55 protein-coding genes (1 of these 55 running past the window's edge) are annotated in these 55049 nt (G+C 71.5%); 25 read left to right on the top strand and 30 right to left on the bottom strand.

Annotation, left to right across the window (positions count from 1 at the left end):
* Positions 1 to 441 carry the 3' portion of a UbiX family flavin prenyltransferase gene (locus tag QQ657_RS56975; protein ID WP_284743811.1) on the top strand. The gene continues 552 nt to the left of window position 1, outside the view, so the window shows 441 of its 993 coding nt (coding positions 553-993); the start codon falls outside the window, past its left edge; it ends in the stop codon at positions 439 to 441.
* Between the two features lie 5 nt (positions 442 to 446).
* Here the strand turns inward: QQ657_RS56975 and QQ657_RS20570 are convergent, their stop codons facing one another.
* Positions 447 to 1328 (bottom strand): LysR family transcriptional regulator, encoded by an 882-nt coding sequence (locus QQ657_RS20570; RefSeq protein ID WP_284743810.1) that lies wholly within the window; start codon positions 1326 to 1328, stop codon positions 447 to 449.
* 72 nt (positions 1329 to 1400) lie between these two features.
* On the opposite strand from QQ657_RS20570, the gene dapA reads away from it, so the two are divergent.
* Entirely contained in the window at positions 1401 to 2243 is an 843-nt protein-coding gene (gene dapA, locus QQ657_RS20565) for a 4-hydroxy-tetrahydrodipicolinate synthase (protein ID WP_284743809.1), read from the top strand.
* An 80-nt stretch (positions 2244 to 2323) separates the two neighbouring features.
* Here dapA and QQ657_RS20560 read toward each other — a convergent pair whose 3' ends face one another.
* Positions 2324 to 2992 carry a class I SAM-dependent DNA methyltransferase gene (locus tag QQ657_RS20560; RefSeq protein ID WP_284743961.1) on the bottom strand — a complete coding sequence of 223 codons (669 nt, stop codon included), beginning with the start codon at positions 2990 to 2992 and terminating at the stop codon, positions 2324 to 2326.
* A 156-nt stretch (positions 2993 to 3148) separates the two neighbouring features.
* Between QQ657_RS20560 and QQ657_RS20555 the strand changes: the two genes are divergently transcribed.
* Positions 3149 to 3421 carry a hypothetical protein gene (locus QQ657_RS20555; protein ID WP_284743808.1) on the top strand — a complete coding sequence of 91 codons (273 nt, stop codon included), beginning with the start codon at positions 3149 to 3151 and terminating at the stop codon, positions 3419 to 3421.
* 39 nt (positions 3422 to 3460) lie between these two features.
* On the top strand, positions 3461 to 5284 hold the full coding sequence (gene glmS, locus QQ657_RS20550) for a glutamine--fructose-6-phosphate transaminase (isomerizing) (protein WP_284743807.1): 1824 nt from the start codon (positions 3461 to 3463) through the stop codon (positions 5282 to 5284).
* Between the two features lie 3 nt (positions 5285 to 5287).
* Here the strand turns inward: glmS and QQ657_RS20545 are convergent, their stop codons facing one another.
* The 8 genes from QQ657_RS20545 to QQ657_RS20510 all read right to left on the bottom strand — a co-directional run bounded on the left by QQ657_RS20545 (position 5288) and on the right by QQ657_RS20510 (position 12260).
* Positions 5288 to 6697 (bottom strand): BNR repeat-containing protein, encoded by a 1410-nt coding sequence (locus QQ657_RS20545; protein WP_284743806.1) that lies wholly within the window; start codon positions 6695 to 6697, stop codon positions 5288 to 5290.
* Positions 6698 to 6773: 76 nt separating this feature from the next.
* Positions 6774 to 7946 carry an NAD(P)/FAD-dependent oxidoreductase gene (locus QQ657_RS20540; protein ID WP_284743805.1) on the bottom strand — a complete coding sequence of 391 codons (1173 nt, stop codon included), beginning with the start codon at positions 7944 to 7946 and terminating at the stop codon, positions 6774 to 6776.
* Positions 7943 to 8143: a ferredoxin gene (locus tag QQ657_RS20535; protein ID WP_284743804.1), complete on the bottom strand. Its 201-nt coding sequence runs from the start codon at positions 8141 to 8143 to the stop codon at positions 7943 to 7945. Before QQ657_RS20535 ends, QQ657_RS20540 begins: the two co-directional genes overlap by 4 nt.
* Positions 8140 to 8799, bottom strand: a complete 660-nt coding sequence (locus QQ657_RS20530; protein ID WP_434056760.1) for a TetR/AcrR family transcriptional regulator — start codon at positions 8797 to 8799, stop codon at positions 8140 to 8142. Before QQ657_RS20530 ends, QQ657_RS20535 begins: the two co-directional genes overlap by 4 nt.
* Entirely contained in the window at positions 8793 to 9992 is a 1200-nt protein-coding gene (locus QQ657_RS20525) for a cytochrome P450 (protein WP_284743802.1), read from the bottom strand. The genes QQ657_RS20530 and QQ657_RS20525 overlap by 7 nt, the downstream gene beginning before the upstream one ends.
* Positions 9993 to 10187: 195 nt before the next feature.
* The gene (locus QQ657_RS20520; protein ID WP_284743801.1) at positions 10188 to 10619 is read right to left on the bottom strand and encodes a pyridoxamine 5'-phosphate oxidase family protein; all 432 of its coding nucleotides are present in this window, start codon (positions 10617 to 10619) and stop codon (positions 10188 to 10190) included.
* Positions 10620 to 10623: 4 nt separating this feature from the next.
* Positions 10624 to 11727 carry a cytochrome P450 gene (locus QQ657_RS20515; protein ID WP_284743800.1) on the bottom strand — a complete coding sequence of 368 codons (1104 nt, stop codon included), beginning with the start codon at positions 11725 to 11727 and terminating at the stop codon, positions 10624 to 10626.
* Positions 11724 to 12260 carry a TetR/AcrR family transcriptional regulator gene (locus tag QQ657_RS20510; RefSeq protein ID WP_284743799.1) on the bottom strand — a complete coding sequence of 179 codons (537 nt, stop codon included), beginning with the start codon at positions 12258 to 12260 and terminating at the stop codon, positions 11724 to 11726. Before QQ657_RS20510 ends, QQ657_RS20515 begins: the two co-directional genes overlap by 4 nt.
* 92 nt (positions 12261 to 12352) lie before the next feature.
* On the opposite strand from QQ657_RS20510, the gene QQ657_RS20505 reads away from it, so the two are divergent.
* Positions 12353 to 13372, top strand: a complete 1020-nt coding sequence (locus tag QQ657_RS20505) for an aldo/keto reductase (RefSeq protein ID WP_284743798.1) — start codon at positions 12353 to 12355, stop codon at positions 13370 to 13372.
* On the top strand, positions 13372 to 14229 hold the full coding sequence (locus QQ657_RS20500; RefSeq protein ID WP_284743797.1) for an LLM class flavin-dependent oxidoreductase: 858 nt from the start codon (positions 13372 to 13374) through the stop codon (positions 14227 to 14229). Before QQ657_RS20505 ends, QQ657_RS20500 begins: the two co-directional genes overlap by 1 nt.
* Here QQ657_RS20500 and QQ657_RS20495 read toward each other — a convergent pair whose 3' ends face one another.
* Genes QQ657_RS20495 through QQ657_RS20480 form a run of 4 tightly spaced genes read right to left on the bottom strand, consistent with a single transcriptional unit; the run spans position 14230 to position 18364 of the window.
* Positions 14230 to 15045: a carbohydrate ABC transporter permease gene (locus QQ657_RS20495; protein ID WP_284743796.1), complete on the bottom strand. Its 816-nt coding sequence runs from the start codon at positions 15043 to 15045 to the stop codon at positions 14230 to 14232.
* Positions 15042 to 16106: a carbohydrate ABC transporter permease gene (locus QQ657_RS20490; protein ID WP_284743795.1), complete on the bottom strand. Its 1065-nt coding sequence runs from the start codon at positions 16104 to 16106 to the stop codon at positions 15042 to 15044. Before QQ657_RS20490 ends, QQ657_RS20495 begins: the two co-directional genes overlap by 4 nt.
* Before the next feature lie 4 nt (positions 16107 to 16110).
* Positions 16111 to 17340, bottom strand: a complete 1230-nt coding sequence (locus tag QQ657_RS20485) for a sugar ABC transporter substrate-binding protein (protein ID WP_284743794.1) — start codon at positions 17338 to 17340, stop codon at positions 16111 to 16113.
* A 25-nt stretch (positions 17341 to 17365) separates the two neighbouring features.
* A complete protein-coding gene (locus QQ657_RS20480) occupies positions 17366 to 18364 on the bottom strand; it encodes a LacI family DNA-binding transcriptional regulator (RefSeq protein ID WP_284743793.1) in 999 nt (332 codons plus the stop codon).
* 120 nt (positions 18365 to 18484) lie between these two features.
* Between QQ657_RS20480 and QQ657_RS20475 the strand changes: the two genes are divergently transcribed.
* Entirely contained in the window at positions 18485 to 20512 is a 2028-nt protein-coding gene (locus QQ657_RS20475) for an amylo-alpha-1,6-glucosidase (RefSeq protein WP_284743792.1), read from the top strand.
* Here QQ657_RS20475 and QQ657_RS20470 read toward each other — a convergent pair.
* Positions 20483 to 20977: a class I SAM-dependent methyltransferase gene (locus tag QQ657_RS20470; protein WP_284743960.1), complete on the bottom strand. Its 495-nt coding sequence runs from the start codon at positions 20975 to 20977 to the stop codon at positions 20483 to 20485. The genes QQ657_RS20475 and QQ657_RS20470 overlap by 30 nt on opposite strands.
* An 83-nt stretch (positions 20978 to 21060) precedes the next feature.
* Entirely contained in the window at positions 21061 to 21465 is a 405-nt protein-coding gene (locus QQ657_RS20465; protein ID WP_284743791.1) for an SRPBCC family protein, read from the bottom strand.
* 52 nt (positions 21466 to 21517) lie between these two features.
* On the opposite strand from QQ657_RS20465, the gene QQ657_RS20460 reads away from it, so the two are divergent.
* Positions 21518 to 21928 (top strand): MarR family winged helix-turn-helix transcriptional regulator, encoded by a 411-nt coding sequence (locus QQ657_RS20460; RefSeq protein ID WP_284743790.1) that lies wholly within the window; start codon positions 21518 to 21520, stop codon positions 21926 to 21928.
* 68 nt (positions 21929 to 21996) lie between these two features.
* The gene (locus QQ657_RS20455; RefSeq protein WP_284743789.1) at positions 21997 to 22521 is read left to right on the top strand and encodes a hypothetical protein; all 525 of its coding nucleotides are present in this window, start codon (positions 21997 to 21999) and stop codon (positions 22519 to 22521) included.
* Between the two features lie 48 nt (positions 22522 to 22569).
* Here QQ657_RS20455 and QQ657_RS20450 read toward each other — a convergent pair whose 3' ends face one another.
* The 6 genes from QQ657_RS20450 to QQ657_RS20425 form a co-directional block, all read right to left on the bottom strand.
* Complete coding sequence (locus tag QQ657_RS20450) at positions 22570 to 24543, bottom strand: cellulose binding domain-containing protein (RefSeq protein ID WP_284743788.1); 1974 nt, start codon at positions 24541 to 24543, stop codon at positions 22570 to 22572.
* A gap of 81 nt (positions 24544 to 24624) precedes the next feature.
* Positions 24625 to 27930: an error-prone DNA polymerase gene (locus QQ657_RS20445; protein ID WP_284743787.1), complete on the bottom strand. Its 3306-nt coding sequence runs from the start codon at positions 27928 to 27930 to the stop codon at positions 24625 to 24627.
* A 149-nt stretch (positions 27931 to 28079) separates the two neighbouring features.
* Complete coding sequence (locus tag QQ657_RS20440) at positions 28080 to 28376, bottom strand: hypothetical protein (RefSeq protein ID WP_284743786.1); 297 nt, start codon at positions 28374 to 28376, stop codon at positions 28080 to 28082.
* 128 nt (positions 28377 to 28504) lie between these two features.
* Positions 28505 to 30076: a DNA polymerase Y family protein gene (locus QQ657_RS20435; RefSeq protein WP_284743785.1), complete on the bottom strand. Its 1572-nt coding sequence runs from the start codon at positions 30074 to 30076 to the stop codon at positions 28505 to 28507.
* Positions 30077 to 30297: 221 nt separating this feature from the next.
* Positions 30298 to 30978: a DnaE2-dependent mutagenesis accessory factor ImuA' gene (imuA', locus tag QQ657_RS20430; RefSeq protein ID WP_284743784.1), complete on the bottom strand. Its 681-nt coding sequence runs from the start codon at positions 30976 to 30978 to the stop codon at positions 30298 to 30300.
* 128 nt (positions 30979 to 31106) lie between these two features.
* Positions 31107 to 31664, bottom strand: a complete 558-nt coding sequence (locus tag QQ657_RS20425; protein WP_284743783.1) for a GNAT family N-acetyltransferase — start codon at positions 31662 to 31664, stop codon at positions 31107 to 31109.
* A gap of 87 nt (positions 31665 to 31751) precedes the next feature.
* Here QQ657_RS20425 and QQ657_RS20420 point away from each other — a divergent pair, with 87 nt between their 5' ends.
* Both QQ657_RS20420 and QQ657_RS20415 read left to right on the top strand, forming a co-directional pair.
* Positions 31752 to 33092: an NAD(P)/FAD-dependent oxidoreductase gene (locus QQ657_RS20420; RefSeq protein WP_284743782.1), complete on the top strand. Its 1341-nt coding sequence runs from the start codon at positions 31752 to 31754 to the stop codon at positions 33090 to 33092.
* 77 nt (positions 33093 to 33169) lie between these two features.
* Positions 33170 to 34333: a glycosyltransferase gene (locus QQ657_RS20415; protein WP_284743781.1), complete on the top strand. Its 1164-nt coding sequence runs from the start codon at positions 33170 to 33172 to the stop codon at positions 34331 to 34333.
* A gap of 43 nt (positions 34334 to 34376) precedes the next feature.
* Here the strand turns inward: QQ657_RS20415 and QQ657_RS20410 are convergent, their stop codons facing one another.
* Positions 34377 to 35882 carry an alpha/beta hydrolase gene (locus QQ657_RS20410; RefSeq protein ID WP_284743780.1) on the bottom strand — a complete coding sequence of 502 codons (1506 nt, stop codon included), beginning with the start codon at positions 35880 to 35882 and terminating at the stop codon, positions 34377 to 34379.
* A gap of 195 nt (positions 35883 to 36077) precedes the next feature.
* Between QQ657_RS20410 and QQ657_RS20405 the strand changes: the two genes are divergently transcribed.
* From QQ657_RS20405 to QQ657_RS20380, 6 genes are all read left to right on the top strand, one after another.
* A complete protein-coding gene (locus QQ657_RS20405) occupies positions 36078 to 36473 on the top strand; it encodes a GntR family transcriptional regulator (RefSeq protein ID WP_284743779.1) in 396 nt (131 codons plus the stop codon).
* The gene (locus QQ657_RS20400) at positions 36470 to 37351 is read left to right on the top strand and encodes an ABC transporter ATP-binding protein (protein ID WP_284743778.1); all 882 of its coding nucleotides are present in this window, start codon (positions 36470 to 36472) and stop codon (positions 37349 to 37351) included. The genes QQ657_RS20405 and QQ657_RS20400 overlap by 4 nt, the downstream gene beginning before the upstream one ends.
* Positions 37348 to 38331, top strand: coding sequence for an ABC-2 membrane transporter-related protein (locus QQ657_RS20395; RefSeq protein ID WP_284743777.1), 984 nt, complete (start codon positions 37348 to 37350; stop codon positions 38329 to 38331). The genes QQ657_RS20400 and QQ657_RS20395 overlap by 4 nt, the downstream gene beginning before the upstream one ends.
* 19 nt (positions 38332 to 38350) lie before the next feature.
* Positions 38351 to 39466, top strand: a complete 1116-nt coding sequence (locus QQ657_RS20390; protein WP_284743776.1) for an alpha/beta hydrolase family protein — start codon at positions 38351 to 38353, stop codon at positions 39464 to 39466.
* Positions 39463 to 41586 (top strand): alpha/beta hydrolase family protein, encoded by a 2124-nt coding sequence (locus QQ657_RS20385; RefSeq protein WP_284743775.1) that lies wholly within the window; start codon positions 39463 to 39465, stop codon positions 41584 to 41586. The genes QQ657_RS20390 and QQ657_RS20385 overlap by 4 nt, the downstream gene beginning before the upstream one ends.
* Before the next feature lie 112 nt (positions 41587 to 41698).
* On the top strand, positions 41699 to 42193 hold the full coding sequence (locus tag QQ657_RS20380) for a hypothetical protein (RefSeq protein WP_284743774.1): 495 nt from the start codon (positions 41699 to 41701) through the stop codon (positions 42191 to 42193).
* A 4-nt stretch (positions 42194 to 42197) separates the two neighbouring features.
* On the opposite strand, the gene QQ657_RS20375 is transcribed toward QQ657_RS20380, so the two are convergent.
* Both QQ657_RS20375 and QQ657_RS20370 read right to left on the bottom strand, forming a co-directional pair.
* Positions 42198 to 42740 carry a ferritin gene (locus QQ657_RS20375; RefSeq protein ID WP_284743773.1) on the bottom strand — a complete coding sequence of 181 codons (543 nt, stop codon included), beginning with the start codon at positions 42738 to 42740 and terminating at the stop codon, positions 42198 to 42200.
* 58 nt (positions 42741 to 42798) lie between these two features.
* Entirely contained in the window at positions 42799 to 43329 is a 531-nt protein-coding gene (locus tag QQ657_RS20370; RefSeq protein ID WP_284743772.1) for a hypothetical protein, read from the bottom strand.
* 66 nt (positions 43330 to 43395) lie between these two features.
* Between QQ657_RS20370 and QQ657_RS20365 the strand changes: the two genes are divergently transcribed.
* Positions 43396 to 44157 carry an SDR family NAD(P)-dependent oxidoreductase gene (locus QQ657_RS20365; protein WP_284743771.1) on the top strand — a complete coding sequence of 254 codons (762 nt, stop codon included), beginning with the start codon at positions 43396 to 43398 and terminating at the stop codon, positions 44155 to 44157.
* 32 nt (positions 44158 to 44189) lie between these two features.
* Positions 44190 to 44807, top strand: coding sequence for a PaaI family thioesterase (locus QQ657_RS20360; RefSeq protein ID WP_284743770.1), 618 nt, complete (start codon positions 44190 to 44192; stop codon positions 44805 to 44807).
* A gap of 87 nt (positions 44808 to 44894) precedes the next feature.
* Here the strand turns inward: QQ657_RS20360 and QQ657_RS20355 are convergent, their stop codons facing one another.
* Genes QQ657_RS20355 through QQ657_RS20335 form a run of 5 tightly spaced genes read right to left on the bottom strand, consistent with a single transcriptional unit; the run spans position 44895 to position 49283 of the window.
* Positions 44895 to 45653: an MHYT domain-containing protein gene (locus QQ657_RS20355; RefSeq protein WP_284743959.1), complete on the bottom strand. Its 759-nt coding sequence runs from the start codon at positions 45651 to 45653 to the stop codon at positions 44895 to 44897.
* 19 nt (positions 45654 to 45672) lie between these two features.
* Positions 45673 to 46260 carry a GTP-binding protein gene (locus tag QQ657_RS20350; RefSeq protein ID WP_284743769.1) on the bottom strand — a complete coding sequence of 196 codons (588 nt, stop codon included), beginning with the start codon at positions 46258 to 46260 and terminating at the stop codon, positions 45673 to 45675.
* The gene (locus QQ657_RS20345) at positions 46241 to 46618 is read right to left on the bottom strand and encodes a DUF742 domain-containing protein (RefSeq protein WP_284743768.1); all 378 of its coding nucleotides are present in this window, start codon (positions 46616 to 46618) and stop codon (positions 46241 to 46243) included. The genes QQ657_RS20350 and QQ657_RS20345 overlap by 20 nt, the downstream gene beginning before the upstream one ends.
* Positions 46615 to 47055, bottom strand: a complete 441-nt coding sequence (locus QQ657_RS20340) for a roadblock/LC7 domain-containing protein (protein WP_284743767.1) — start codon at positions 47053 to 47055, stop codon at positions 46615 to 46617. Before QQ657_RS20340 ends, QQ657_RS20345 begins: the two co-directional genes overlap by 4 nt.
* Entirely contained in the window at positions 47052 to 49283 is a 2232-nt protein-coding gene (locus QQ657_RS20335) for a HAMP domain-containing sensor histidine kinase (RefSeq protein WP_284743766.1), read from the bottom strand. Before QQ657_RS20335 ends, QQ657_RS20340 begins: the two co-directional genes overlap by 4 nt.
* A 475-nt stretch (positions 49284 to 49758) precedes the next feature.
* Here QQ657_RS20335 and QQ657_RS20330 point away from each other — a divergent pair, with 475 nt between their 5' ends.
* The 6 genes from QQ657_RS20330 to QQ657_RS20305 all read left to right on the top strand — a co-directional run bounded on the left by QQ657_RS20330 (position 49759) and on the right by QQ657_RS20305 (position 54928).
* A complete protein-coding gene (locus tag QQ657_RS20330; protein WP_284743765.1) occupies positions 49759 to 50718 on the top strand; it encodes an ArsR/SmtB family transcription factor in 960 nt (319 codons plus the stop codon).
* A gap of 118 nt (positions 50719 to 50836) precedes the next feature.
* A complete protein-coding gene (locus QQ657_RS20325; protein WP_284743764.1) occupies positions 50837 to 51670 on the top strand; it encodes a class I SAM-dependent methyltransferase in 834 nt (277 codons plus the stop codon).
* Complete coding sequence (locus QQ657_RS20320) at positions 51654 to 52238, top strand: TetR/AcrR family transcriptional regulator (RefSeq protein ID WP_284743763.1); 585 nt, start codon at positions 51654 to 51656, stop codon at positions 52236 to 52238. The genes QQ657_RS20325 and QQ657_RS20320 overlap by 17 nt, the downstream gene beginning before the upstream one ends.
* A 164-nt stretch (positions 52239 to 52402) precedes the next feature.
* A complete protein-coding gene (locus QQ657_RS20315; RefSeq protein ID WP_284743762.1) occupies positions 52403 to 52672 on the top strand; it encodes a hypothetical protein in 270 nt (89 codons plus the stop codon).
* A 158-nt stretch (positions 52673 to 52830) separates the two neighbouring features.
* Positions 52831 to 54426: an ABC-F family ATP-binding cassette domain-containing protein gene (locus QQ657_RS20310; RefSeq protein ID WP_284743761.1), complete on the top strand. Its 1596-nt coding sequence runs from the start codon at positions 52831 to 52833 to the stop codon at positions 54424 to 54426.
* Positions 54427 to 54496: 70 nt separating this feature from the next.
* The gene (locus QQ657_RS20305) at positions 54497 to 54928 is read left to right on the top strand and encodes an organic hydroperoxide resistance protein (RefSeq protein WP_284743760.1); all 432 of its coding nucleotides are present in this window, start codon (positions 54497 to 54499) and stop codon (positions 54926 to 54928) included.
* The last annotated feature ends 121 nt before the right edge of the window (positions 54929 to 55049 follow it).

Genomic DNA, 55049 nt, shown 5'->3' with positions numbered 1-55049 from the left:
GAGATCTCAGCCGCGAGGGCTCCGATCGGCGAACTCGACCGTGAAGCCGTCCGGGTCCCGCAGCTGCAACTGCCGCTCGAAGCCGCGGTCACGGGGCGGGCCGGGGACGGGCACCCCACGGGCGACGAAGTCCGCGTACAGCTCGTCGAGGTCGTCGGCCAGGAGTTCGACCTGGACGAACTGCCGCAGCCGATCGGCCGCCTGCTCGACGACGGCGCCGAGCTCCAGCAGGCCGAGCGTGGCGGATTCCAGGCGCAGCAACACGAACCGGCCATTGCGGACTTCGGTGGCGAACCCGAGCGATTCGTAGAAGGGGACCGAACGGTCCAGGTCGGTGACGGGCAGGCTCATCCCGGCGAACGTGATCAAGGCGCACTCCTTCGGCTCAGTGCGCCAAAAGGTGGGCCGGGCGGGCGTTCCGACGCTGCACCCGCTCACTGATCAGCTTAGCCGAGGTCCGCCAGCAGCGCCCGGATCGCCGGGCTCGCGTCGGCACTGCGCCGCCACGCCGCGTGGACTTCGCGCTTCGGCTGACGTCGCAACGGACGCGCGATCAGGTCCTCCCCCAGCGGCGGCCGGGCCAAGCGCGGGATGAGCGCGAGCACCTCGCCTGAAGCGACCAACGACAGTTGCGTCGCGAAGTCGTCGACCAGGTGGCGGACGTCCGGCTCCTCCGGCGCGTCCGCGAACAGGCGCCGGAACCACTGGTGGCACACCGTTCCCGGCGGGCTGGTCACCCACGCGTGGCCCGCGAGGTCGCCGAGCGGTTCGGTGACGGACGCGAGCGGGTGCGACCGGCTCATGACCACGTCGCCGACGTCGGTGTGCACCAGCCGCTGCGTCACCGACGGCGGCTGCGCGGCAGGCAGCCCGTCGGCGTCGTGGACGAGGGCGAGGTCGGCCGTCCCGGCGTCGACGCTGCGCAGCGCTTCCTCGGGGTCCTGCTCGGTGATCTCGACGCGCAACTCGGGACAGCGCACCGACAATCCGCCCAGCACCGGCGCGAGCAGGCCGCGGATGGCGGTCGAGAACGCGACCACCCGCAGCGTCCCGCGTGGCGCGCCTTCGGAGACCGACTGGGCCGCCTCCGCGCAGCGCTCCAGCGCCTGGAACACCTCCGGAGCCGAGTTGGCGATCGCCTGCCCGGCCGGGGTCAGCACGACCCCGCGGCCCGCCGGCGCGAGCACCGGCACCCCGACCTGACGCTCCAGCCGCTTGAGCTGCTGCGACACCGCGGACGCCGTGAACCCCAGTTCGTCGGCCGCCCGCGCGAGCGTCCCGAGCGCCGCCACCGACCGCAACGCCCGGAGCGCACCTACCTCGATCATTAAGTCAGATTACGCAATATCGGCAAGAAAGCATCGCTGGACCACATCAGTCAGGCCGGGCAGGGTCGAGCCATGACCGAATTCGGCGCCAACCTCGTCGCGATGGTGACCCCCATGCAGCCCGGCGGGGCGCTCAGCGAACCCGGCCTCGCGAGCCTCGTCGACCACCTGCTGGCCACCGGCTGCGACGGCCTCGTCGTCGGCGGGACCACCGGCGAGTCCCCCACCCTGACCGAGCCGGAAGCCGCCGGGCTCGTCCGCAGCGTCGTGGCGCGGACCGGGAACCTGGCCCGCGTGATCGCCGGCATCGGCACCTACGACACGGCCGCGAGCGTCCGCCGGGCCCGCGAAGCCGAGGCGGCCGGCGCGGACGGGCTGCTGCTCGTCTGCCCCTACTACTCCCGGCCGACGCAGGCCGGGGTGATCGCCCACTGCCTGGCGGTGGCCGACGCGACCGAGCTGCCGGTGATGCTCTACGACGTTCCCGCGCGGGCCGGCATCGCGATGACGCCGGAGACGCTGGTCGAACTGGCCGCCCACCCCCGGATCCGGGCGGTCAAGGACGCCAAGGGCGACCTGTTCGAGGCGATGACCGTCATGAACCGCACGTCGCTGGCGTACTACTGCGGCATCGACGAGCTGAACCTGCCGTACCTGGCGTGCGGCGCGGCGGGCGTGGTGAGCGTCGTGGCCAACGTGTCGGCCGACCGCACCGCCGGCCTCATCGACGCGGTCCGCCGTGGTGACCTCGAGTCGGCCCGGGTGATCCAGGCTTCGCTGCTTCCGCTGACCGACGCGATCATGCGCTCCGGCCCCGGCGTGACGACAGCCAAGGCGGCGCTGGTCGAGCTGGGCGTGCTCCCGCACGCGACGGTCCGGCTGCCCCTGGTCGAGGGCCGGGTTCTGACGTCTTGAATGAGTCATTCAGGACCTCCCAAGACCTGAATGACTCATTCAAGACAGCGAATCCCGGCCGCCGGACAACCGGCCATCCGTCAGCTCGTGGGCAGCCGGTAGACCGACACGTGCGACGACGACTCCGTCGTGAACTCCCCGCCGGTCCAGTCCGCGTGCCGGGACTCCAGCCCGAACCCCGCCAGCCGGCCCATCAGGTCCAGCTCGGCCGGCCAGATGTAGCGCTGCGGGCAGCGACCCAGCCGCGCCGACCGGCCCGGGCCGAACGTGAAGTGGTGTGACTCCAGGTGCTGGCGCACCGTGTCGTACGTATCCACCCCGAGATACCCCTGCTCGGCGGTGAACACCAGCGCGTCCTGCCCCGGCGGGAGCCGGCGCAGCTCGGGGACGCCCAGCTCGATCACGAACCGGCCGCCGGGGTCCAGATGGCGGGCCGCGTTGCGGAAGCACTCGACCTGCTCGTCCTGGGTGAGCAGGTTCCCGATCGTGTTGAAGACCAGGTAGACCAGCGAAAACCGGCCCGGGGCCGTGGCCGTCGCCATGTCCCCGACGACCACCGGGAGGTCGGCCTTCCTCCGCAGCTGCCCCAGCATCGGCTCCGACAGCTCGATGCCGGTGACGGACACGCCTCGCGCGGCCAGCGGGACGGCGATCCGGCCGGTGCCGATGGCGAACTCCAGCACCCGCCCGCCCCCGGCCAGCGCCGTGAGGCGGTCCACGACGGGGTCCACCACCTCGGGCGCGAACATGCCGCGGCCCGGGGTGTCGTAGCGTTCGGCGGTCTCGACGTCCCAAATGTCTTCCTGGCGCACGCGGACCACCCTCGACGCAACCCCTGAAACTGTCCAACGATTTGAACTTGCCCGATTTCGGGCAAGAATTTGGGTTTCACCTCCACGCAGTGCATGATGACCGGCGTGGAAGACACCGACATCGTCGAGCGCGTGGCCGCGTCCACCGGGTTGCCGCCCGGGGTCGCCGCCCGCGTCGTCGACGATGTCCTGGCCTTCTACCGGACACCCACCGAGCAGTACGTGCGCCGCAGGCACGCCGAGCTGCAGGCCGAAGGCCGGAAGAACCCCGAGATCTTCCCGCTGATCGCCGCCGAGCTCCGGGGTCGGCTCGTCGCCGCGCCCGACCTGTCCGAGCGCCAGCTGCGCCGCATCGTCTACGGCTGAAACAGGCCCGACTCAGCCCCCTAGAAGAAGAGGTTCGCCATGTGCGGGATCGTCGGCTACATCGGCGGCCAGAACGCCGCCCCCATCCTCCTCGAGGGCCTGACCCGGCTCGAGTACCGCGGGTACGACTCCGCGGGCATCGCCGTCCTCGGCCCCAAGGACACCGTGCAGGTCCACCGCGTCGTCGGCCGGGTCCGCAACCTCACCGCCGCGCTGCCCAAGCGCCTGGCCGGCAAGGTCGGCATCGGCCACACGCGGTGGGCCACGCACGGACCCGCCTCCGAGGACAACGCGCACCCGCACACCTCCGAAGACGGCCGGATCTCCGTCGTCCACAACGGCATCATCGACAACGCCGACGCCCTGCGCGCCCAGCTCGCCGACGCCGGCGTCAAGCTCACCTCCGAGACCGACACCGAGGTCCTCGCCCACCTGATCGCGCGGTCCGCCGCCGACACCCTCGAAGACGCCGTCGTCGAGGCGGTCTCGCGGATCACCGGCACGTACGCGATCGCCGTCACCGACTCCGCACACCCGGACCGGCTCGTCATCGCGCGCAACGGCTCGCCGCTGATCATCGGCGTCGGCGAGCGCGAGATGTTCGTCGCGAGCGACCTCGCCGCGCTGGTCCGGCACACCTCGCAGGTCGCGCACCTCGACGACGGCGAGTTCGCGACGGTCTTCGCGACCGGCTACCGGACCTTCACCGTCGACGAGAGCGACACCACGAAGCCCGCCACCGAGATCGACATCGCCGCCGAAGACCTCGACCTCGGCGGGTTCCCGCACTACATGGCCAAGGAGATCCAGGAGCAGCCCGAGTCCGTCGAGCGGATGATCCGCGGCCGGCTGGACCACCGCTTCGGCGTCGCCCGCCTCGACGGCCTCAACCTGACGCCCCGCGAGCTGCGCGGGTTCAGCCGCGTGAAGATCCTCGGCTGCGGCTCCGCGTACTACGTCGGGCAGATCGGCGCGACGATGATCGAGGAGCTGGCCCGGATCCCGGCCGACGCCGAAGCCGCGTCGGAGTTCCGCTACCGCAACCCGATCATCGAAGCCGACACGCTCTACATCGCGGTCAGCCAGTCCGGCGAGACGATCGACACCGCGTTCGCCGTCGAGGAGATCAAGCGCAAGGGCGGCCGGGTCGCCGGCCTGGTCAACGTCGTCGGCTCGACGATCGCCCGCGCCTGCGACGGCGGCGTCTACCTGCACGCCGGCCCGGAGATCGCGGTCGCCTCGACCAAGGCGCTGACGAACATGGCCGTCGGGTTCGCGCTGATCGCCCTGTCCCTCGGCCGGGTGCGCGATCTGTCCAATGCGGACGGACAGCGGATCATCACCGCGATCCGCGCGCTGCCGGACCAGATCCGGACGGTCCTGGCCATGGAAAGTCAGATCGCCGAACACGCGAAGGTCGCGGCCGCCGCGAACAGCCTGTTCTTCATCGGCCGCGTCCGCGGTTTCCCGGTGGCCCGCGAAGGCGCGCAGAAGTTCAAGGAGATCTCCTACCGCCACGCCGAGGCGTACCAGACGTCCGAGCTGAAGCACGGCCCGCTCGCACTGATCGACGAGTCGCTCCCGACGGTCGCGATCGTGCCCGCCGACGAGCTGGCCGACCGCAACCTGGCCGCGATGCAGCAGATCCGCGCCCGCGGCGGCGCGGTCCTGGCGGTGACGCACGACGACGTCGACTTCGGCGAGCTGGACGTCCCGCGGATCGTGGTGCCGCGGACCGAGCCGGAGCTCGACCCGATCCTGCTGATCATCCCGCTGCAGCTGCTCGCCTACCACGCCGCGCTCACCCTGGGCTACGACATCGACAAGCCGCGCAACCTCGCCAAGTCCGTCACGGTGGAGTGAGCCTCAGCCGAGGCGGAAGTCGGCCACCCGGATCGGCGACGGCGTCGTTCCGGTGGAGACCTGCTGGTACATAACGGAAATCACGCCGGTGGCGGCCAGCTGCGAATCGTCGACGTCGACTTCGCCGAACGCTTGCAGGTCCGGGCTGTACACCGTCTTCCAGTCGGTCCACCCGCTCGCCTTGGACGCCGCGACGATCCGGCCGTAGGGCATCACGAGGTAGGCGTTGTCCCCGCGGTCGAACACCAGCTTCGTGCGCTGGGTCGACTCGGGTGACACCGGCACTTCGCGCTTGGTCCAGCCGCCGTCGGCCGCCCGGCTGAGGAAGAACGTCCGGCCGTACTGCTTGCGCTGCGCGGAATAGCTCGTGACGCACTGGGTGAACCGGCCGGGCACGTAGCTGATCACCACGTGCGGCTGCCCCGCCGAGTCGACGGCCTGGCTCTCCTGGTTCATCAGCCCGTGGTCCACGCCGAGCGGGTCGACGACGGTGCCCGGCGACCCCACGGCGACCGGCGTGCCGCCCGTCGTCGCGACGACCGTGCCCGCGTTGGTGCGCCAGGTGCGGCCCCGGTCGTCGCTGTAGACGTAACCGGTGTCGTGGTTGGCGAGCCCGCCGGCGTTGCACAACACGCCGGTGTTGCCCTCGCGCCAGGTGAACGCGGCGTGCAGCCGCCCGCCGGGGCCGTAGGTGATGCCGTGCAGGTACATGTTGCGCGTCGTGCTGGTGACGCCGTTTCCGGCCGTCCACGAGCCGGTCGCCGACGTCCACTTCCCGAGCTTGTGCCAGCTCCCGGCGCTGTACTCGGCGAGCTCGTTGACGCCGTTGCCGGACGTGCCGGTCCGATAGCTCAGCTGCAGCCGCCGCTCCGGCGTGACCACGAACTGGGGGTAGGTGATCGCGCCGAGGTCGACGCCGTTCAGCGTGCGCTGCACCGCGCCGAAGGCGGCCGGCGTCCAGGCGTGCGACGCGGGCGCGGACAGCAGGCCCGCGACCGACTCGACGTAGAAGACCTGGTTGCCGTGGGTGTCCATGGCCACGTGCAGCCGGCCGTCCTCCGGGGAGACGCCCATCGAGATCACGTTGTGCGAGTCGTCGACGGTCAGCTTGTGCGGCAGCACGACGGTCTGCCACGCACCCGTCCCGGCGCGCCGGGCCAGCACCGCGCTGCGGTCCGCGGTGTACCAGGCCGCGTACTGGTAGCCGGCATAGCTGAAGATGCCGCTCTGCTGGAAGGAGTCGTTGTTCACGAGCCCGTCGTAGGAGACGAAGTACAGCGCGGCCGGGTCGAGCCTGGTGTCGCCGATCTTCGTCACGGACACGGCGGCTTCCGCCGGCGCGGCGGGCAGCAGCGAGAGGGCGACGGCCGCCAGCACGCCGAGGATCCGGGAAAGCGTTCTCTTCGTCGCCATGACTGCCCTTCCACTCGATGTTAACGTGAACAGGGTCGTCCGTACCCGGCGTGCCGTCAACCGGCGAATGGGGGTCTCAGGGCTTTCCCGCGAACACCGCGGCCCCGGCGATCTCCTGCCGGTGCTGCCGGGCCTGCTTGGGCATGTTCCAGCCGAGCACGCCGACGACCTCGCCGGCCCGGCGGTACCGCGCCACGAACCGGCCCGCCGCCACGTCGCCTTCCACAATGGACACTTCCGCGTCCGCGGAGAGCGTGCCGTGCACGTGGATCCGCGCGTCGAACTGGTTGGTCCAGAAGTACGGCACCGGCGTGTAGGGGCGGTCCTCGCCGAGGATGTTCCCCGCGACGGCGACCGCCTGCTCGGTCGCGTTGGTCCGGTTCTCCAGGCGCAGCAGCACGTCGAGGCCTTCGTGGTGCCAGCGGGCGACGTCGCCCGCGGCGTAGATCCCGTCCGCCGCCCGGCACCGGGAGTCGCACACGACGCCGTTGTCGCACAGCACCCCGCTGCCCGCCAGCCAGTCCGTCACCGGTGCGGCACCGAACGCCACCACGACGACCTCGGCGGGCAGCACTTCCCCGGTCTCCAAGCACACTCCGTCGACGCGGCCCTCCTTTTCGGACAACCCGGTGACCGCCGCGCCTAGTCGCAAGTGGACACCGCGAGCCGCGTGCAGCTCGGCGAGCAGACCGGCGGCCAAGGGCCCGAACTGGTACGCGAGCGGCGCGGGCTGCGGCCCGGCCAGCGTCACCGGCACGCCCAGGCCGCACACGGTCGCCGCGATCTCCGCGCCGAGGACGCCGTCCCCGACGACCACCACGCGCTTGTCCGGTGCCAGCTCCGCGCGCAGGGCCAGCGCGTCGTCGAGCGTGCGCAGGACGTGGACGCCCGCGAGGCCGTCCTGGCCCGGCAGGGTGCGCGGCCGCAGCCCGGTGGCGAGCACGACCGCGTCCGCGGTCAGGGTGCGCCCGCTTTCGGTGTGGACGGTCCGCGCACGGGCGTCCAGCCGCACGGCCGGGTCGCCGAGCACGAACTCGGCGTCCAATGCGGACAGTGCGTCGGAGGTGCGCAGGCTCGCCTGCCCGGGCGCCCAGCTCCCCGCGAGGACCTGTTTGGACAAGGGCGGCCGGTCGTAGGGCAGGTGCGCCTCGGCACCCAGCACGGTCACGCGGTCCTCGTAGCCTTTGCGCCGCAACGCTTCCACCGTGGCGAGCCCGGCGGCCGAAGCCCCGACGACCAGGACCGTCATGCGTCCTCGCTCACCGAGATCGCGACGCCGGGGCACACGCTCGCCGCCTCCCGGACGGTCGCGTGCAGCGCCTCGCCCGGGGTCTCGTCGAGCAGGATCACGATGCCGTCGTCGTCGCGCTGGTCGAACACCTCCGGCGCGAGCATCACGCACGTCCCGGCGCCGCAGCACTTTCCTTCGTCCACAGTGACCTTCATGGTCGTTCCTCTCCTTCGCGGGGGTGGGTCACGGGTGCGAGCCAGAGCCCGACCAGTGCGTCGGTCAGGCCGGTGGCGGCTTCGCGCCAGCTGGCTCTGGGGGTGTCGCCGCCTTCGGCCACCGCGCGTTCGCGCTCGGCCATGGTGTGGATCAGCAGCTGGCGGGTCATGGCGTTGCGTTCGGCGCGGACTTCCGCGGGCAGCTCCGGCAGGCACCGGCTGAGCCCCTCGACGGTCCGCGCCAGTGACGGCGACGACAGCGTCTCCGCGGCGATGGCCGAGCGCAGCGACGGCTCGGTCATCACCTGCGCGGTGAACCGGGCGAACCAGCTCGGCCGGCCCGCCGCGGCCAGGTATTCGGTGGTCGGGTGCACCAGGCAGCGGACCCAGTCGCGCAGGTCCGCGTGGTCGCCGAGGCCGGCCAGCATCCGCCCGCGCAGCTCTTCGACCGCCGAGGAGTGCCGGCGGGCGATGGCCCGGACGAGGTCGGCCCGGGTGCCGAAGTGGTAGCCGACGGCGGTGTTGTTGCCCTGCCCGGCGGCCTCGCTGATCTGCCGGTTCGACACGGCGAGCACACCGTGCTCGGCGTAGAGCCGTTCCGCCGCGGTCAGGATCGCCTCCCGCGTCGCGTGCGCCCGATCCACCGCGGTCACCACCGGACGGGCAGTTCCCGCAGTCCGCCGACGGCGAGCCCCTCGACGCGGCGCAGCTCGTCCGCCGGGACGGCGAGCTCGAGCGAGGGCAGCTTGCGCAGCAGGACCTCCAGGACGACCTGCAGCTCGGTGCGGGCCAGCGGCTGCCCGAGGCACGCGTGCGCGCCGGCGCCGAAGGACAGGTGCGGGTTCGGGCTGCGGCCCAGGTCCATCTCGGCGGCGTTCTCGAACGCGCCTTCGTCACGGTTGGCCGCGGCCATGCTGCACATCGCGGTGGTCCCGCCGGGCAGCACGGTGCCGGCGACCTCGAACTCGTCGGTGAAGTAGCGCATCATCCCGATGCCCGCGTTGGCGTCCAGGCGCAGCGACTCCTCGACTGCGGTGCGCACCAGGGCCGGGTCGGCCAGCAGCCGTTCCCACCGGCTCCGGTCGGCGAGCAGCATCGCGACCATCTTGGCGATCATGTTGGCGGTGGTCTCGTGGCCGGCGATCAGCAGGCCGATGCCGGTGGCGATCAGCTTGGCGTCGGACCAGTCCTCGGGCAGCAACGCGCTGAGGATGTCCTCGCCGGGGTCGGCGCGCTTGGCGGCGATGAGCCCGCCCATGTACCGGCCGAAGTCCTGCTGTGCGACGTCGAACTCGGCCTGCGTGTAGCGGGTCATGCTGAGCATCACGTCCGACCAGTGCGCGAACCGGTCGCGGTCGGAGTCGGGCACGCCGAGCATGTCGCAGATGACCCAGACGGGCAGCGGGAAGGCGACCCCGGCCTTGAGGTCCCCCGGCGCGCCCTTCGCGACCATCTCGTCGATGAGCTGTTCGGCCATCGCGGCCATGCCGGGGCGCAGGGCGTTCATCCGCTTGGCGGTGAACCACTTCCCGAGCGTGCGGCGCCAGGTGAGGTGGGCCTCGCCGTGCTGCGGGAGGACGGTGGCCATCTCGCTGTTGAAGACCCCGCCGGACTCGGTGTCGGCGACCCGCGCGGCGTTGTCGGCGGGCGTGGGCCGGGTCCACCGCGGATCGGAGAGCACGCTCTTGACGTCGGCGTAGCGGGTAATGAGGGCGGCCTCGTCCCCGCTGGCCAGCTGCACGTGCGCGACCGGGCACTTCTCGCGGAATTCCGCCCATTCGGCCGGCGGCGCGAGCGCGGTCTCGGCGTCGAACGGGAAGCGCGGCAGCTCGGTGTGGCTTTGCGTCATGACGGACTCCTCGTTGGTGAATGTCCCCTGTCACCGAGCATGGCCAAGGTCCGCCATTACGTCAAGCGCTTGACTTAAATGCGACGGACACGAAGGTTGCCACCATGGCCGGTTCGAACGTCTTGAATGAGTCATTCAGGTCTTCGGAGGTCCTGAATGACTCATTCAAGACAGCGGACCCGGCCCGCGGTCAGCTCACTCGCGCTCGATCTTGCGCAGCCCGCCCTCGGGCGTCCACCACTCCACGACCAGCAGCGTGGCCTCCGGGTTCAGGTGGGTGTGCGCCACCTCGGCGACGTCCACGCGGAAGCCGTCCCCCGTGTCGACCGCCCGGCCGGAGATCTTCGCCTCCCCCGGCCACTTCGCCTCTTCACCGTCGACCGGGTCGACCGTCGCGCTGTGCAGGGCCAGCCGCGGATCGCGCTTCAGGTCCGCGCCCTTGCGGGCATTCGGCATCGAGCCGAACGTCAGCTCGCCGCCGGTGAACTTCGTCTCGATGCCGGAAATCCGCGGTGACCCGTCGGCCCGCAGGGTCGCCATCGTCTTGTGCTTGTGCGCGTCGAACAACCCCTGCACGCGCCGGGCGAACTCCGGTTCCGCCGCTTCGAACTCACGCCACGCCGTCATGCGGTCATGATGGCAGCCACCGGGCGTGCACCGCCGCGGGTTTGCGGAACACCAGCCCCGACGGCACGGCCGGCTCCGCCAAGGCGATGCCGGGCAACCGGTCGAGCACGGTTTCCACGGCGATCCGCGTCTCCAGCCGGGCGAGGTCGGCGCCGAGGCAGAAGTGCGGGCCGTGCGCGAACGCCAGCTGTTTGCGCAGGTTCGGGCGGTGCACGTCGAAGACGTCCGGGTCCGCGAACACCGCGGGGTCGCGGTTGGCGGCCGTGAGCGACACCGTGACGAGGTCGCCCCGGGCGATCGACGCACCCGCGAGCGAGACGTCGCGGGTCGCGTACCGGTCGACCACCGCCGCGGCGGGTTCGAGCCGCAGCGACTCCTCGATCGCCGCCGGGATGAGCGCGCGGTCCAGGGGTACCGGCTCGCGCAGCAGGTGCAGCAGGAGGTTGGTGATCATGCCTTCGGTCGTCTCGATGCCGCCGAACATCAGCACCGCCGCGTTCGACACCACCTCCGGCAGCGCCAGGGTCTCCGCCGCCTCGGTCAGCAGCGAGCGCCGGCCGACCGAGCCCTCGAGGTGCGCACGCAGTTCGCCGAACGCTTCGCCACCTCGGGAACCCGGCGGACGGCCCGCCGAAATGTCGTCCACTGTGGACACGATCGCGTCGTACCAGGCCAAAACCTGCGCCGCCTCGGTGCCGGCCAGGCCCAGCGCGTCGGCCACCACCGCGACCGAAAGCGGACCGGCCAGCGCCCGCCGCAGCTCCGCCTGCCCGGCCGCAGCGAACCCGTCGACCAGCCGGGCGCATTCGGCACGGACGAACCCGGCGAACCGGTCCTCGATCTCCCGCGGCCGGAAGTGCCGGGAGAACGGCGTCCGGTGCCGGACGTGCTCGGCCGCGTCCAGCGAAAGCATCGACGGGCCGACGACCCGGGCCGTCGAGAAGCGGGGGTCGTCCACGGTGAAGGTGGCCGCGTCGCGCATCACCTGCAGGGCGAGGTCGTGCCGCGTGACCAGCCAGCCGTTCAACGCCGGCAGCCAGGCCACCGGCTCGGTCGCGCGGAGCCGGGCCAGCAGCGGGTACGGGTCGGCCGTGAGCTGCTCGATCACGCCTTCAGCCCGGCGATCAGGAGGCCGACCAGGCGGCGCGCGTCGTAGTCCGGGTTGTCCTCCGCGCCGATGCAGAGGTTGCCGACGCCGCGCATCAGCTCCAGCGCTCGCACCCGCGCGGTCAGCCCGGCCGCTTCGAGCAGCTCGGCGCACACCGGCACCAGACGGTCCAGGAAGTACGCGTGCAGCGTGTCGAAGCCGTCGCCCTGCAGGACCCCGGCCAGCCCGTGCTTGGTCACCAGGAAGTCGACGAACAGGTCGATCCACTCCGCCAGCGCCGCATGCGGGGAAGTGGCCGAAGACAGCAACGCCGGACCGGCCGAAGCGCACTCCTCCACCTGGTGCCGGTAGACGGCGACGATCAGGTCGGCCCGCGTCGGGAAGTGGCGGTAGATCGTGCCCATCCCGACGCCCGCCTTGGCCGCGATGTCGCGGACCGGCGCGTCGACCCCGGACGCGACGAACACCGCCGCGGCCGCGTCGAGCAGCGTCTTCTCGTTGCGCTGCGCGTCGGCCCGCTTGGGTTTGCCCACCACACGACCTCCCGGGTTGCTAAACGGAACACTGCTCCGTATCGTTAGCGGAGCAACGTTCCGTTTGCCATCTTGTCACGGAGGCCATCGAAATGCAGTACCGCACCCTGGGCCGCACCGGCGTCCAGGTCAGCACCCTCGCGCTCGGCGCGATGAACTTCGGCGCCATCGGGCGCACCACCCAGGACGAGGCCACCGCCCTCGTCGACGCCGCCCTCGAAGGCGGGATCAACCTCGTCGACACCGCCGACATGTACAGCCAGGGCGAGTCGGAGGTCATGGTCGGCCAAGCCATCAAGAACCGCCGCGACGACCTCGTGCTGGCCACGAAGGCCACCATGCCGATGGGCGACGAGCGCAACCACCGCGGCAGCTCGCGGCGCTGGCTCTTCAAGGCCCTGGACGACAGCCTGCGGCGGCTCGACGTCGACCACGTCGACCTCTACCAGGTGCACCGCTGGGACCCCGCCACGAGCGACGAGGAAACGCTTTCCGCGCTCACCGACCTGCAGCGCGCGGGCAAGATCCGCTACTTCGGCTCGTCGACGTTCCCGGCCTACCGCATCGTCCAGGCCCAGTGGGCCGCGCGGGAAAACCACCTGAGCCGGTACGTCACCGAGCAGCCCGGCTACTCGATCCTGCAACGCGGCATCGAGACCCACGTGCTCCCGGTGACGCAGGAGTACGGCCTCGGCGTCCTGGCCTGGAGCCCCCTCGCGTCGGGCTGGCTGTCGGGCGCGGTCCGCGCCGGGCAGGAGATCACGACCAGCCGGTCGAAGGTCCTGCCCCAGCGCTTCGACCTCACCGATCCGGTCAACCAGGCCCGCCTCGACGCCGTCGAGAAGCTGGCCAAGCTCGCCGACCAAGCGGCGCTTTCGCTGATTCAGCTGTCGCTCGGTTTCGTGACCGCGCACCCGGGCGTGACCAGTGCGCTCATCGGCCCGCGCACGCTCGATCACCTGAAGTCGCAGCTGGCGGCGGCCGACACCGTGCTGCCCGCCGACGTGCTCGACGAGATCGACGCGATCGTCGCGCCCGGCGTCGACCTGGCCGCGCACGAGAAGTTCGACACCCCGCCCGCCCTGCTCGACCCGTCCCTCCGGAGGCGTTGATGACTCCCCGTTTCGGCATCCTGACCGCACCCATGAACGTCGGCTACGACGAGATCCTGCGCGTCTGGCGCGAGGCCGACGAGATCCCCGAGATCGAGCACGCCTGGCTGTTCGACCACCTCATGCCGATCGGCGGCGACCCGGACGGCCCGATCTTCGAAGGCTGGACGCTGCTTTCGGCGCTGGCCGCGCAGACCGAGCGGATGCGCCTCGGCCTGCTCGTCACCAGCAACCGCTTCCGGCCGCCCGCGGTGCTGGCGAAGATCGCGACCACAGTGGACATCGTGTCGGGCGGGCGCCTCGACTTCGGTATCGGCGCCGGCTCGCGCCCGAGCCATCCGTTGGCCCGCCGCGAGTACGACGGCCACGGCCTGCCCTACCACTCCCAGGACGACGCGGTCGCCGCGCTCGCCGAGGCCTGCACCGTCATCCGTCGCTTGTGGACGGAGGATGAGCCGTTCGACTTCGACGGCGAGTACGTCAAGCTGAAGGGTGCGTTCGGCAACCCGAAGCCGGTGCAGCGGCCGCACCCGCCGATCATGATCGGCGGCCGGGCGAGCGCGACGCTGCGCGTGGTCGCCGAGCACGCCGACCTGTGGAACATCCCGGGCGGCGGCGACATCGACGACCTCGCCGGCCGCAGCAAGCTGCTCGACCGCTTCTGCGCCGAGATCGGCCGGGACCCGGCGGAGATCACCCGCTCGATCTTCCTGCCGGTCGACTACGACAAGCCCGCCGCCACGCGCGAGAAGATCGAGGAAGCCGCCGGTGCCGGATTCGGGCACATCGTCCTCGGCTTGGCGAACCCGTATCCGGACGGCGTCGTGCGGTGGGTCGCCGACGAGCTGATCCGGTAGCTACTTGTCGACACCTTCGTAGGTGCCCTGGGTGAACCGGCGCGAGAACACGAAGTACACGATCGCCACCGGCACCGTCATCAGCAGCGCCGCGGCGAGCTTCAGCGGGAACTGGTTGCCCTGGCCCAGTTCGCCGGACACCAGGCTCGCCACGCCGGAGGTCAGCGTGTTCAGCGCCGGGTCCTGCCGCGACACGATGTAGTGCGGCAGCTCGTTCCAGGATCCCTGGAACGACAGGATGGTCACGGTGATCAGGGCGGGCTTCGACATCGGCAGCACCACCGACCAGAACGTGCGGAAGGGGCCGGCGCCGTCGATCCGGGCCGCCTCCTCCACGCTCACCGGCACGGTGTCGAAGAACTGCTTCATGATGAAGACGCCGGTGCCGTCGACCAGCAGCGGGATGATCATCCCCGAGTAGCTGTCGTACATCCCGAGCTGGTTGAGCACGAGGAACTTCGGGATCAGCAGCACCACGCTCGGGACCGCGATGACCGCCAAGACGGCCCCGAAGATCGCGCGCCGGCCCCGGAACCGCAGCCGGGACAGCGCGTACCCGGCGAGGGAGTTGAACACGACCCGGCCGACGGTGATCGTCACCGAGACGAACACCGAGTTCGCCGCCCAGCGCGGGAAGTCCTGCTCGGCGAGCGTCTTGAAGACACTCGCCGACCACTCCTGAGGCCAGGGCAGGAGCGGGTGCGCGGTGGCGTCGGCGTCGGTCTTGAACGCCGTCGCGAGCTGGATGAGGAAGGGGTAGATGTACAGCGCTGCGACCAGCACCAGCACCGCGTACCCGAGCCATCGTTTCTTCATCGGCGCTCCCGCAGGACCCAGCGTTGCACCAGCGTGAAGGCCACGATGACGAGGAACAGGAGGAACGCGATCGCCGCGCCCTGGCCCCACTGGTGACCGATGAACGACGACGAGTACGACAGGTACGCCGGCGTCAGCGTCGTGTTGGCCGGGTTGCCCCGGCTGAGCACGTACACCTGGTCGAAGACCTGCCAGGTGCCGATCAAGCCGAGCGTCAGCACCAGGAACAGCGTCGGGCGCAGCTGCGGCAGCGTGACGTGCCAGAAGCGCTGCCACGACGTCGCGCCGTCGATGAGGGCGGCCTCGTCGACCGACGGCGGCAGGTTCTGCAGTGCCGCGTAGAACATCAGCATGAAACCGCCGGTGGAGGTCCAGACGACGAGCACGATGATCGAGCACATCGCCACGCTCGGGCCGGCCAGCCAGTCCCACCAGGACAGTCCGAGGAAGCTGTGGCCCACCAGCGTTGACGGCGGGTTCGCGGGGTCGCCGAGCGCGAGGTGGAAGATGCCGCGCGGGTCGGCGAACCAGCTGGGACCGTCCACTCCGAACAGTTTCAGCGCGGCGTTCACCGTGCCGGTGCTGGAGAACAGGAACAGGAACACCACGGAGATCGCGACCGAGCTGGTCACGGTCGGGAAGTAGAAGGCGGTCCGGAAGAACTGGCGGCCCTTCAGCTTCTTCCGGTGGAGGAGCAGGGCGAGGACCAGCGCCAGCGTCGTCTGCAGCGGCACGACGAACAGCACGAAGTAACCGTTGTTGCGGACACTGGTGGCGAAGTTCCGGCGCGTCAGCCCGGGCTCGGCGAGCAAGGCGGCGTAGTTGTCCCCGCCGACGAAGTGCACGCGGGAGGAGAACGGGCTGCCGTTGCCGGTCCAGTCGCTGACGCTCACCCAGAGCGCCATCAGGATCGGCAGCACCATGAACAGGCCGAGCACGATCAGCGTCGGGGCGAGGAACAGCCAGCCGGCCCGGCCGTCACGCCGGAGGGGGCGGCGGCCCCGGGTGCCGCGCAGGGGTGCGGTACCCGGGGCCACCGGCATGGTGAGCAGCGTGCCCATGGCGTCACTGCCCCAGCGCGGCCGCGGTGTTCTGCTGCAGCTGCTGCAGGATCCGCTTCGGGTCGGCGCCCGGCAGCTGCTGCAGCTGGGCGTCGAAGTCGGTCAGCACCGGGTCCATCTTGGTCAGGGTCACCGGGCCGTGGGCGTGGTCGGCGCCGGCGACGAACGCCGACTGGGCCGGGAACTTCTGCTCGTACTGCGCCCGCACGGACTGCCGCGACGGGATCACGCCGAAGGCCTCGGCGAACGCGAGCTGCTGCTGCGGCTGCATGAACGAGTCGACGAGCTGCTTGGCCTGGTCCTGGAACTTGCTCTTGGCGGCGATGCCCCAGCACTGCGTGAACGACAGCGTCCCGGGCCCGGCCGGGCCGGCGGGCAGCGCGACGACGCGGTACTTCACGTTCGGGTAGTCCTTCTTCATGCCGCCGACCATCCAGTTGCCGTCGATGCTCATCGACGCCTTGTGCTGGCCGAACGCCTCGCCGGAGTCGCCGGCGCCGATCTGCTTCGGGTACTTGGCCGCCCCGGAAGCGAGCAGGTCGCGGACGTAGGTCAGGGCCTGGAGGTTCTGCGGGCTGTCCGCGGTGGCCTTCTTCTGGTCGGCGTCGACCGCCCAGCCGCCGGCCTGGACCAGGAACGCGCCCATGCGGTCGCGGGTGTCGTTGAAGACCAGCCCGGTGCGGCCGCCGGTGGTCAGCTTCTGCGCGACGGTCTTCAGCTGCTCCCAGGTCTTGGGGAAGTCGGCGTCGGTGAGCCCGGCCGCGGCCCAGTCGTCGGTGTTGATCGCCAGCGCCAGCGTCGAGAAGTCCTTGGGGGCGCAGTAAAGCTTGCCGTCCTGGGTGAACGTCGTGCGCAGGGTCGGGTAGATGTCGTCCTTGTAGGACAGTCCGTCGCCGTACGGGAGCATTTCCGCGGCATAGCCCTGGAACTTGGTGGCGTCCACGGCGAAGACGTCCGGCGGGCTGCCCGCGGCGAAGCCCTGGCTCAACTGCTGCGCGAGATCGTTGGCGGAGACGACCTCGGCCTTCGAGCCGTCTTTGCCCCAGGCCGCGGCGGCGTCCTGCATGGCTTTGAGCTCGGCTCCACCACTCGCGGCGATCATCACCTTGAGGGTGGCGGGCCCGGCCTGCTGGGTGGCGGACTGCGACGAGTCGCTGAAACCACTGCCACAGGCGGAAAGCGGGAGCAGCAGACCGGCCGCCGCGAAGGCGGCCACAGTTCGGCGGGGAAGCATCGATCCTCCTTGATCGTGCGGGGACTCAGGTGGTGCGGAGTACGAGGTGCGGGGTGAAGAGGGTGGTCGCGGGCCCGGAGGGGGTTTCGCCACGCAGGATGGCCCGCAGCTGCCGCACGCACTCGGCGGCGACGTCGGCGATCGGCTGAGCGACGCTGCTCAGGCCGAGGACGGAGGCGGTGGGGGTGTCGTCGAAGCCGATCACGGCGGCGTCGGCGCCGGGGCGGATACCGCGGTCGCGTAGTTCGGCGGTGACGCCGAGGGCGAGGGAGTCGCTGGCACAGACGAACGCGGTCGGTTGATGTCCTTCGAGCAGCAGCCGGGCAGCAGCGGAACGTCCGCCCTCCACCCCGTCGTACACCGCGGCCTGCGGACCCTCACCCAGCCCGGCCGCCGCGAGCCCCGCCGCCCAGCCCGCACGGCGGTCGTCGCCACTTCCCGACCCCTCGGGCCAGCCGACGAACGCGATCCTCCGGTGCCCCTGGCGGACCAGGTGATCCGTGGCCAGCCGGGTGCCCGCCGCGCCGTCGACGTCGACCCACGGGTGGGTGTCCTCCGCGCCCCACGGCCGGCCGAACGTGACGAACGGCAGCTCGCGCTCGAGCAGCCAGCGGGTGCGCAGGTCGTCGTGGTGAGTGTTGGTCAGCACGAAACCGTCGATCCCGACCGAGGCGATCAGGTCGGCGTACGCCCGGGTCTCGGCCTCGTCGTCCGCCGCGGTGAACAGCATGATCCGGTGGTCGTAGCGCTCGGCCGTCGCGGTCAGCGAGTGCAGGAACTGGTCGAGCACGACGCCGCTGACGCCGTTGCCCGACGGCGGGATGCACAGCCCGATGATCTGCGACCGCGTGGTGCGCATCTGCCGCGCCGCGGTGTTCGGGCGGTAACCCAGCCGCTCGATGGCCGCCAGCACGCGTTCACGCGTCTCCGGGCTGACCACCTCGGGCGAGTTGATCACGTTGGACACGGTCTGCCGCGACACCGCGGCCGCCTCGGCCACCGAGTTCAGCGTGGGCCGTCCCATGTCACCTCCACCCGGTCGGTTTGAACGTTCAACTGGCCGACACTCTGAACCCGCGGGGCTGAGCTGTCAATACCTCCAGCGCGGTTGACATTCTTTCGTTTGATCGATCCAATCGTCTTCATGGCCGACCTCCAGCCCCTCCTCCACGACCTCGCGATCGCCCTGCACGCGCCGACCGTCGTCCTGTCCGGCCGGGACGGGCAGATCCGCGGCGGCGGCACGCAGGGCCTCCTGCACGGGGACCTGCGGCTGCTCAGCGAAGCCGTCGTGACGGTCGACGGCGACGAGCCGGAGGCCATCGGCAGCGACGAACCGGGCGCCGACCACGCGCGGTTCACCGGGCTGCTGCGCCGGCTCGGCAGCCCCGGGCCCGACCCGACGGTGTGGCTGCGGCGCGACCGCCGCGTCACGGCGTCCGGGATGAGCGAAGAGCTGGAACTCGTCTCGACCGACGGGGTGAGCCGCCGCTGCGTCGTGGAAGTGGTGCTGGCGGCCGACTTCGCGCCGATCGACGAGATCAAGTCCGGCGGCCGCCGCCCGCCGGTGGCCCCGGACGGCACGCGGTGGGCCGCGGACTCCGCGACGTCCGAGGTGACGGCCGAAGGTGCCGAAGTCGTCGCCGACGGTCCCCGCGTCCGGCTGCGTTGGACGCTGGAGGCGCCGGCCACACTGCGCTGGTCACTGCGGGTTTCCGACGAACGCGCGTTGTTCGTGCCGGCCGGCACCCGGCTGCCGCGCCCGGAGGTGCACGCCGACGACCGCCGGTTCACCGCGTTGCTCGACCGCGCCCTCGACGACCTCGACGGCCTCCTGCTCGCCGAGCGCGACCACCCCGGCGACGCGTTCGCCGGCGCCGGCGCGCCCTGGTTCCTCACGCTGTTCGGGCGCGACAGCCTTTGGGCCGCGCGGCTCGCGTTGCCGCTCTCGGTCGACGTCGCGCGCGGCACGCTCCGGACGCTCGCCCGGGCGCAGGGCACCCGGCACGACCCGGCGACCGGCGAGGCGCCAGGCAAGATCCTGCACGAGCGGCGCCGGGACGTCTTCGAGACGATCGGTGGCGCTTCGCTGCCCACCGAGTACTACGGGACCGTCGACGCGACCGCGTTGTGGGTCTGCCTGCTGCACGACGCCTGGCGCTGGGGCCTGCCCGAGGACGAGGTCCGCGACCTGCTGCCGACCTTGCGGTTCGCGTTGTCCTGGATCACCGGCGCCGCGGATCCGGACGGCGACGGGTTCGCCGAGTACCGCGACGAGAGCGGCCACGGCCTGGCCAACCAGGGCTGGAAGGACTCCGGGGACGCCGTCCGCTTCCACGACGGCGAGCAGGCGAAACCGCCGATCGCCCTCGCTGAAGTCCAGGCGTACCAGCACGAAGCCGTCGTGCGCGCGGCCGCGTTGCTGACGGCTCTCGGCGAAGCTTCCGACGGTCTTTCCGAGTGGGCGTCGGCCCTGCGGACCCGCTTCCGCGACCGGTTCTGGGTATCCACTTCGGACGGTCACTACCCGGCTTTGGCCCTGGACGGCGACAAGCAGCCGGTGGACGCCCTGACGAGCAACATCGGCCACCTCCTCGGCACCGGCCTGCTGTCCGATCCGGAAAGCTCGGCCATCGGCGGCCTGCTGCTGGACCCCGCGCTGGCGTCCGGGTTCGGCCTGCGCACGATGAGCACGGCCTCGGGCGGCTACTCGCCGTTGAGCTACCACTGCGGCTCGGTCTGGCCGCACGACACGGCGGTCGTCATCCGGGGCCTGCAGCGATCGGGGCAGGGTTCCCGCGCGGCTTCCTTGGCCACACAACTGCTTTCGACCGCCCCGGCGTTCGACTACCGGCTGCCGGAGCTGTTCTCCGGATACGGCGTCGCGGAGACGTCGTCGCCCCTCCCCTACCCGGCGTCGTGCCGCCCCCAGGCGTGGTCGGCGGCGGCCGCGGTGAGCCTGCTCATGGCGTTCCTCGGATTGGACGTCGACGTTCCCGCCCGGACGGTCACCCTGGACCCGCCCCGGCCGAGCCCGGTCGGGGCGCTGCGGGTCCAGGGCCTGCCGCTGGCCGGGTCCACTTTGGACGTCGCGATCGACGCTGCCGGCGAAGTGACGGCGTTGCGGCTGCCACCGGGGTTCTCAGTCCTTTCGGAACAGTCCGACGAGTAGGAAAGGGGCTCCGAACAGGCCGGTGTCCGCCCGCATCGGGCGCAGTTCGACCTCGGTGTAGCCGCTGAACAGCCGGCGCAGCTCGTCCGGCGTGTACGCGAGGCCGCCGTGGAGACTGCGGTCGCGGTAGAGCTGCGCGTCCGGGACTTCGGTGCCGGAGTCGGGATCGCCGGTGCCGGCGGCGAAGCACGCGAGGCCGAAGTGACCACCTGGTTTCAGGTGGCACTCCAGCAGGGCCAGGTAGCTGATCCGCCGGTGCGGCGCGAGGTGGTGCAGGCAGCCCGAGTCGTAGATCAGGTCGTAGGTCTCGTGCGGCAGGCCCATGGCGAAGATGTCGGCTTGGTGGAAGCGGACGCCGGTGCCACGTTCGGTCGCCCAGGCGATCGCGGCGGGCGACCGCGTCCACCTCGTAGGCCGCTGCCGTGAGCCGGAAGGCGTGCGCCCGGACTCACAGCCGAGCTCCAGCGCGCGGCTGCCGTTCAGCGGCCCTTCGCGGAGTCAGGCCGCCCGGATCCGCAGGAGGTCTTCGACCGACCGGACGTCCCGGTTCACGCTTCGACGCGCTCTCGCACGGTCTTCAGTTCCTGGTCGACGACCGCCATCTGCGCGTCGACCGCCACCGGGTCGGTTCCCTCGGGGAAGAAGAGGCTGAAGATCAGCTCGGCGCCGGTCAGGTTCGGCACGACGCGCGCGAAGAGGCCGAGGTTCGGGGCGTCGGCGCTGACGAAGTCGACGACACCGTGGTCTTTCGCGACCTTGACGACGACTCGCCGCGGCCCGGCCTCGTCGGGGATCCGCCAGACGTCGCCCTGTTCGTGCTCGACGGCCGGCGCGAAGCCGGGCGCCCACTCGGGCAGGTGGCGGGCGTCGGAGAGGTAGTCGAAGACGCTTTCGGGCGTCGCGGTGAGGGTGATCGTGCGCGTCTCGGCGCGCCCCGTCTCGATTGATGTCATGCCGGAACGATACGCACATGCGTATGATTTGTCCACGCGTAAGATCTGGCCGGTGAGCGAGGATCTCGGAGCGTTGTGCGCCGGCGCGGCCCGCGTGCTGGCCGAGGCCGAGCGCCCGGTGCTGGAGGAGCACGGGCTCTCGATGTGGCAGTACGTGGTGCTGTCGGCCCTGTCCCCGGGGGCGGCGCCGAGCCAGCTGGTGCTGGCCCAGCAGATCCACTACGACAAGACGCGGTTGATCGCACTGCTGGACAGACTGGTCGCTGAGGGGCTGGTGAGCCGTTCGCCCGATCCGTCGGACCGGCGAGCCCGGGTGGTGCGGTTGACCGCTGAGGGAGTACGGCGCCATGGGGCGGTGCGGGACGCGATCCGGGCGGTGGAAGAGGAGCTGCTGGCGGGGATGAGCGTCGAGGAGCGGCGGGTGCTGCGAGCGGGGTTGGCCCACCTGGCCCACTCGGACTGACCAGCGCCCAGAGAAGGCGCACGGTCAGCGGTGTTCTCGTCCGAACGGGCTCGGTAGCCTCGCGTTTCGTGGAGATCCTGGTAGGCGCCCTGAGCGCGGTTCTCGGCGCACTGGTGGGCGGTGTCGTGACCTACCTGACCACGCGCTCGAAGTTGAGGCTCGAGCTCGCCCATGCGTACGACCAGGCTGTCCGCGAGAAACGACTTGCCCGGTACCAGCGCCTTTTCCACCTCTCCGAAGCCATCCCGCGTTATTGGAAGCCGGGCGAAGAGCCATCACGAGAACGGCTTCTCGAGATCTGCGAGGAATTCCACGGCTGGTACTTCGACGAAGACGCCGGAGGCCTGTATCTCACGCCACGGGCGATGGACGTCTACATGAGACTGCAAAACGCCTTGGCGACGGCCTGCCATGGCGATGACGCAGCCGGCCACACCTCGGAAGCGCCCATGTCGCCTGACGAATCCCGGGAGATCAGAGACCTGGCCGACACGTTGAGACATCAACTCGCGCAGGACGTCGGTACCTCCAGCCCGCCTCGGCTGCGGCTGACCCGTCTCGATCCGGCGCCGCCACCTCCCCGCGGGCGGTAGCGACCGGCGAGGGGTGAGCGCCGACCGGCGCTCACCCCTCGAACCTGTTCAGCCCACCGAACAGAGAGTCCCGTTCAGCCTGAACGCCGTCGGCAGGATGTTCGGCCCGCCATAGTCCGCAACGAACCCGACGTCCGCACCGCCCGCCAACGACCCCGACGAAGTCACCTTCACCGCGGAACCCTCCTGCGTCCACGTCCCATTCCAGCCGCTCGTCACCCGCTGCCGCGCGGTCGGCCACGTGAACGTCAACGTCCAGTCCGTCGTCGGATCCGCGGACACCACGTGGATCCCGCCCACGAACCCGCTCGCCCAGTCGTTCGCGTCCGTCATCCGCACCGTGCAACTACTGGACGAAGGCGCGCCCGTGGTGAAAGTCAACGGCGGCGACGCCCACGACACATTCCCCGCAGCATCCCGAGCCACCACGTTCACCGTGTACCGCGTTCCCGGCACCAGGTTCCCCACCGGGAAAGACGTTCCCGCCGTCTCGCCCCACTGCTCGCTGACCGCACCCGCCTGCCGGTAAGCCTCGTACTTCACACCAGGCGCCGACGCGGGCCAGCTGATCGTCGCCGTCGTGTCGGTTGTCGTCGCGGTCGGTTGTCCCGGTGCGCGCACGGCAACCGGAGCGACCGCAGGATGCAGCACCACCGTCGTCAGCGAATACGGCGGCAGCGTCCGGTCCCACGAAGACGCGCGGGTAATCGACGACGCGCCGTTCGTGAAGGTGAACACCTCGGAGACGGACGCAGGGTAGTCCAGGTTCACCACCCGGGCCGAAGAAGGATCCTTGTTCACCAGCAATACAGCGAGATTCCCGTCCGGACGGCGGACCGCGTGCACGTCGAGCAGCGGATCGTCCGCACCGGCCCGCACGAACTGGTCGCCGGGACGCGCGAACGTGCTCAGCATCTTCAGCCCGTAATAGGGCGCGAACGGCGTGTTGAGCGCGGGCTCGCAACCACCGTCGAGACACGTCGCGCTGGACAGCAGGCCGTAATCACCATAGTCCGGATAACCGGCCACTGTGGACAGTGCCGTCGCGCCGTTGTGCGTGTCCCACCAGTCGACCGTGAAGACGCCGTTCTCCAGCAGGGACGAGTATGCCTCCGCCGCGAACAGCGCGCCCGGCTGGGTGTTCATGCCGATCGGCGTGTTCGTCTCCGTCAGGGCGATGCCGAGCGGCCGGCCCGCGTACCGCGTGATCTGGTCGCGCGCCAGGTAGATCATGTCGTCCACCTGCTCGGTCTTGGAAAGCGCTTCCGCCGCCGTCGAGCCGCCCGGGTACCAGTGCAGCACGACGAAGTCGACGTGCGGGCCCGCGATCGACAACACCGTCTGGTTCCACGTGCCGGTGTCGCCCGCGGCCACGATGCCGTCCGGCCAGTTCGCCGGCGTCGTGAGCACCGCGCCGATCTTCACCGACGGGTCGGCGGCCTTCATCGCGTCGGCGTAGGCCACGACGCCCGCGGCGTACGCGGCCGGGCTCTTGTCCTCGTGGTTGTCGGCCTCCCAGTTCGCGCCGTAGTGGCCGTTGCCGTACAGCTCGTTGCCGATCTCCCAGTACTTGACACCATAACCCTTCGTGACGTTCGCGTACCGCACCCAGTCCGCGGCCTCCTGCGGTGTCCCGGTGCCGTAGTTGGCGATGACGATCGGCTGCGCGCCGGCCCGTCTCACACCGCCCATGAACGTGTCGAAGTCCGTGCCGGGCGCCACGTAGCCGCCCGGTGCAGTGTTGTCCTTCCAGTGGTAGATGTCGCCGTAAGAGCCGCCGGGGTAGCGCATCGTGCGGACCCCGGCGGCGCCGAACAGGTCGGCCACGGTATCGGTGCCGAGCTGGCTGTCCCACACCGCGTGGTTGACGCCGAGGGCGGTGTCCGGCACGGTGGCCAGCCCCGCTCGCGCGTTGACCGTCACGGTCGCTTCGGGCGGGGTCGCCGCGGCCGCCGCCGGCACGGCCGCCACGAGCACGGCGGCCACCGGCCACGCTGCCCAGCGCAGACGTCGAGCTGTCATGGATCGTCCATCCTCACTCGTCGAGACGCACGGATGGCTGAGAGCGCTCTCAGAGCAGAGAACCAGTGCGCGGCCCGGAAGTCAACGAAAGTCCCGCGACGGCCCGGGCCGCATCGAAAGATCGAGTCTTTCGAGGCGGTCGGCGACGAGTGTGACGACGCCCTCGGCGGCCTGCGCCTGCCCGCGGACCAGCAGCGCGGCGCTGGTGCGGGCGACCAGGCGCTGCCGCTGCCACAGGCCGGGCGAGACGAGGACGTTGGCCATGCCCGTCTCGTCCTCGAGGTTGAGGAACGTGATCCCGCCGGCGGTGGCCGGGCGCTGCCGGTGCGTGACCGCGCCGCCGACCCACACGCGCGTCCCGTCCTCGACCCGCGTGAGCTCGGCCGTCGTGATCGCGCCGCGCGCGGTGAGCAGCTCGCGCAGGTATTCGACGGGGTGGCTGTCCGGGGAGACGCCGGTGGCCCACAGGTCCGCGGCGGTGACCTCCAGCCGCGTCATGCCCGGCAGCGCGGGCGCGTCGAGGCCAGGGGCCAGGCCGGGCAGGTGCCCGGGCCGGGTGGCCGCCGCGGCGCCCGCGGCCCAGAGGTCCTGGCGCCGGTCGCCGCCGAACGCGCCGGCCGTGGCCAGGGCTTCGACGGCGTTCTTCTTCAGCTGGACGCGGCGGGTGAGGTCGCCGGCCCCCGCGAACGGGCCGTTCGCGTCACGCTCGGCGACGATCCGGTCCGCGAGGTCATCACCGAGGTGCCGGACCCCGGCGAGGCCCAGGCGGAGCGCGACACCGCCGGTGCTCTCGGCATCGGGTTCGAGGATCGCGTGCGCGAGGCTCGCGTTGACGTCGGGTTCCCTGACGCGGACGCCGTGGCGGCGCGCGTCGGCGACCAGGGACTGCGGGCTGTAGAAGCCCATCGGCTGCGCGCGCAGCAGCCCGGCGCAGAACGCGGCCGGGTAGTAGCGCTTGAACCACGCCGACGCGTAGACGAGCAGCGCGAACGACATCGAATGCGCTTCGGGGAAGCCATAACCGGAGAAAGCGTGGATCTGCTCGAAGATCCGCGTCGCCAGCTCACGGTCGAGACCATTGCGCGCGCAGCCGGCGAAGAACCGCGCCATCAGCGCCTTCATCTTCGCGCTGGACCGCTTGGCGCCCATGGCGCGGCGCAGCTGGTCGGCCTCGGCCGGGGTGAAGCTCGCGACGTCCACGGCCATCTGCATCACCTGTTCCTGGAACAGCGGCACGCCGAGCGTCCGGTCCAAACTGGACGCCAGCAGCGGATGGGCGTGCTGCCATTTCTCTTCCCCGCGGCGGCGCCGGATGTACGGGTGCACCGAACCGCCCTGGATCGGGCCGGGACGGATCAGCGCGACTTCGACGACGAGGTCGTAGAACTCCCGCGGCCGCAACCGCGGCAGTGTCGCCAGCTGCGCGCGTGACTCCACTTGGAACACTCCGACGGCGTCGGCCTCGCAGAGCATGTCGTAGACGTTCGGATCGGCCAGGTCGAGCCTTCCCATGTCCACAGTGGATCCGTGATGTTCGGCGATGAGGTCGATCGTGTAGTGCAGCGCGGACAGCATGCCGAGGCCGAGCAGGTCGAACTTGACCAGGCCGACGGTCGCGCAGTCGTCCTTGTCCCACTGCAACACCGATCTGTCGGCCATCGTCGCCCATTCGACCGGGACCACTTCGGACACCGGCTGCTTCGAGATCACCATGCCGCCGGAGTGGATGCCGAGGTGGCGCGGGAAGTCCTCGATCCGGGCGGCCAGGTCGAGGACGTCGGCGGGGATTTCGCCGGCCGTCTGCTGGTGGGCGCCACCCCAGCGGTCGACGAGCTTGCTGTAGGCGTCCTGCTGCCCGGGGCTGTGGCCGAGGGCCTTCGCGGCGTCGCGGATCGCGGACGGCGCCCGGTAGGTGATGACGTTGGCGACCTGCGCGGCGTGGAAGCGGCCGTGCTTTTCGTAGACGTACTGGATGGCCTCCTCGCGGCGGCCGGACTCGATGTCGATGTCGATGTCCGGCGGGCCGTCGCGTTCCGGGGCGAGGAAGCGTTCGAACAGCAGGTTCCACTTCACCGGGTCGGCGTGGCAGATTTCCAGGGCGTAGCAGACGGCGGAGTTCGCCGCGGAACCGCGGCCCTGGCAAAGGATGTCCGCTTCCTTGCAGAACCGGACGATGTCCCACACCACCAGGAAGTAGCCGGGGAAACCGAGCTTCTCGATGATGGCGAGCTCGTGGTCGAGCTGGGCGTAAGCCTTCGGGTTGTCCTCCCGCGATCCGTAGCGCTTCGCCGCGCCACGCCAGGTCAGCTCGGTCAGGAACGACATTTCGTCACGCCCGGCCGGCACCGGGAACGGCGGGAGGTCGGGAGCGACGAGCTTCAGGTCGAACGCGACTTCGACGCCGAGGACGGCGGCGCGTCCGACCGCGCCGGGATAGCGTCGCTCGAACCGGCGGCGCTGCTCCATCCCGGACCGCAGGAACGCCTGCCCCGACGGCGGCCGCCAGCCCTCGAGCTCTTCGGCCGACCGGCGGGCCCGGACGGCGGCGACCATGTCGGCCACGACGGCGTCTTCCGGGCGGGCGTAGTGCGCGTTGTTCGAGACGACGGTCGGCAGCCGCAGGTCCTTCGCCATCTCGGCGAGGTGGTCGTTGGCCGCGTCGTCGAGGGGCTGGCGGTGGTCGATCAGCTCGACGGCGACGTGCCGGGGCCCGAACCAGTCGGCGAGCCGGCCCAGTTCGGCCCGCGCGGCGGCGGGCCCGTGCTCGGCGAGCGCCCGGCGGACGGGCCCCTTGCGGCACCCGGTGAGGACGACGACGTGCCCGGCGAGCTCGTCGACGAGTTCCTCGAGGTCGTAGACGGGCCGGCCCTTCTCCCCGCCCGCGATCTGCGCGTGGGAGATGACCCGGCAGAGGCGGTGGTAGCCCTCCTGCTGCCGGGCGAGCACCAGCAGGTGCGATCCCTGGGGATCCGGTTCCCCGGCCTGCGGCGCGGGCAGGTCGAGCGACAGTTCGGCCCCGAACCCGACCCGCACGCCGAGTTCACGGGCGGCGTCGTTGAACCGGACGGCGCCGTAGAGGCCGTCGTGGTCGGTGAGGACGAGGGCGTCGAGCTCGAGCCGCGCGGCCTCCTCGACGAGCGTCTCGGGATGGCTGGCGCCGTCGAGGAAGCTGAAGTTGGAATGGACGTGCAGCTCGGCGTAGGGGGCGCGGATCCGGTCGCCGGCGTCGTCCCGGGCTCGGCGGGTCCGGAGGTCCTCGGGCGCCCCGGCGTACCCTTCGCGTTTGCGCGACCACGCGGGGGCATCGTTGCCATCACCTAGCGGCGGTCGCCCGGAGGCGATCCGCTCCACTTCGGACCACGGCACACTCGGATTGTTGAACGCCAAGACTTCGCTCCCCACAAGGAGTTCGCTGTGGGGAAGCCAGCGACTACTGTTCGAACACACGTGCGATTACGTGCTTCGATCCTGAGCCGGGAGGCGTCCGGTGTCAACTCGGGAGTCGCATCGGTCACAAAGGACGGACCCGGGCTTTCCTAGGCACCGGCGAGAATGGCCTCCGCGACAGGACTGTCCGGCGCGGCCTTGGCGGCGGCGTTGACCAGGGTCCGGTGCGCCTGGTCCTTCGCGGCCTCGGCTTCGGCGCGGCCGGCCTGGCCGGCCGACACGCCGAAGAAGGCGCCGACGAGTGTGCCGATCACCGCGCCGGCCGCGGTCACGACACTCACGACGTCGGCGGCGGTCTTGAAGGCCAGGATGGCCACGACCGTCACGATCAGAAGGGCGGCGAGGCCACCCAATACCGTCCACATGCCTCCGGAGATCTTGTCCATGTTCGTACCCCTTCCTCGAAGGCATGGACTTTAACCCCGCCGAGGGACGATTCGCGGGCGTCGTAGGGAAATCCGTCCTGGAAATGATAGCGAAATGTGGTTTGGTTATTTTCCGCTTGATTGCACAGTCAATCGTAGACGCCCTCGATCGTCCACTGTGGATCAATGCCGACGGTGGCTTCGAGCAGCAGCGCGAGGTCGTCGTCCTCGCCTTCCAGGACCACCTGCATCCGGGCGGTAGGCCGCGTGCCGCGCTTGGCAGGCAACGACGGGTGCACGATCCACGGCCCCGCCGAACCGAGGACGCGGCGTGCCGGGCGGCCGTCGATCGCGACCGTGGCCGGCGGGTAGCTGAGCTCGCCGCGCTCGGTGCAGCGGACCGCGTCGCCGACCGCGTCGAGCACCAGTGCCGCGGGCGGCCGGGGCGGTACCCGGGCCGGTGACGGTGCGGGCAGGCGGCCCGGCCACGGCCGGTCCTCGGTCACCGGGCGCCGCGGCTCGCCCCACGGGACCAGGCGGACGCGCTCGGCCGGGCCGCGGCCGCCGTCGAGCAGCGGGGTGACCACCGCGTCGGGGCCGAGCAGGCCCTGGATGCGCACCAGTGCGCGGCCGGCGCGTTCGGCGGCGTCGGCGTCTCGGCCCAGCGAGCCGAGCTGCAGCTGCAGTGCCTGCCCACCGACGACCTCCTCGGGGTCGAGGCGCAGCCGGACGATCCCGGTGGTGGGCCGGTCGCGGGTGGTCAGCCAGCCTTCGCACTGCCAGCGCACGCGGTCGGCCGTCGCGCGGGCGGTCAGGGGTTCGGCGCAACGCCAGACGCGTACGCGCTCTTCGCCGGCTTCGGTGACCGCGACGATGGCCAGGCGGGTGCACGCGAGGCCGTGGTTCGCGAGGCCGGCGAAGAAGCGTTCGCCGAGGGTCTTCGCGACGAACGCGGCTTCGTCGATCCGCCTGAGAGGGTCGTCGAAGGTTTCGGTGACGGTCAGGTCCGGCGGGAGGGCGCGCCGCAGCGGCGGGCGTTCGGCGAGGCCGCGGGCGAGGCGGTGCGCGGTGATGGCGTCCCGGGCGAAGCGGCCGGCGACGTCGCGTTCGGCCAGGGCGGCGAACGCGCCGAGGGTGCGCAGGCCGAGGCGGCGCAGCGTGCCGACGAGCTCGCCGCGGTCGTCGCCCGGCTGGTCCAGCTCGGTGATCGAGAGGGGCGCCAGGAACTGCGGTGCCCGACCGGGCGGGACGAGCGTCGACCGGCGGGCGGCGAGGGTGGCGGCGAAGAGGCCGTCGGCGATCCCGACCTGGCATTCGACGCCGGCGGTGGCTTCGACCTCGTCGATGAGGAGTTCGGCGAGGGCCTCTTCGCCGCCGAAGTACCCGGCGGCGCCGGTGACGGGAACGGCGACGATGCCGGGCCGCACGACCTCGACCCCGACGGCCTGCCCTTCGACGGCGGCGGCGACGGGCTCGAAGAGCCGGGCGTCGCGGTCCGGATCGTGCTGGTGCACCACGAGTTCCGGGCACCGGGACTGGGCATCCCGACGGCGCATCCCCCGCCCGACGCCACTACGACGCGCTTCGGCTGAGCAGGCGACGACGCGGTTGCCGGAGAAAACGGCGGCAGGGGTGAGGGGCGAGGTACCCGAGGCGGCCCCGGCGGCGACGACCGGCCAGTCCGGGCACCACAGCACGAGCAGCCGTGGCGGACCGTTCATCCCGCGGCCGCGACCAGTGATTCAGTGGTGGCAAGGCTCATCGGCCGGCGCCGGCGAGTCACGAAGGGATGCGGGCCGCCGGTCATCGCGCGACCACACTCGGCCACCACGAACGACCTCTGCGCCCCACTCATCGCACAGCCGCGGCGAAACTCCCGGCCGTCGCGAACGACTTGAACAACCGCGGCCTGCTGGTCATCGCGCGGACCCGGCGCCACGGCTCACCCGGCCACCCCGGCCAACCGCCGCTCCGGTGACTCACCCGCCGCCACGACCCCACCCGGCCCAGGAAGCTGCAACCGCACCGACAACGGCCTCGCCGCCGCACCTCGCCCGCGGCTGGTCGCCACCACCTCGCGCGCCCTCAAGTGCCCGTAGCCGTCCGCTGTCAACCCGTGCCAACGGCGTCCCGACACCCTCAGCTCCAAGTCCGCGCCCGGCCACGGTCCCACCGTCAGCAGCACCGTGCCCCGGTTGCGCACCCGGCCCGCCAGCCGGCGGGCCAGCTGGGGCTGGACGGCGACCGGCCCCAGCACCACCAGGTCGAACCCGTCCACCAGCGCCGACAACACCCCCGTCAGCTCCGCGCCGGGATCGGGCACCAGCGCGAGCCGCTCCAGGTCGACGCCGAGCTCGGCCGCCGCGGCCAGGCCCAGCTCGGGCAACGCCGTCACCGCCGCCCACGAACCGTCGCGGGTTGCCGCCGCCAGCAACGCCAGTACCAGGGACATCGCGCCGCCCACCGCGATCGTCGTGCCGCGTCTCAACCCGCCGTCCGGCAGCAACCTCGCCAGGGGCGGCAGCACCGTCAAGAGCTCCGCAGAAGAACCCGGGCTCAGCTGCGCCGCCGTGCCCACTCCCGGGATCGCCGTGAGCCCGGCCAATGCCTCCGGCACCGCCACCACCGCTCACCTCCAGCACTACGTACTCGTACCGGGCGAACCCAGAAAAGTCATCGAACACTTGTTCGCATAGTGCGAGACGAGCGGCCCCGCTGTCAAGCCGGAGGTCACCCAGGCGGGGCAGTGCCTCAGACCACGCGGCTCACGATCCACGCGTGCGTGCCGACCTGCCGCACGCGGGTGAACCCCGACTCCTCGAACAGCTCGACGGTCGCGCTGAACAGGAACCGGCCCGGCGAGTCCCGGCCGGTCGTCACTTCGGAGATCGCCTCGACGAGCCCGCCGCCCGCCCCGGCGATCTGCGTCAGCGCGCCTTCCAGCGCCGCGCGGGCGACCCCGGCACGCCGGTGCTTCCGGTCGACGAAGAAGCAGGTGATCCGCCAGTCCGGAAGCGGCGGCGCGGCTTTGGCGTACTCGCGCCCGTGCTTGATGCGGGGCAGCTCGTCCGGGCTCCCGTACTGGCACCACCCCTGCGCGACGCCGTCGTCGTCGAACACCAGCGCCGCGTGCGCGCCGCCGGTCCGGACCCGCTCCTCCTTGAGCTCGCGGCGGACCGGCCCGCGCAGCTTGCCCTCCGGGTGGAACCCGAGGCACCAGCAGCCGCCAAAGACGCCGTTGTTGCGCTCGGCCAGCTCCGCGAACGCGTCCCACGTCGAAGCGTCCAAGGACCGCGTGGTGTAAGTCACCCGCGCGATCCTGCCCCAGCCGGGACGCGGGTGTCACGTCCTCTTCCGCCGCCTCGTCCAGGGGGTGAAGCGAGAAAAGAGGACGAAATGCGCCGGATCCTGATCGTCGGCGGTGGCTACGCCGGGTTCTACGCCGCCTGGAAGCTGGAAAAGAAGCTCCACAAGCACGAAGCCGAGGTCACGCTCGTCGACCCGCGGCCCTACCTGACCTACCAGCCCTTCCTGCCCGAAGTCGTCGCCGGGGCGGTCGAAGCCCGGCACGCCGCGGTGTCGCTGCGGCGGCACCTCGAAAACACCCGCGTCATCGCCGGGACCGTGACCGCCATCGACCACGCGCACCGCGTCGTCACCGTGCGGCCCACCGACGGCGACGCCTTCGACCTCGGCTACGACCTCGTCGTCGTCACCGCCGGGGCCGTCACCCGGAAACTGCCCGTGCCGGGTGTCGCGGAGGAGGCGATCGGGCTCAAGCACGTCGAAGAGGCCGTCGCGATCCGGGACCGGCTGCTGACCTCGTTCGACCGCGCCGCGGTGCTGCCGGACGGCCCGCTGCGCCGCAAGCTGCTGACCGTCACCTTCGTCGGCGGCGGCTTCTCGGGCGTCGAGGGCTTCGGCGAGCTGCTGTCGCTGGCGACCGCGTTGCTCAAGCGCTACCCCGAACTGCACCGCGACGAGCTGCGGTTCCACCTCGTCGAGGCGTCGGGCCGGATCCTGCCCGAGGTCACCGACCGGCCGGGACGCTGGGTCGTGCGCGAGCTGGAACGGCGGGGCGCGCGCGTCCACCTGGACACGCTGGTGACGTCGGCGACCGGCGGGCACGTGACGCTCTCGACGGGCGAGGAGTTCGACTCGGAGCTGATCGTCTGGACGGCGGGCAACGGCGCCAATCCCGTCCTGGGCAAGCACACCGACCTCCCGGTCGACGAGCGCGGACTGGTCGTCGTGCGGCCGGACCTGCGTGTCGAGGGCGTGGCCGACGCCTGGGCGGCCGGGGACGACGCCGCGGTGCCCGACCTCGCCTCGCCGGTCCCGGGCGCGCGCACGGTACCCAACGCGCAGCACGCCTACCGGCAGGGAAAGCTGTTGGCCCGCAACATCATCGCCACTCTGCGCGGCCGGCAGCCGAAGCCGTACGTCCACCACAGCCTCGGCGCCATCGCGACGCTGGGACTCGGCCGCGGCATCTTCCAGTACCGGCGCCTGGTGGTCACGGGCCTGCCCGCGTGGCTCATGCACCGCGGCTACCACGTGCTGGCGGTGCCGAGCTGGGAACGCAAGATCCGCGTGCTCGCGGTGTGGCTGACCGCGGCGCTCTTCGGGCGGGACATCCTGTCGCTGGCTTCGGTGCAGCACCCGCGCGACGCGTTCGTCAGCGGCGGAGACCGTCCGGAGTGGAATGCGGAACTCCCCGCCCCCTTCAAGGTATAGCCGACCCCGGGGCTTGTGGCAAGGGCGGGGTCGTCCTCCACAATGGCCGCGCAACCAGCGGAAACAGGGGGAAGTGAATGCGTGCTTTGCTGACGACGTGGGGATCGCGCGGGGACGTCGAGCCCTTGGCGGCACTGGCGGTGGCGCTGCGGGAGCTCGGCGCGGAAGCGGTGGTGTGCGCGCCACCGGACGGGGATTTCGTGACGCTGCTGGAACGCGCCGGGGTGCCGCACGTGCCGCTGGGCCCGTCGGTGCGCTCGGTGGTGACCCGCGAGCGGCCGGACCCGTTCGCGCTCGCGGACGAGCTGGTCACCGCGCGGTTCGGCACGCTCGCCGAGGTCGCCGGGGACTGCGATGTGGTGGTGGCGCAAGGGCTGCTGCCGGCCGGCGCGCGGGACGTCGCCGAGCGGGCCGGGATCCCTTACGTGTACGCGTGTTACCACCTGCACGGGCTGCCGTCGCCGGACTACCCGCCGGGGGTACGGCCGGGCACGCCGTCCCCGGCGGGCGAGACCGACAACCGGGTGCTGTGGCGGCAGGACGCCGAGCGCGTGAACGCCTTGTACGGCCCGGCGCTCAACCGCAACCGGACGGCGCTCGGCCTGCCGGCGGTGGAGAACGTCCGCGGCCACGTCTTCACCGGACGGCCGTGGCTCGCCGCGGATCCGGTGCTGTGCCCGACGGACCTCGACGTGTTCCAGACGGGCGCGTGGATCCTGCCCGACGACCGTCCGCTCCCGGCGGAGCTCGCGAAGTTCCTCGACGACGGCGAGCCGCCGGTGTACGTCGGCTTCGGCAGCATGGCCGCGTATGCCCCGGAGGGCATCGCCCGGATCGCCACCGAAGCGGCCCGCGCGCACGGCCGCCGGATCGTCCTGGGCAGCGGCTGGGCCGGCCTGACGGCGGTCGACGACGCCGAGGACTGCCTGGTCGTCGGCGAGGTCAACCACCAGACGCTCTTCCGCCGGGTGGCGGCGGTCGTGCACCACGGCGGCGCCGGCACGACCACGACGGCCGCCCGGGCCGGCGCGCCCCAGGTGGTGGTGCCGCGGATCGCGGACCAGCCCTACTGGGCGGGCCGGGTGGCCGAGCTGGGCATCGGCGCGGCCCACCCGGATCCGGTGCCGACGGCCGAGTCCCTGTCCGCCGCGCTGGCCACGGCACTCGCTTCCGAAGCCCACGTGGACATCCGCACCGACGGCGCGATGGTGGCCGCGAAACAGCTCCTCGAGCTGGTCTGAGCGACGGGCCTCGCCGGGAGCTCCCGGCGAGGCCCGCCCTGACTCAGCCCGCGAACGGGCTCGCGTCGATCGCGCAGGTCTTGCCCGCGGCCGGGAACGTCCCGGCGATCAGGTAGTCCCGCTTCACCTGCTCGGTGCACGTGCTCGGCACGTACATCGACGAGTGCCCGTACCCCTCGGTGACGAACACCCGGGCGCGCGCCAGTTCCGCGGCGCCGTCGCGGGCCCCGGCCAGCGGCGTCGACGGGTCGTAGCGGTTGTTCAGCACCAGGATCTCCGCCGACGTCGGGCGGTTCCACGGGCCGGTGTACCGGTCCGCGGCAGGCCCCTTCCAGAACGCGCAGCTCATCATGTCCAGCACCGCGATCCGGCCGAAGTACGGGACCCGCTGGTCCTCGGACTCCGCGTACCGGCTGTAGATCGCCGGATCGGTCGGCACATCGCTGTCACCGCACTGGATCGCGTTGAAGGCTTCGGTGCGGTTGGACGTGTACGGCTCGCCCGCCTTGAACGCGGAGACCGCGCCGGGCGCGTCGTACAGGCGCTGCAGCAGCGACGCGATGTCCGGCCAGCCCCGCGAGTCGGACAGGTCGCCCGCCGCGTTGATGATCCCGGAGTACGTCCACGTTTCGCCGTCCACGGTGATCGGGGCCTGCTTGGCCCGCGCCGTGATCGAAGCCCACTTCGCCTTCGGGTCGCCCGAGGAGAACGCGCACTTCGGCCCGGCTTCCGTGCACAGGCGCAGGAACTGGTCGAACGTCTGCGAGATGCCGGTGGCGACGTCTTGGCGGGTGTCCAGCGGCACGCTCTTGCCGCTGCCGTCGTGGCCGGTGGCGTTGCCCACGAAGTCCATCGTGCCGTCGAACACCATCGCGCGGATGCGGTCCGGGAACAGGTTGGCGTACGTGGCGCCGAGCTGGGTCCCGTAGGAAATGCCGTGGTAGGTCAGCTTCGCGTCACCGACCGCGCGGCGCAGCAGCTCCAGGTCCCGCGCGGTGTCGGCCGTCGAGACGTGGTCGAGGATCGGGCCGGCGTTCGCCGCACAGCGGTCGGCGAGTTCCTTCGACTTCGCGTAGAAGGCCGCGTTGCCGCTCGGGTCACCGGGCATTTCCGGGAAGGAGCCGAAGAACGACTCCTGTTCGGCCAGCGTGCCGAAGCACCGGACGGCGGTGCTGTTCCCGATCCCGCGCGGATCCCACGACACGACGTCGAACCGCGCGCGCAGCTGGTCGGAGAACAGCCACGGCCACTTCCCGCGCTCCCGCAGCCGTTGCAGGCCGGACGCGCCCGGGCCGCCGAAGTTGACGAACAGCGTGCCGATCTTGTGCGCGGGATCGGTGGCCGGCAGCTTGATCAGCGCGAGGTCGATCTTCGCGCCGGACGGCCGGTCGTAGTCCAGCGGCACCGCGGCCGTGGAGCATTGGAAACCGTCCTCACAGCCGGTCCAGCTCAGTTTCGGTGCGGGAACGCTGTCGACGGCGGCCGAAGCCACCGCCGGCCCCGCCGCGACGGCCATCGAGACCCCGAGCGCGACGACCACGCCGCGCACGAGACCTCCCCCAGTAAGACGACGCACGAAGAACCCTTTCGTCGGATAAAACGATCACCTTCACAGACGCCGGGCGCCCGCCGAGGTTCCACGAGTCATTCGCGGTTCGGCCGGAGAAGGTTCCCGAAAGAACCCCTGGCGCCGACTTCCACTCCTTAGCTATAGTGCTAGGCACCTAGTTAAATGGAGTTGCCGATGATCGAGTTCCACCTCGACGCCCGCTCGGGGCTTTCGCCGTACCAGCAGCTGGTCCAGCAGGTACGGCACGCCCTCCGGCTGGGCCTGCTCGACAAGGGAGACCAGCTCCCGAAGGTCAAGGACGTGGTCGCCGACCTGGCGATCAACCCCAACACCGTGCTCAAGGCCTACCGCGAACTCGAGCACGACGGCCTCGTCTCGGCGCGGCCCGGCGTCGGCACCTTCGTGACCGCGACGCTGAACGGCGCCGCCTCCTTCGCCGTCCTCGGACCGCTGCGGCAGGACCTGCGCCGCTGGCTGGGGAAGGCCCGCCAGGCCGGCCTCGACGAAGAGAGCATCGAGGCCCTGCTGATGTCCACGTTTCGCGACTCCGCCAGAGAGGACATAGCGTGACCGTCCTGCGTGCCCAGGGACTGGGCAAGAAGTACAAGCGCAAGTGGGCGCTGACCGGCTGCACGCTCGAAATCGAGGCCGGCCACGTGACCGGGCTCGTCGGCCCCAACGGCGCCGGCAAGTCCACCCTGCTGAACATCGCCTCCGGCATGCTGGAGCCGACGACCGGCACCATCGAGGTCTGCGGCGGCACCCCCGGCAGCGGCCCGGACCAGCTCGCGAAGGTGGGCTACGTCGCCCAGAGCACGCCCGTCTACACCGGGCTCACCATCGAAGAGCACCTGCGGCTCGGCGCGCACCTCAACCCGAGCTGGGACGACTCGCTCGCCACCAAGCGGGTCGAACGGCTCGGGCTCGACCCGAAGCAGCCCGCCGGCAAGCTCTCCGGCGGCCAGCGCGCGCAGCTCGCGCTCACCCTCGGCATCGCCAAGCGCCCCGAACTGCTGCTGCTCGACGAGCCGGTGGCCTCGCTGGACCCGTTGGCGCGCCGGGAGTTCCTGCAGGACCTCATGGAAGCCGTCGCCGAGCACGGGCTGTCCGTCGTGATGTCCTCGCACCTGGTCAACGACCTCGAACGCGTCTGCGACCACCTCGTCGTGCTGGTGGACTCCCAGGTCCGGGTGATCGGCGACGTCGAAGAGCTGCTCGCCTCGCACCACCGGCTCTCCGGGCCGCGCCGCGAGGTCGACTCGCTGCCTGCTGACCAGCACGTCGTCTCCGCGAAGCACACCGACCGCCAGACCACGGTGCTCGTCCGGACCGAGGCGCCGATCCTCGACCCCGCGTGGACGGTCGCGCAGATCGGGCTCGAGGACCTCGTCCTCGAGTACATGAGCAACCCCACCGCCGCCCGCCCCGCCCTGGAGGTCCTCCGATGACCTGGCTGACCTGGCGCCAGTTCCGCATTCCCGCGCTGTCCGTGTTCGCCGCGCTGATCGTGATCGGCGTCGTGCTCGCGATCACCGGGCCGGAGCTGGTCGGGCGCACGAACTTCTCCGACCAGGACACGATGTTCGGCGGGACGATCCTGGCGCTCTACCTGCTGCCCGCGGTGATCGGCGTCTTCTGGGGCGTCCCGATGATCACCCGCGAGCTGGAAAGCGGCACGCACAGCCTGGTGTGGAACCAGACTGTCACGCGCAAGCGGTGGCTCACCACCAAGCTCGGGTTCGGGCTCCTGGCCGCGATGGTCGCGGCCGGCCTGCTCGGCTGGGCGGTGTCGTGGTGGGCGAGCCCGATCGACGCGCTCGCGGCGACGCAGACCGATCGCGGGATGCTCTCGCGCATCGCGCCCGTGGTGTTCGGCGCGCGCGGCATCGTCCCGATCGGCTACGCGGCCTTCGCCCTCGCGCTCGGCGTGGCGGTCGGGATGCTGCTGAAGCGGACCGTGGCCGCCATGGCCGTCACGCTCGTCGTGATCGCCGCCGTGCTGCTCGTGGTGCCGAACTTCGTGCGGCCGTACCTGCTGCCGCCGCAGCAGATGACGGTGGCGATCGTCGGCGAGGACATCACGAACATCAGCGGCGACGACACCGGCAGGGTGCAGGAGATCGGCGTGCGGAACCCGGCCGGCGCGTGGGTGCTGGCGAACGAAACCGTCGACCCGAACGGGAACGTGGCCTCCCCGCTGCCGGACTTCGTGCAGAACTGCCTGCCGCGGCCGGGTGGCGGCCCGCCGGAACGCGGCGGCCTCGAGCAGTGCATGGCGCAGCTGGGCGCGCACGGCTACCAGCAGCGCCTGACCTACCAGCCCGGCTCGCGGTTCTGGCCGCTGCAGTGGCTCGAACTCGCGCTGTACCTCGCGATGACCGCCCTGCTCACCTGGTTCTGCTTCCGCCGCCTCCGTCATCTTTCCTGAGCCGATTCCTGGGGGAATCATGCGCACTCTCGCGGTAGCCACCGCATTGACACTCACCCTCTCCGCGTCGCCGGCCGTCGCTTCGGCGGCCACTACGCCCTCCCTGCCCCACCCGACCGGGCACGACCCGGTCGGCGTCACCTCACTGTCCTTGAAGGACACTTCGCGCCCTGACCCGTGGGTGCCGACGGTCCCCTACCGCGAGCTGATGGTCTCCGTCTTCTACCCGGCGACCTCCGGCCACGGCCCGACGAAGCAGTACATGACCCCGCTCGAGTCCGAACGCAACCTCGAACGGGAGAACATCCCGGGGCTGCCCCTGGACGTCATGAGCACCGTCCGGACGAACGCCGTCGTCGACGCGAAACCGGCCGGGCGGTGGCACGGCCTGCCGCTGGTCGTGCTGTCGCCGGGCTGGACGCAACCGCGGGCCACACTCACCTCGCTGGCCGAGGATCTGGCCAGCCGCGGTTACGCCGTCGCGGCGATCGACCACACCTACGAAAACCGCGCCACCACGTTCCCCGACGGCCACGTCACCGGCTGCGCCGCCTGCGAGGTCGACGACCAGCCCGGGATCTGGGAGAAGGTCGCGCAGGTGCGGTCGAAGGACACGTCGTTCGTGCTCGACGAGCTGCTGCACTCGAAGAAGTGGGGCGCCCTGATCGACCCGCAGCGCATCGGCATGACCGGGCACTCCGCCGGCGGCGCGATCACGACGCAGGCGATGCTCGCCGACTCGCGCATCCGCGCCGGGGCGGACATCGACGGGAGCATCCACGTCCCGCTCCCGGCGTCCGGGCTGTCGAGGCCGTTCCTGTTCCTGGGCAGCATGGACAACTACACGCCGGGCCAGCCGGGCCCGTACGACGACTGGGAGACGGACTGGACGCACCTCACCGGGTGGAAGCGCTGGCTCATGGTGTCCGGCACGGTGCACAGCTCGTTCACCGACCTCGGTGTGCTCGCCGCCCAGCTGGGGGTCGACATCGGCGCGTCGATCGACGCGTACCGCGCGCTGACGATCACGCGGAACTACGTAAGCGCTTTCTTCGACCAGAACCTGAAGTGCCGTCCGCAGCCGCTGCTGGCCGCGCCTTCGCCCGCCTACCCGGAAGTGACGTTCATCGGATGAGGAAAGCCGTTCTCCTGACCGTCACCGCGCTCGCGCTCGGCTCGGCCGCGCCCGCCTCGGCGTCTCCTACGCTGTCGCTGGCCCGGCCGACCGGCGCCCAGCCGGTGGGCATCACCTCACTGTACTTGAAGGACACCTCGCGGCCGGATCCGTGGGTCGAGACGGTGCCCTACCGCGAGCTGATGGTGTCGCTCTTCTACCCGGCGGTTTCCGCGCAGGGGCCGAAGAAGCAGTTCATGACCGAGGCGGAAGCGCAAGCGGTGTTCGACGAAGCCGGCATCACCGGCATTCCGGCTTCGGTCATGACCACGGTGCACACTGACGCCGCGGTCGACGCGCAGCCGGCCGGGCACCACCTGCCGCTGGTCGTGCTGTCGCCCGGGTTCAAGCGGCCCCGCGCCGAGCTGACGTCGCTGGCCGAGGACCTGGCGAGCCACGGCACCGCCGTCGTCGTGGTCGACCACACCTACGAAAACGTGGCGACGACGTTCCCCGACGGCCGGGTCACCGGCTGCGCGGCCTGCGGCAGCTACGACGACGCGTTCTGGAAGAAGCTGCAACGCGGGCGCGCCGCGGACGTCTCGTTCGTGCTGGACTCGCTGACGCACTCGAAGTGGGCGTCGCTGATCGACGCGTCCCGCATCGGCATGGCCGGACACTCGGTCGGCGGGGCGAGCGCGCTCGACGCGATGGTGGGCGACCCGCGGATCAAGGCGGGGATCGACATCGACGGCACGACGGACGACCCGCTGCTCGCGCCGGGCCTCGACCGGCCGTTCCTGTTCCTGGGCCGGGCGGACATGTACACGCCCGGCACCGGCCAGGAATCCGGTACCTGGCAACGGGACTGGGCGCAGCTGACGGGGTGGAAGCGCTGGCTCGTCGTCGCGGGCATGGCACACCCGTCGTTCACCGACATAGGTTTGGTGGGTGAGCAGCTCGGCCTCGACTTCGGTGCGACGACGCCGGCGGCGCGCGGGCAGGCGATCACGGCGGCGTACGTCCGGGCGTTCTTCGACCAGCACCTGCGCGGCCAGGCCCAGCCGCTGCTCGACCAGCCGTCTCCCCGGTACCCGGAGGTCAGCTTCGCCATGACGTCGACGCCCTACCTGCCCGCACCGACCGGGAACCGGCCGGTGGGCAGCACGCAGGTGTACCTGAAGGACACTTCGCGGCCGGACCCGTGGGTGCCGTCGGTGCCCTACCGGGAGCTGATGGTCTCGCTCTTCTACCCGGCGGTTTCCGCGCAGGGGCCGAAGAAGCAGTACCTGACCGCGGCCGAGTCGGCGGCGCTGCTGTCCGGCAGCGGCTTGGACGTGCCACCGGACCTGCTCACCAGGCTGGTGACGAACTCGGTCGCCGGCGCCCGGCCGGCCGGTTCGCACCTGCCCCTGGTGGTGCTTTCGCCCGGCTACACCAAACCCCGCGCCACGCTCAGCGCGCTGGCCGAGGACCTGGCGAGCCACGGGTACGCCGTCGCGCTCGTCGGCCACACGTACGAGAACGCCGGCCAGAGCTTCCCCGACGGGCGCTTCGCCGGGTGCGCGTCGTGCGAAGTGCCGCACGACTCCGCGTTCTGGACGAAGGTGGAGCTGGGCCGGGCCGCCGACGTGTCGTTCGTGCTGGATTCCCTGACCCGCTCGAAGAAGTGGGCGCCGCTGATCGACGCGTCCCGGATCGGCATGGCGGGGCACTCCATGGGCGGGGCGAGCACGCTGCCCACGATGGTCGCGGACCCGCGCGTCCTGGCCGGCATCGACATCGACGGCACCACCGAGGTCCCGCTGACCCCGCCCGGGTTGTCACGGCCGTTCATGTTCATGAGCCACCAGCTCGCGGCGACAGCCTGCGCGCCCAACGTGCCGTGGGAGCGGGACTGGGCGCAGCTGACGGGCTGGCGGCGCTGGGCCGAGGTGGCGGGAACGCAGCACGCGTCGTTCACCGACGTGGGCCTGGTGGGAGACCAGCTCGGCGTCGACACCGGCACGACCACCACCGCGGCGCGCACCCAGGAGATCACGCGGACGTACGTGAACGCATTCTTCGATCAGCACTTGCGGGGCGAGGCACGGCCGGTGCTCGACGAGCCGGGGTATCCGGAAGTCTCGTTCTGCCACTGAGCACGGCGGAAGCGGCACTCGCCGGGGGTGTGCCGCTTCCGCCGTCAACCGGGCATACAGGGCAAACCTCGTAGATCGAACGTTTGGCCGTCGAGGCCCGATACTGGACCCCGTGGACGAGTTCTTTTCGTTGCTCACCGGGTTCTTCAACACCGTCGTGGCCGGGGTCGGCGCCTGGGTCGCCGTGACGCAGTGGCGTGCTTCGCGGCGCAAACCGCCGGTCACCGCACCGCCACCGCGGGCGCCCGCCGGGCCACCGCGGCTGCCCGCGCCACCACCCGCCCCCGTCGCCGAACCGCCGGCGGGGCGGAAGCTCGCCCGTGCCGCCGCGGTGGCCGTCGGTGCGGGAGCGGCCACCGCCGTGTTCTCCGCGCTGACCGACTTCGTCTACTGGCTGCAGGAATCGTCCGCCGACGAGCCGGCCGCACTCCTCGTCTTCCTGGGGAGTCTCGCCTACCTGGCCGCCCTGACCGGCCTGTTCCTCGGGCTCTTCGTGCTCGTCGCGGGCCTGGTCAAACGGCGCAAGCGCATCGCCCGGCTGGGCCTGCTCGCCGTGCTGCTGAGCCAGACGATCTGGCTCGCGATGTGGCTGACCGCGGCGATGTAGCTCCTCAGAGCTTGCCGCCGGCGACCGGCGGCATGTCCGGCGCGTCCCCGGTCTCCGCGGCCGCCTCGCGGTACAGGTGGTTCTCGACCTCGAAGAGGTTGTCGGCGGCGCGCTCGACGACCGTGAGCAGCGTGGACATCCGGGCCACCTCCTCCACCTGCTCCTTGAGGAACCAGGCCACGAACTGCTCGCCGAGGTAGTCCTCCTCCAGCCGTGCGGCCTTCGCCATCGCCTCGATGTCGGCGGTCACGGCCCGTTCCTGCGCCAGCGCCAGCTCGATCGCCTCGTGCGCGCTCGAGAAGTCGTTCCGGACGTCGCCGCTGCCCGGGATCGTCACCGGCTGGCCGCGGTCGAGCAGGTACCGGACCATCGCCAGCGCGTGGTTGCGCTCCTCGATCGACTGCCGGTAGAAGCGTTTCGCCAGCCTCGGCAGATCGCGCCCGTCGAACCAGACGGCCAGGGCGACGTACTGCTGCGCGGCGGTGAACTCGTGGCGGATCTGCTCCTGCAGGAGTTCGGAAAACTTCGAACGGTCTGTGTCGGCCATGCCCCACAACCTACGACGCCGGGCCGCCCCCGCGCACCCGCCGCACACCGAGTCCGCGTCACGTGGGTGGCTGGTACTGCTCCACCCGGATGCTGTCCTTCACCGCGTCGAGGAACTCGTTGCGGGCCGTGTTCAGGGACCGGTACTCGGGCTTTCCGGGGTTGATCAGCTCGTGCCACAGCGAAACGACCACGCCGCTGCGGTCTTCCAGCTCGTGCGCCCGGGAGATCAGCGCCGGTGTCCCGATCACCTCCAGCATCGCGACCTGTTCCCGCATGCCCGCGAGCGCGTCGGCGCCGGCCTGGTAGCGCAGGCGGCGGTCGTCCTCGTCGGTGAGCACCTGGTTCCGGAAAGCGGTGATCCGGGCGAGGTGCCGGGTGATCTCGAGGTAGGTGTCGCGGATCTCCCGGTCCCACCGGCGGCGGTCCTCCCGGTTCAGCTTCCGGCGGTCGCTCAACGCGATCGCGAGGAACGCGAGCAGCGCACCCGCGAGCAGGAAGCCCCCGGCGACCACCGGCAGACCCCACCAGGGCGCGGGTCCCGGAACCGGTGCGGCTGGGGCGAGTGCGATCGGCACCGGCGAGATCATGCGGGCACGATACTCGCGAAAACCGGGAAAAACGCCCGCCGATCGCACCCGGGCTACGATCGGCGGGTGCCGAGCCACCTTCCCGACCTCTCCGGCACCGTCACCTGCGTCACCGGCGCGAGCGGCACGGTCGGCCGCGGGATCGCGCTGCGGTTCGCCGAAGCGGGCAGCGCGGTGGCCGTGCACCACCGCCGTCCCGGCGCGGGCGACGACGTCGTCGCGGCGATCGAGGCCGCGGGCGGGCGGGCCCGCGCGTTCGCCGCCGAACTGACCAGCGACAACGCCTGTCACGCGCTGCTGGCCGCCGTCGCGGACTGGGGCGGACGGCTCGACGCGCTGGTGAACAACGCCGGCGTCCAACCGGTCGAACCCCTCGCGGATCTGACGGCGCGGCAGTGGCAGGCCATGCTCGACGCGACCCTGACCAGCGCGTTCTCCTGCACCCAGGCGGCAAGCCGGCTGCTGGGCGACGGCGGCAGCGTCACGCACATCGCGTCGATCGAGGCCCGGCAGCCCGCGCCGGGGCACGTCCACTACAGCGCGGCCAAGGCGGCGTTGGTGATGCACGCCCGCGGCGCCGCGCTGGAGTACGGGCCGCGCGGGATCCGCGTCAACACGGTGTCCCCCGGCCTGATCTCGCGCCCGGGACTGGACCGCGACTGGCCCGACGGCGTCGAGCGGTGGCAACGCGCCGCACCGCTGGGCCGGCTGGGCACCCCGGCCGACATCGGCAACGCGTGCGTCTTCCTGGCCTCCCCGCTGGCCTCCTGGATCACCGGGCACGACCTCGTCGTCGACGGCGGGGTGACGGCCCGGCCGACCTGGTAACCTGGAACACGTTCTAGTTTCCTGGGGGCGCGATGACCTTCCCGATCGTCGACGGCGTGCCGCCCGGGCGCGCGCTGCTCGGGTCCCGGATCCGCGAGCTGATCGACGCGTCCGTGTGCGCGGGCGACGACGCCGACCTGGCCGCCGCCGCGAGCCGGATCGAGGCGGTCACCGCTGCCCTGCGGGCGACCGGCGGCGCGCCACCGCTGCTGCTGGCGGCGCTCGAAGGCGGCGGCCACCTCAGCATCAACAACCCCCTCGAAGGACCCGGGAACCCGTTGGCCCCGCCCCTGTCCTGGACGCACATCGGACCGGACGAGGTCCGGGCCGAGGTCCTGCTGGGCGCGGCGCACGAAGGCCCGCCGGGGCGCGTCCACGGCGGCTGGGTGGCGGCGGTCCTGGACCACGTGCTCGGCCGGGCGACCGCCGCGGCCGGCTTCCCCGGGATGACGGCGTCGCTGACGGTCGACTACCACCGGGGCACGCCGTACGCGGTGCCGCTCGTCGCGGAGGGCCGGCTCGAACGCCGCGACGGGCGGAAGCTGCACGCGACCGGGACCCTTCGCGCCGGGGAGACGGTCTGCGCCAGCGCGAAGGCGATCCTGGTGCACTTCAGCGCCGACCGGTTCCCGGTGTCCACAAGGGACTGAGGACCGGCCGGCGAACGTCTTGAATGAGTCATTCAGGACCTCCGGTGACCTGAATGACTCATTCAAGACACCGGCCGCGGGTCCCGCTCACGGCACCGGCGTCGTGTGGCGGGGTGCGTCCGAGCTCGCCGAAGCCATCAGGACCGCGCAGATCGGCACCGCCATCGCCAGCGCCGCCAGCACGAACACCGGGAACAGGAACGAAAACACCTCCGTGCCGACCGGGTCCGGCGCCGCCGGGTCGAGGTGGAGGCGGACCGCCGCCATGCCCGTGTAGTGCATGCCCGTCACCGCCGCGCCCATCACCAGGCCCGCCACCAGCCGGGGCAGGAGCTTGTCCAGCCCGACCGTGAACCACAGTGCCGCCGTCGCCGCGACGACCGCGATCACCACCGACAACACCACCAGCGCCGGGTCGTAGCTGATCGTCCCCTTGACCTGGACCGCCCACATCCCGGTGTAGTGCATGACGTTCACGGCGAGCCCGGTCAGCAGCCCGCCGAACAGCAGCCGCTTCCACGCGAACCGGTTGCGGACGCCGAACACCAGCAGCCCGCAGAACACCGCCGCCACCGACAGGGCTGCCGAGAGCGCCGTGCGCAGGATGTCGTACCGCACCGGCAGTCCCGGCGTCGAGAAGCCGAGCATCGCGATGAAGTGCATGACCCAGATGCCGACGCCGCCGATCGACACCGCCGCGAGCGCGAGCCAGGTCAGCCGCGTCCGCGCGCTGTCGGTCGTCCGCGCCTGCAGCGTGCAGGCGAGCCCGAGCGCGCAGCCCACCGCCGAAGTCAGGTACGCGAGCACGACGAGCCATTGGCCCATCGCGAAGTCGTCGTGATCCATGTACATTTCCGTGCTCCTGTCAGGCTTGCCGCCGGTGTGGCGCGTGCAGGGCGGCCAGCGCGTACTCCGCCGCGGCGATGAGGGTCTCTTTCGTCGACTCCGGCGAACGCGCGTCGCAGGTGACGACCTGGACCTCCGCCGGGATCTTGAGGGCTTCGCGCACCTGCTCCGGCGGGTGCTGGCGGGTGTCCTGGAACTGGTTGACGGCCACCAGGAACGGCAGCCCGCGCGACTCGAAGAAGTCGATCGACGCGAAGCTGTCCGCGAGCCGGCGCGTGTCGACCAGGACGATCGCCGCCACCGCGCCGCAGACGAGGTCGTCCCACATGAACCAGAACCGGTGCTGGCCGGGCGTGCCGAACACGTAGAGGATCAGGTCGTCGGCCAGCGTGACCCGGCCGAAGTCCATCGCCACCGTCGTGGAGAACTTCCCCGGCACCGCTTCGGTCCGGTCGACGCCGAGGGCCGCCGCCGTCATCACGGCTTCGGTGCGCAGCGGGTCGATCTCCGAGACGGCGCCGACGAAGGTCGTCTTGCCGGCCCCGAACCCGCCGGCGACCACGATCTTGGCCGAGGTGATCCGCTTGTCAGAGTGCACGTAGTCCACTGAGGACCCTTTCGAGCAGTTCGTTGCGTTCGTCGAAGGAAGCGTCCGCGGGGAGCGTGTCGCGGATCGACACCTGGCCGGCGACCAGCAGGTCGCCGAGGAGCACCCGGGCCACGCCCAGCGGCACGCCCAGGTGGACCGCGACCTCCGCCACCGAGCGCTGGCGCAGGCACAGCTGCGTCACCGCGGCCAGCGGGTCGGTCGGGCGGAAGCGGGCCGTCCGCCCCTCCGGCGTCGTTTCGACGAGGGCTTCCACCGCCAGGTCGACCCTCGGCCGGGTGCGGCCGGCGGTCCACGCGTACGGGCGGGCCAGCGATGCCGCCTGCCGCCCGCCCTGGCGTCGCCGGCCTTCCGTCACCGGCTCACCCCGGGTGCGGCCGCGGGCCGCGCGGGTGTCTCGACCATCTTCCCGACCCTGTCGACGAGCAGCGTCATCTCGTAGCCGACCAGGCCGATGTCGCAGCCGGGATTGGCCAGCACCACCAGGTTCGAGCCGTCGCCGACGTTCATCAGCAGCAGGAAGCCCTGCTCCATCTCGATGACCGACTGCACCACCCGGCCCGCGGTGAACAGGTCGGCCGTGCCGAGCGCGAGGCTCGCGAGACCGGACGCGATTGCCGAAAGCTGGTCCGCCCGGTCGCGCGGCATCGAGTCGTTCGCCGCCACGAGCAGGCCGTCCGCCGAGACGAGCGCGGCGTGCGCGACACCGGGTACTTCCTGCGTGAACGCCGACACCAGCCAGTTCCGGGACTGGTCGACCACGTCCGCTCCTTCCTGCCGCGTGCTCGTGCTCATGACGGGCCCTTCGGGTCGATCGCGACCCGGTGCCGGGCCGCGCGCATGCCGCTGTAGTGCCGGGAAAGGTTGTTCCGCACCGCCGCCGGGTCCCGGAACGACGGGTCGGCCGGCTGCGGCTGACGCGGGGCGACCGAGCCCGGGGCGAGCTGCGCGCCCGGCTGCCGGGTCGGCAGGCCCGATTCGGTGAACTCGACGTCGTCCAGCGTGCCGACCGCCGTTTCGGCGGCCTGCCGGACGTCGTCGGCCGGGGTCGCCCACTCGCCGGGCCGCGCCGGTTTCGCGCGGTCGTCGGCGAACCAGTGCGACAGCATCTGGTCGAAGATCGGCGTCGGCAGCGGCGGGGACTCCCCCGCGGCGGCGGGTTCTTCGGCGGGCCACCGGGGTTCCGGCTCGGGCCGGGGGGCGCCGTTGACGGCCGGCGGCCGCTCGGGCAGCTCCGGCGGCCCGTGCCTCGCCGGCAGGTCCACCAGGATCAGCACGCCGGGGACGTGCACGCTGGCGGTGATGCCGGCGCTCGCGCTCCGCTGGGTCGTGGGCCGCAGCCGCACGGTGATCCCGTGCGAGGCGGCGAGCCTGCTCACCACGAACAGGCCCATCCGGCGAGTGGTCTCCGGGCTCACCGAGGCGCCGGCGGCGAGCCGGGCGTTCGCCGCTTCGAGGTCCTCGCGGGTCATGCCGAGGCCGATGTCCACGATCTCGATCAGCACCCCGCCGTCGAAGCCGCGGTCGGCGGTGAGCACGACCTGCTCGGTCGGCGGCGACGACCGGATCGCGTTCTCCAGCAGCTCGGCCAGGATGTGCACGACGTCGGCCGCGGCCTCGGCCTGCACCGACCCGCGGGGCGCGTTGCCGAGCGTGACCCGCTGGTAGTCCTTGACCTCCGACGTCGCCGCCCGCAGCAGCTCGACCGTCGCGACCGGCCCGACGTCCCGGCGCACCGGCCGCCCGCCCGCCAGGACCTGCAGGTTTTCGCCGTTGCGCCGCAGCCGGGTGGCGATGTGGTCGATCTGGAAGAGCTCGGCCAGCCGCTGCGGGTCCTGCTCGTCGGCTTCGAGGTCCTCGATCACCGACAGCTGCAGCTCCACCAGCGACTGGCTGCGCCGCGACAGCGTCATGAACATCTCGCTGACCTGGATGCGCATCTCGGCCTGCTCGCCGACGGCCAGCCGCACCGCCTGCCGGTGCATGTCGTCGAAGGCGCGGGCCAGCTGGCCGATCTCCTCCTCGGAGTCGACGGGCAGCCGCTCGGTCGCCTGCCAGTCGACGTCCTCGCCCTCCCGGATCCGCTCGATGGTGCCGGGCAGCCGCCGGCGCGCGGTGTCGACCGCGGCCGCGTGCAGCCTGCGGATCGGGACGACCACCGAGCGGGCCACGGCGAGCGCGATGGCGAGGGCGCCGAGCAGCGACGCCAGCACCAGCGCGGTGTCGCGCAGAGCTTCGGACCGCGTGACGTTGGTCCGCGCGCCGACCGCGTCCGAAAGCGTTTTCACCTGGTCGGCCAGGAAGGTCCCGAGCGCCGCGCGCTTCGCCGCGGGTCCGCCGGCGCCGGGGATGGTGGCGGCGGCGAACCGCGCGGCCATCGCACCGGCGGGCAGTGCGCGGCGGATCTGCCCGGTGAGCACCGACTCCTCGGCGACGGCGGCCGCGAGCGCGTCCGCCGGCCGGCCGCCCGGGACCTCCTGGCCGGCGAGAGACGTTCTCAGCTGCGTCAATGCTTTCGTGATATCGGCCGGAGCGTCGAGATCGATATTCCCGGCCTGGGCGATGACGCCGGGGATCAGGTCACCGAGGCCGACGACGAAGTCGTGGTAAGCGGGCGTTTTGTCCCCGGCGGAACCGTCCTGCTGACGCAGGCCGGCCAATTTTCCCAATTGATCTTCCAGCGTCCGCGAAAGCCCCGGCGCCAGCTGCGCGAATTCGGCGTCGTGGCGGATGACCGCGGCTTTCGCGTCGACCGCGGCGGTCTGCGCGGCCGCGCCGTCGTGGATCATTTCGTCGTCGACGAGCCCGGTGAGCTCGGCGATCCCTTGCACGACCGGCATTTGATCGCGCACCCCGCTGAGCGCGCCCGCTTGGGCGAGCTCGGCCTGCACGCGCCCGCCGGCCAGCAGCAGCGCGACCAGGACGGGCAGCAACAACACGACGGAGATCTTGGTGCGCAGCCGCCAGCTGCCGGGATTCCACGACGCGCTGGAACGACGGCGAAGCGGTTCGTCTTCTTTCATCGGTGGCGTGGCTCGATTCGTACCGGTGGCCCGAGAACGATTTCCTGGATGCTTTTCCCCCGGAATTCAGAACGCAGACCTAACTCCGGCGACCGCGACGCTGTCAAGGAACACCGGCCGTTTCCCCCGTACGCACCAGCTACACAGGGTGAGCTTCGACGGACCGGCATTCCGCCTTCGCGGAGGGTGAGCGCAGCAGCGGGATCACGCCGAAAACGCGGCGATTCCGGTGAATTTCCCCCGCGCCGCCGACCACTGTCCACTGAGGACTCGTGGCCGGACCGACCCCCAGCCGGTCCGCGCACGGCACGCGACGTCGTCGCGTGCCGTGCGGCCCCGAAGGTGCCAGTGGCGCGCGAGCGGCGTCAACCGGCCCGGGCGATGTTTCGCATCTGCTCGAAACGTCACTGATCACACACCGGCGAGACCCCGCGTCACCAGTGGCTATCCTCGGCCGGGAAAGGGCGGTACGTCGATGCTCAAGATTCACTTCACGGACGCGGACCTGGCGAAGGTGACCATCGCCGAGGACGCGGACCCGATGTGGGAGCTGCTCATGAGCAGCTACCGGATCCGGCGTCCGGAGGGCGAGCCGTTCTTCGGCCGGTGGCGCCGGGGGTCGCGCACGGTGGTGCCCGAGTCCGGGCGGCTGCTGATGTCCGCCGTCCCGCCGTACGGGTACTGCCCGGACTTCCTCACCCCGGCCGGGCGCACCACCATCGGCGACGGCGTCTCGACGGTGCTCGAAACACCCCCGACGGCCCTGGCCGCCGACGTCGCCGAGCTGGCGGCGCAGGGCACGCGCGTCACGCCGTGGCTGCGCCGGCTGGCCGGCGGCGAGACCCGTGAGCTGCACCGGCTCGGCATGGCCCTGCACGACTACTACCGCCAGTGCGTGGCCCCGGACTGGGCGACGATCCGCCGCACGGTCGCCCGCGACCGTCACCGGCTGCAGTCGAACTTCGACCGCGGCGGGCCGCAGCTGCTGCTCTCGACGGTCCACCCCGACGTCACCTGGACTCCGCCGGTGCTGCGGGTGCGCTTCCCGATCGAGCAGGAGCTCCACCTGGACGGCCGCGGCCTGCGCCTGATCCCGGCGTTCTTCGCGCACGGCATGCCGACGACGTACAAGGACCCGGGGCTCCAGCCGGCGCTGGTCTATTCGATCAACCACACGCGCTTCGACAGCGACGCGGAGCCCGGCCCGTCGCTGGCGGCGCTGCTCGGCCAGACGCGGGCACGGGTGCTGATGACGGTCGCGATCACGCGCTGCAACACGAGCGAGCTGGCCGAGCTGACGGGCGTCTCCCTGGCGACGGCCAGCCAGCACGCGTCGGTGCTGCGGGCCAGCGGGCTGATCACGAGCTCGCGGTCGGGGAAGTCGCAGATCCACGAGATCACCCCGCTGGGCCTGGGCGTCATCCGGGCCAGCTGACCCCGCCCCGGCGTCTTGAATGACTCATTCAGGTCTTCGGAGGTCCTGAATGAGTCATTCAAGACGTTTCGGGCCGCGGGTTGCGCCGAGCCGCCTCCAACGCGAACAATCATTCGCTATGGAGTCCCGAGCCAGCTTCACCGCGGAGACGATGGCCCTGCAGCGGGCGTTCGAATCCCACCGCCCACCCGGGCGGCGCCGCTTCGACGACCCGTACGCGACGGCCTTCCTGCGCCCGTCGCTGCGCGTCCTCGCCGAAGCGGCGCGACTGCCCGGCGTCCGGCACCTCGCCACCGGCCTCTACGACGCCGTCGCCGGGCCGGGGCCGCGTGCCTCCGGCATCGCGCGGACCAAGGTGATCGACGACGCCCTCACCGAAGCCATGACCGGCGACACCCAGTGCGTCCTGCTCGGCGCCGGCTACGACGCGCGCGCCCACCGGCTGCCCGCGCTCGCCGGCCGGGCCGTCTTCGAGGTCGACCATCCCGCCACCCAGGCCCGGAAGCGGGCCGTCCTGGGCGAGGGCCCCCGCTACGTGCCCGTCGACTTCGAACGCGACGACCTCACGACCAGCCTCCTCGAAAGCGGCTTCGACCAGGGGAAACCGAGCGTGTTCCTCTGGGAGGGCGTCACCAACTACCTCACCGCCGACGCCGTCGACGCAACGCTCGCCGCCGTGCACGGGCTCGGCGGCGACCTCGTCTTCACCTACGTCGACGTCCGGGCCCTGCGGGAGCCCAGCCCGTTCCCCGAGGCGCGCCGGTGGGTGCGGGCCGTCGCGCGGTCCGGGGAGCCGTGGACCTTCGGGCTGCTGCCCACCGAAACCCGGACTTTCCTGGCCGAACGCGGCTTCGACCTGCGCAAAGACGTCTCGACCCACGAAGCCGGCGGCGGCTCGCGGCTCTACCGGATCGCGATCGCGGCGAGGAGTGCCCGTGCCCCGCATCAGTGAGGAACGCCGCAACGCGCAACGGCAGCGGATCCTCGACGCCGCGATGACCTGCTTCGAGAAGGCCGGTCCGGACGGGGCGTCCATGCAGGACATCGTCGCCGAGTCCGGGATGAGCGCGGGCGCCCTCTACCGCTACTTCGACGGCAAGGAGGCGATCATCGAGGCGGTCGCCGCCGACCGCCACGACCACGAGCGCGCCCTCGTCGCGGCGGCGATCGCGGACGGCGGCCCGGACGCCCTCCGCCGGTTCCTCAACGCCTACTTCGACTGGGTCGCCGACCCGGAGGAGGCACGACGGCGCCGCGTCACGGTCCACGTCTGGGCCCGCGCCCAGCACGACGAGCGGCTGAGGCGGATCGTCACCGAGGGGCTCGCCCCGCTCGACGACGTCGGCCGCGCGCTGGCCGCCACCGGGCTGCCGGACGGCGTCGAGCCGGACATGTTCGCGCGCGTCCTGCTCGCGCTCATCCAGGGGTTCCTGCTCCAGCGCTCCTGGGAGCCCGACCTCGACCCGCAGCGCTACCGCGACACGGTCACCAGCCTCCTGGATCGGGTGTTGCCCCGGTGAACGGCGCACGTGTTAGCCTGTCGCCGTGCAGCGCCTGATGACGTCCTCGCGACTCGTAACCCGGCGCGCCGGCTGAACCCAGGTCGCCGGCGCGCAGCGTCGTCGATCTCGTTTCTCGGGACCTGGCCCCGATCTCATTCTTTCTTTCCCTTGGGAGATCAGCCATGTCCACGTCTTTCGCCATTCCCGCGGCCCGCTCGGCCATGCTGCTGCGCCGCCGCATCGCCACGTACTTCGTCGGCGGCGCCGAAGAGATCCCGGCACTGGTCGGCGCCCTGGACGGCCACCTAGTCCACGAACTGTCGGTCGACGTCAGGGACGGCGTCCGCGAGAGCGGCATGGTCTGTGCCGTTCTGCTGGCGGCCGAGGACACCGAGCCCCTGCTCGGCAGGCTGCGCGAGCTGCCGTCGGTCGTTTCGGCCGAACTCGCCTGAGCTGCTATCTTCGCGGGGAAGATCAACGGAGGAGACCAGTCGTGGCAGGTGACGTCGACATCTCCGGATAGCTCCGGAGTGTGCGGGCCCCCGGCAGTGCCGGCGCGGGCCGCTTTCGACGTCCCCCTTTCGCTTCGCACCACTTCGAGGTCTTCGCCATGTCCGAAATCGTGCTGTCCGGCCTGTCCTTCTCCTGGCCCGACGACACCCCCGTCTTCGACCACCTCTCCGCCACGTTCCCCGGCGGCCGCACCGGGCTCGTCGCGCCCAACGGGTCCGGCAAGACGACGCTGCTGAAGCTCGTCGCCGGAGTGCTGCGGCCGTCGTCCGGCAGCGTCGCCGCCGACGGTGTCCTCGGCTACCTGCCGCAAGACCTGCCGCTGAGCGGGGAACCGTCCGTCGCCGAAGTCCTCGGTGTCGCCCCGGTTCTGCACGCCATCGCGGCCGTCGAGTCCGGTGACGCCGCCGAAGCACACTTCACCACCATCGGCACCGACTGGGACATCGAGGAACGCACGCGCGCCCAGCTCGACCGGCTCGGCCTCTCCGATCTGACGCTGGACCGCTCGCTGAGCACGTTGTCCGGCGGCCAGATCGTCTCGCTGGGCCTCGCCGCGCAGCTGCTGAAACGACCCGACGTGCTGCTGCTCGACGAGCCGACCAACAACCTCGACCTCGACGCCCGGCGCAAGCTGTCCGCCGTGCTCGACGACTGGTCCGGCTGCCTCGTCGTGGTCAGCCACGACCGCGCGCTGCTCGACCGGATGGACCGGATCGCCGAGCTCGACCGCGGCGAGATCCGGTTCCACGGCGGGAACTTCACCTCCTACGAAGAGGCCGTCCAAGCCGCGCAAGAGGTCGCCGAGAAGAACATCCGCAACGCCGAGCAGGAGGTCAAGCGCGAGAAGCGGGAGATGCAGCAGGCCCGCGAGCGCGCCGCCCGCCGCGCGAGCACCGCGTCGCGCACCCTCGGCAACGCCGGGCTGCCCAAGATCTTCGCCGGCACCATGAAGCGCAACGCCCAGGAGTCGGCTGCCAAGGCGGACGGCACGCACGCGGCGCGCGTCGGCGCGGCCAAGGCCAAGCTCGACCAGGCCGAGCGGGCGCGGCGCGACGAGCAGAAGATCAGCCTCGAGCTGCCGCAGACGGCGGTCCCGGCCGGCCGCACGCTCTTCCTCGGCGAGCACCTGCGGGCGCGCGGCCTCTTCCCGGACGGCGTCGACCTGGCCATCCGCGGCCCCGAACGGATCGCGCTCACCGGACCCAACGGCGCCGGGAAGTCCACGCTGCTGCGGCTGGTGAACGGCGATCTCGAGCCGGACAGCGGTGCGGTGTCGCGGGCGGACGGCCGGATCGCGTTCCTCTCCCAGCGTCTCGACCTCCTGGACGACGACCGCACGGTGGCCGAGAACCTGGCCGCGGCAGCTCCCGCGTTGCCGCCCGCGCAGCGGATGAACCTGCTGGCGCGCTTCCTGTTCCGCGGCTCGCGGGTGCACCTGCCGGCCGGCGTTCTCTCGGGTGGGGAACGGCTGCGCGCCACGCTGGCCTGCGTCCTGTTCGCCGAGCCGGCGCCGCAGCTGCTGTTGCTGGACGAGCCGACGAACAACCTCGACCTCGTCAGCACGGGACAGCTGGAGGGCGCGCTGACGGCGTTCCGCGGCGCGTTCGTCGTCGTGAGCCACGACGAGCGCTTCCTCGAACGCATCGGGATCGACCGGTGGCTGCGGCTGGAAAACGGTGACGTACACGGGTGACGTCGTGCGACGGTCGCCGGGCTCCGGCCGGATTCCTAGCGTGGTGACGTCATTCGCCGAAAGGAAGAACATGTCCGAAGTGACCTACACCGCCGTCGCCACCTCCACCGCGGAGGGCCGCAACGGCGGCCGCGCGACCTCCGACGACGGCGCGCTCGACGTCACCCTCGCCGTGCCCAAGGCTTTCGGCGGCGCGGGCGACGGGACGAACCCGGAGCAGCTGTTCGCCGCGGGCTGGGCGTCGTGCTTCGTCGGCGCGGTGCGCCGGGTCGCGGGCGCGAAGAAGGTGCCGCTGAACGACCTCGCCGTCGTCGCCGAAGTCACCCTGCACCACGACACGGAGGCGGGCGAGTTCGAGCTGAGCGCGGTCCTGCACCTGGAGGCGACGGGCATCGACCAGGCCACGGCCGACGAGCTGGTGCAGGGCGCGCACCAGGTGTGCCCGTACTCGAAGGCGACACGCGGCAACATCGAGGTCACCCTCGACGCCACCGTCGTCTGATCCGGTCGTGGGGGGGGGGGGGGGGGGTGGACACGCGTGGCCCGCACCCCCCCCGGCAGAGGGGGGGCCGCCCCCCACCCCCGGGCGGCCGGGGGGGCGGGCGGCCGGGGGGGGGGGGGGG

Origin of the sequence: Amycolatopsis ponsaeliensis, from assembly GCF_030182635.1 — a bacterium.
Classification (GTDB): Bacteria; Actinomycetota; Actinomycetes; order Mycobacteriales; family Pseudonocardiaceae; genus Amycolatopsis; species Amycolatopsis ponsaeliensis.
This window is presented reverse-complemented; position numbering and strand designations above follow the sequence as displayed.

What these genes read in the sequence shown, in the direction of transcription:
- QQ657_RS20520 (WP_284743801.1), bottom strand. Translation starts at nt 10,619, where the DNA reads ATGACGGCGTGGCGTGAGTTCGAAGCGGCGGAACCGGAGTTCGCCCGG.
- QQ657_RS20475 (WP_284743792.1), top strand. Translation starts at nt 18,485, where the DNA reads ATGGCCGACCTCCAGCCCCTCCTCCACGACCTCGCGATCGCCCTGCAC.
- QQ657_RS20555 (WP_284743808.1), top strand. Translation starts at nt 3,149, where the DNA reads ATGATGACCGGCGTGGAAGACACCGACATCGTCGAGCGCGTGGCCGCG.
- QQ657_RS20480 (WP_284743793.1), bottom strand. Translation starts at nt 18,364, where the DNA reads ATGGGACGGCCCACGCTGAACTCGGTGGCCGAGGCGGCCGCGGTGTCG.
- QQ657_RS20540 (WP_284743805.1), bottom strand. Translation starts at nt 7,946, where the DNA reads ATGACGGTCCTGGTCGTCGGGGCTTCGGCCGCCGGGCTCGCCACGGTG.
- glmS (WP_284743807.1), top strand. Translation starts at nt 3,461, where the DNA reads ATGTGCGGGATCGTCGGCTACATCGGCGGCCAGAACGCCGCCCCCATC.
- QQ657_RS20375 (WP_284743773.1), bottom strand. Translation starts at nt 42,740, where the DNA reads ATGGCCGACACAGACCGTTCGAAGTTTTCCGAACTCCTGCAGGAGCAG.
- QQ657_RS20545 (WP_284743806.1), bottom strand. Translation starts at nt 6,697, where the DNA reads ATGGCGACGAAGAGAACGCTTTCCCGGATCCTCGGCGTGCTGGCGGCC.
- QQ657_RS20420 (WP_284743782.1), top strand. Translation starts at nt 31,752, where the DNA reads ATGCGCCGGATCCTGATCGTCGGCGGTGGCTACGCCGGGTTCTACGCC.
- QQ657_RS20490 (WP_284743795.1), bottom strand. Translation starts at nt 16,106, where the DNA reads ATGGGCACGCTGCTCACCATGCCGGTGGCCCCGGGTACCGCACCCCTG.
- QQ657_RS20570 (WP_284743810.1), bottom strand. Translation starts at nt 1,328, where the DNA reads ATGATCGAGGTAGGTGCGCTCCGGGCGTTGCGGTCGGTGGCGGCGCTC.
- dapA (WP_284743809.1), top strand. Translation starts at nt 1,401, where the DNA reads ATGACCGAATTCGGCGCCAACCTCGTCGCGATGGTGACCCCCATGCAG.
- QQ657_RS20465 (WP_284743791.1), bottom strand. Translation starts at nt 21,465, where the DNA reads ATGACATCAATCGAGACGGGGCGCGCCGAGACGCGCACGATCACCCTC.
- QQ657_RS20500 (WP_284743797.1), top strand. Translation starts at nt 13,372, where the DNA reads ATGACTCCCCGTTTCGGCATCCTGACCGCACCCATGAACGTCGGCTAC.
- QQ657_RS20310 (WP_284743761.1), top strand. Translation starts at nt 52,831, where the DNA reads ATGTCCGAAATCGTGCTGTCCGGCCTGTCCTTCTCCTGGCCCGACGAC.
- QQ657_RS20325 (WP_284743764.1), top strand. Translation starts at nt 50,837, where the DNA reads ATGGAGTCCCGAGCCAGCTTCACCGCGGAGACGATGGCCCTGCAGCGG.
- QQ657_RS20415 (WP_284743781.1), top strand. Translation starts at nt 33,170, where the DNA reads ATGCGTGCTTTGCTGACGACGTGGGGATCGCGCGGGGACGTCGAGCCC.
- QQ657_RS20505 (WP_284743798.1), top strand. Translation starts at nt 12,353, where the DNA reads ATGCAGTACCGCACCCTGGGCCGCACCGGCGTCCAGGTCAGCACCCTC.
- QQ657_RS20435 (WP_284743785.1), bottom strand. Translation starts at nt 30,076, where the DNA reads ATGAACGGTCCGCCACGGCTGCTCGTGCTGTGGTGCCCGGACTGGCCG.
- QQ657_RS20440 (WP_284743786.1), bottom strand. Translation starts at nt 28,376, where the DNA reads ATGGACAAGATCTCCGGAGGCATGTGGACGGTATTGGGTGGCCTCGCC.
- QQ657_RS20305 (WP_284743760.1), top strand. Translation starts at nt 54,497, where the DNA reads ATGTCCGAAGTGACCTACACCGCCGTCGCCACCTCCACCGCGGAGGGC.
- QQ657_RS20535 (WP_284743804.1), bottom strand. Translation starts at nt 8,143, where the DNA reads ATGAAGGTCACTGTGGACGAAGGAAAGTGCTGCGGCGCCGGGACGTGC.
- QQ657_RS20370 (WP_284743772.1), bottom strand. Translation starts at nt 43,329, where the DNA reads ATGATCTCGCCGGTGCCGATCGCACTCGCCCCAGCCGCACCGGTTCCG.
- QQ657_RS20405 (WP_284743779.1), top strand. Translation starts at nt 36,078, where the DNA reads ATGATCGAGTTCCACCTCGACGCCCGCTCGGGGCTTTCGCCGTACCAG.
- QQ657_RS20525 (WP_284743802.1), bottom strand. Translation starts at nt 9,992, where the DNA reads ATGACGCAAAGCCACACCGAGCTGCCGCGCTTCCCGTTCGACGCCGAG.
- QQ657_RS20335 (WP_284743766.1), bottom strand. Translation starts at nt 49,283, where the DNA reads ATGAAAGAAGACGAACCGCTTCGCCGTCGTTCCAGCGCGTCGTGGAAT.
- QQ657_RS20330 (WP_284743765.1), top strand. Translation starts at nt 49,759, where the DNA reads ATGCTCAAGATTCACTTCACGGACGCGGACCTGGCGAAGGTGACCATC.
- QQ657_RS20560 (WP_284743961.1), bottom strand. Translation starts at nt 2,992, where the DNA reads ATGTTCGCGCCCGAGGTGGTGGACCCCGTCGTGGACCGCCTCACGGCG.
- QQ657_RS20385 (WP_284743775.1), top strand. Translation starts at nt 39,463, where the DNA reads ATGAGGAAAGCCGTTCTCCTGACCGTCACCGCGCTCGCGCTCGGCTCG.
- QQ657_RS20355 (WP_284743959.1), bottom strand. Translation starts at nt 45,653, where the DNA reads ATGGATCACGACGACTTCGCGATGGGCCAATGGCTCGTCGTGCTCGCG.
- QQ657_RS20360 (WP_284743770.1), top strand. Translation starts at nt 44,190, where the DNA reads ATGACCTTCCCGATCGTCGACGGCGTGCCGCCCGGGCGCGCGCTGCTC.
- QQ657_RS20315 (WP_284743762.1), top strand. Translation starts at nt 52,403, where the DNA reads ATGTCCACGTCTTTCGCCATTCCCGCGGCCCGCTCGGCCATGCTGCTG.
- QQ657_RS20395 (WP_284743777.1), top strand. Translation starts at nt 37,348, where the DNA reads ATGACCTGGCTGACCTGGCGCCAGTTCCGCATTCCCGCGCTGTCCGTG.
- QQ657_RS20340 (WP_284743767.1), bottom strand. Translation starts at nt 47,055, where the DNA reads ATGAGCACGAGCACGCGGCAGGAAGGAGCGGACGTGGTCGACCAGTCC.
- QQ657_RS20485 (WP_284743794.1), bottom strand. Translation starts at nt 17,340, where the DNA reads ATGCTTCCCCGCCGAACTGTGGCCGCCTTCGCGGCGGCCGGTCTGCTG.
- QQ657_RS20450 (WP_284743788.1), bottom strand. Translation starts at nt 24,543, where the DNA reads ATGACAGCTCGACGTCTGCGCTGGGCAGCGTGGCCGGTGGCCGCCGTG.
- QQ657_RS20390 (WP_284743776.1), top strand. Translation starts at nt 38,351, where the DNA reads ATGCGCACTCTCGCGGTAGCCACCGCATTGACACTCACCCTCTCCGCG.
- QQ657_RS20495 (WP_284743796.1), bottom strand. Translation starts at nt 15,045, where the DNA reads ATGAAGAAACGATGGCTCGGGTACGCGGTGCTGGTGCTGGTCGCAGCG.